Genomic DNA, 41,816 nt, shown 5'->3' on the forward strand with positions numbered 1-41,816 from the left:
TGTTCCCAGGTGAAGAAAAAGACATGGTACGTTCAATGTTGTCAGAATCACTACGTGCCGTAATCTCGCAAACTTTACTTAAAAAGGTAGGCGGCGGCCGAGTAGCAGCCCATGAAATCATGATCGGTATTCCTGCAATCCGAAATCTGATCCGTGAAGATAAAATTGCGCAAATGTACTCATCAATTCAAACTGGTGCATCGCATGGCATGCAGACCATGGACCAATGTTTAGGTAATTTGGTTAACTACGGCATTATTACTAATGTTGATGCGCGAGCTAAAGCGCAAGATAAAACCCAGTTTGGTGGCTAACGGAGCTATATAAAATGTCTTTACCTTTAAATCATTTTTTGCAAGTCATGATCGACAAAAAAGGCTCTGACTTGTTTGTTTCTAGCCAACTGCCAGTCAGTGCAAAAGTAAACGGTGAATTAATACCTTTAAGCGATGAAAAACTCTCAGATGAGGATTCACTCGCTTTGGTCGAGTCAGCAATGAACGACAAACAGCGCAAAGAGTTCCATGACAGCAAAGAATGTAACTTTGCGATTGCTACTGATGAAGGTCGTTTCCGTGTTTCTGCTTTTTGGCAACGAGACAGGGCTGGAATGGTTATTCGCCGTATCGTGACACAAATTCCTGATGTGAATGAACTTGGTTTGCCATCAACGTTAACCGACGTGATTATGGCAAAACGTGGATTAGTGCTATTTGTAGGTGGTACTGGTACGGGTAAGTCAACCTCGCTTGCTGCGCTTCTAGGTTATCGTAACCGCAATCAACGTGGTCATATTCTTACTATTGAAGATCCTATCGAATTTGTGCATGAGCACCGTAAAAGCATTATCACTCAACGTGAAGTTGGTCTTGATACAGAAAGCTTTGAATCAGCGCTGAAAAGCTCGTTGCGTCAAGCACCCGATGTGATCTTAATTGGTGAGATCCGCTCACAAGAAACCATGGAATATGCACTCAGCTTTGCCGAAACTGGTCACTTATGTGTCGCAACACTGCATGCGAACAATGCCAACCAAGCCATTGACCGTATCATGCATTTGGTGCCTAAAGAAAAGCACGATAAGTTAAAGTACGACCTTGCACTAAACCTTCGCGCCATTGTTGCTCAGCAGTTGGTGCCAACTGCCGATGGGGAAGGGCGTGTCGCTGCTATCGAAATTTTGCTTAACTCACCCATGGTGGCAGAGCTTATTAAAAAAGGCGATATCGGTTCTATTAAAGAGACTATGGCTAAATCGAAAGAAATGGGCATGCAGACCTTTGACCAAGCATTATTTGAGCTTTATAAACAGCGCCGCATTAACTATGCTGATGCGCTGCACCATGCTGACTCGCCAAATGACTTACGTTTAATGATTAAGCTACAAAACAACGAACAAAAAGGGGCTGGTTTCTTACAGGGTGTGACTATTGATGGCCTTGACGAAAAAGGTAAATCTTAGTTAAAACAAAAGGGAATTACATGCCAGCACTGTCTGTGCTGGCACTCTTTAAATACGTTGAAGGCGACTACTCACCATAAAACTGCTCAAAAAAGCTTTCTAAAATAATCACAGCAGACATGTTATCAACATTACCTTTGCCAAGGTTTCGGTAGCCACCTTGTTCGAATAAACGCGCTTTTGCATCTGCGGTGGTTAGTCGTTCGTCTTGCGTTTCAACCGGTATAGCAAAGTGGTTGTGTAAGCGGTTAGCGAACTTCTTAGCTTTAAAAGTAACTTCTTGATTGGTGCCATCCATATTAAGCGGTAAACCAACCACCATTAAATCTGGTTGCCACTCGTCCACTTGTTTTTTAATTAGTTGCCAATCTGGAATACCATCTTTCGCTTTTACAGCTTGTAAGCTTGATGCTGTTCCTGTGAGTTCTTGACCAATGGCAATACCAATACTTTTGGTGCCAAAGTCAAAACCCATTACGGTGCGTTCACCGAGTGCCTTAAACGTTCGTTTTGTCATAGTCTTAAAAATTATAAATGTTAAGCATGGCCTGCTTCAGAGCTTAATTGACCGACATCAAAACCCAGCATCGAAACCGCTTTTTCCCAACGTTTTTCAACGGGTGTATTAAAGATGATCTCAGGGTCTGCTTTGATAATTAACCATGAATTCTCCAGCAGTTCTTGTTCTAACTGTCCTTGATCCCAACCAGCATAACCCAATGTGATAATAAATTGTTCTGGTGCTTCACTCGTTGTTAGGCTTGCTAACACATCCTTTGATGTGGTGATCATAATATCACTGCTGAGCTTTTGACTCGCTGCATAACCAGGCTTTGGTGAGTGCAAAACAAAACCGCGATCGGTTTTTACAGGCCCGCCAGCATATACAGCTAAGCCTGCTGCTTGCTTACTTTTATCGTTATCAATTTCGATTTTATCGAGAAGCTCGCCCACGGTGATATTGATAGGCTGGTTAATTACCAAGCCCATCGCACCATCTTGGTTGTGCTCACAAATATACGTAACAGCACGCTTAAAAAAAGGGTCTTGCATGCTTGGCATTGCGATTAAGAAATGGTTCTCTAATGACTGCATAGGTCGCCCCTTTTGTTGTTTAAATTAAGTATGGCTCAGTTTTCTTTCAATGGCATCAAATAAGTGACCAGTGATTGAAATGTCATAAGCAGCTTCAATCTCTTTTACACACGTTGGCGCAGTGACATTGATTTCAGTTAAACGATCGCCAATGATATCTAGACCAACAAAAATAAGGCCTTTTTCTTTCAGTGTAGGTGCAACAGCCTCTGCAATTTTACGGTCTGAATCACTAATTGGACGTGCTTCACCTCTACCACCTGCTGCCAAGTTACCGCGCGTTTCGCCATTTTGCGGGATACGCGCTAGGCAGTACGGCATTACTTCACCATCAACCACAAGAACGCGTTTATCGCCTTGCTTGATTTCAGGGATATAATTTTGTGCCATTGCAAAACGACTACCATGCTCGGTTAATGTTTCGCAGATCACACCAATATTGGCATCATCTTCTTTAACTCTAAAGATAGAAGCACCACCCATACCATCAAGGGGTTTTAAAATAATATCTTTATGCTCAGCTAAAAATGCACGAATGTCTGCTTGGCTACGTGTTACTAAAGTATCTGGCGTATGTTCGCTAAACCAAGCCGTGAATAGCTTTTCGTTGGCATCGCGTAAGCTTTGCGGCTTATTGATAACCAGCGTACCAGCTTGCTCAGCACGCTCTAAAATATAGGTAGCGTAGATGTACTCAGTATCAAAAGGCGGATCTTTACGCATTAAAATAACGTCTAAATCAGCTAAAGCAATGGTGGCTTTTTCTTCTAATTCATACCAGTGATTAACATCATCAAATACACGGGCTTTGGCAGCTGTTGCATAGCCTTGACCTTGACGTAGAGAAAGGTCATCCATTTCCATGTAGTAAATTTCGTAACCGCGCTTTTGTGCTTCCATCATCATTGCAAAGCCAGTGTCTTTTTTAATATTAAAGCCACTAATTGGATCAGAGATTATGCCTAGCTTAATTGCCATATTTTTGCCTTAGAATCGTATGCCATACTGTGTTTTGTTACTTTGATATATGGGTATTTTTACTGTTTTCAATTCGCTAAATCGCCAAACTGCAATTGTAATGCGCTCAATACCGTCAGAGCGGCTGTTTCTGTTCGCAGAACACGTGGCCCTAAGCGGATATCAACAAAGTCTTGCTGTTTAGCAATGTTAATTTCTTCATCGGTAAATCCACCTTCAGGACCGACTAAAAAGCGTACCCCTTCACTGGGGATTTGAATCGTTTTAATACTGTGCTCAGCACGCGGGTGCAAAGTAAGTTTAATCGCATCACTTGCTTGTTCTAGCCACTCTTTTATATCGATAGGCGGGTGTACAACAGGCACAACGTTGCGGCCAGATTGTTCAGCCGCGGCAATTGCAATTTTTTGCCATTGTTGATGTTTTTTAGCAAGGCGATCGCCACTTAGTTTTACGCCACAACGTTGACTAAAAATAGGGGTGATTTCTGTAATACCAAGTTCGACTGATTTTTGAATAGTGAAATCCATTTTATCACCACGAGAAATACCTTGGCCTAAGTGAATCTTTAAAGGCGACTCAACATCATGATCAACAAATTCCTGTGGCTCAACGACCACGTTTTTTTTGCTCACTTCTATAATTTCACTGAGGTATTCACCTCCTTCACCATTAAAAATCGAGACCTTATCACCGACTTGCATGCGCAATACGCGGCCAACATGACCTGCGGCATCATCATCTAGTGCTACTGGGGTGTTTAAAGAAATCGCTGAAGGTTGGTAAATGTGTGGAACTCGCATGACTGTCACTTATCAATAAATTTAGCAATATGGTAAGTATACAGCGGCTTAGGTGCAATTATTTATTTTCTATTTAACTCTTCAGCTAATGGTAAAAGATCTGTCGTCGTTTCAGCGATAGTTGTTTGACAGGAAAGGTGATTAATATGGGCGCTGTCGGGGCAAGGCGCAAAGCTAAAACCTTGTTCTTCTTGTTTTACTAAATAACGTATTTTATGTAGGGAATTGTATATAAATTTTTGTGCATCATCCGCTAATTGGTAATCGGTTAAATTAATTAAAACACCTTTAATGTTGTGGTGTTCATGCAGGTAGCTGGCCAGTTCAGAGACACTTATTTCATTACTGAAGTCGCAATAACAGTAATCTTTTATTAATTCATCAAACATAAGTTTGACCATGTGGCGGCTATTTGCGCCTGCCACAACAAGCGTTGAGCCTTCAACGCTCGCAAAGTAATGCTCAGTAAAGGCTCGGCTAAACTCATTGTCTATATCAACTAGTAAATAATCATTAACTTTAAAGGGCATAGAGTCTCACGGTACTAAAACTTCCGTATCAAATTGAAAACATACTAATAAGTAAATAGCCTATTGCGCCAAAAACGGCAAACTCAATACACGCAATACCAATATTATCTTGATGATCAACTTCAAGAGAAGTATCTATATTCGGTAAAGAAATATACTTAATAATGTAGCTCAAAATATAAAGTAATACCCACATAGCACCGCAATGAGATACCAAAGTGAATAAGTTTTCTACCATCTTACCACTAATAAATGATGCACTGGCAAGACCAGCATAACCGGCAAGAGCAAGGCCAATAGACTTACCGGCGTAGCGAATACCGATGGATGTATTTTCTAGATTAAAATTACTTTGTAGCGATGCACCTTGGTTAGCTTTTGCAAAACGATACTCACGGATTTTACTATCAAGGGCAAACATACCTTGCAGCACAAAAAAGCTCACTGTGGCGATCAATAAGCTGCTATAGCCTTGGGTATGGCACCAGTTATAAAGACCAAGAGCAATAATACAGTTTGCGATTAGCATGCCTGAATCGACCAAGGCGGCGCAGACATTTTGCTTTAGAATAGCGGCTTCTTCATTAAAGCGATGCAAAATCCATTTACGATGAATTAAATGGCCTATTTTTATAAAAGCAAACAACAGCACAATGAGTAAAGGTACTTTTAGCGGATTAGATTGGGCTGCACTTAAGCTAATCTCATCAAATATATAAGCGATAGTTGCTATAACGACCATGATTTCGCTGGCAAAGCTTATTCCCATGGCAAAGTTATCATGTTGCGCAAGCTCTTCTTTAAGCGCTTGTTTTGCTTTGATTTGCGTTAGAATACGTAGCAGTACTATAGTGGCGCAGATTACAGCGAAACTAATAGCAATCGCGACTAAACTAGTGTTAGATAGTGATAAATATGACATGCAGGTCCCTGCTAAATAATTCTTTGATTATCATTCTAGTACGGTTATTGGCAAGTTAAAAGAGAGTATTTAATGAGTAATTTACACGCGCTTCCAGAGTCATTTCATCAGTTAGGCCAAACCCGCTTCGCGAGCTTGTATAAGGGGCAAACTGAACAGCAGAAAATTATTAACTTGTTGTCTTTAAGCGACTTTGCGTGGAACTGTTTACAATCTCAGCCAAACTTAAAAGACTGGTTACTTGATGATAAGGAGCTTGCTAACCGCGCAGTTGAACCTCCTCTAAGTAGTACAGAAATCAATGAGCTTGACGACAATGCTGCAATGGCAAAACTGCGTTTGTATCGAGAAAAGTACTGGTTGAAAGTAGCTTTTCTTGACTTGTGCTGTGCAAACCCAATCGCTGATAGCATCGCTTATATCTCTGCGCTTGCAAATCAGCTTATCGATAGTGCCAATCAGTGGGCGTTTGCGCAGGTAGCTAAAGTTAGTGGTATGCCGCTTGATGATGACGGTAATGCAATGCAAATGTTAGTTTTAGGCATGGGTAAACTCGGTGGAGGAGAGCTTAATTACTCCTCTGACATTGATTTAATTTTTTCTTACCCTCGTGATATTCCAACACAAGGTGGGCGTCGCTCTATTGAAGCGCAGGTGTTTTATACAAAAGTGGCGCAAAAGCTGATTATGGCGCTTAATCAAACTACGGTAAATGGCCAAGTCTTTCGGGTTGATATGCGCCTGCGCCCATTTGGTGAAAGTGGGCCTTTGGTGATGAGCTTTCATGCTATTGAAGATTATTATCAAGAGCAAGGACGTGAATGGGAACGCTACGCCATGCTAAAAGGGCGATTAATCGGCACAGAAAACCGTTATTGGAATGAGTTTTATGAATTGCTACGGCCATTTGTTTATCGCCGCTATATTGATTTCTCGGTGATTGAATCGCTGCGTAAAATGAAGCAAATGATAGCTCAAGAAGTACGCCGAAAACGCCTTACAAACAATATTAAATTAGGCGCAGGGGGCATTCGAGAAGTGGAATTTGTGGTACAAGCGCTGCAAATGGTGCGAGGTGGTCGCGAAGCTAACCTGCAAACTCAGTCATTATTAGTTGCTTTAAAAGAACTGGTTAACAATCAGGTTATGTCCAACAAAGAGGCTGAATTACTTACACAAAACTATTTAGACTTACGTCAAATTGAGCAGTACTTACAGATATTTGCTGATAAGCAAACGCAAACCCTACCTGATGACGAATTAAACCAACAACGTTTATGTTATTTGCTCAATAAAGACGATTTTAATCAGTGTTTGTCTAGTATCGAGCAGATCATGTCTCAAGTCCATGGTGAATTCGAACAGGTGATTGGTTTTGAAAGTGAAACCAGCGACCCGTGTGAAAATGAGTACATCAGCGCATGGGAAATGACGGATGTTAGCCTGATGTGTGAGCCGAACCTTGATTGGCAAGCTGCATTGGAAGATTTTAAGGCGCGTTTAACTAAGGCGAAGGTTGGTAGTCGAGGTCGTGACATTTTAGATAAATTAATGCCGCTTTTACTTAAACAATTAACGATAGCAAAAGCGAGCAGTGACGCCTTTATGATGATCTGCCAAGTATTGAATAAGATCATTTCACGAACCGCTTATCTAGAGCTGTTGTATGAAAACCCTGGAGCCTTAAATCAACTGGTTGCACTATGTTGTCATAGTAAATGGATTGGCGAACATATCTCTCGTTACCCTATTTTACTTGATGAGCTGATCGATCCTCAGGTGCTTTATAAACCGACACCTTTATCTGCTTACAAAGATGAAATTAGACAATACTTCTTGCGCATTGAGCATGGTGATCTAGAGCTGCAAATGGAAGCTCTTCGTCAGTTTAAGCAAACGCATCAGCTACGCATTGCAGCGGCTGATGCAACAGGTGTACTCAGCGTGATGAAGGTAAGCGACCACCTTACAGCGCTTGCTGAGGCAATTGTAGAGCAAGCGGTCAATATTGCATGGCATGCGTGTGTTGAACGCTTTGGTCAGCCCGTTAATACGTCAGAGCAAGAAAAAGGCTTTGCGGTTATCGCCTACGGTAAAACGGGTGGCTTTGAAGTTGGCTACGATTCAGACTTAGACCTTGTGTTTGTGCATAACCACGATGGCAGCAGTTATACCGATGGTGATAAGTCGATTGATTCGCGTCAGTTTTATTTAAAACTTGCACAGCGCTTAATGCATTTATTCAATACTCGCACGGCGTCTGGTATTTTGTACGAGCTTGATACTCGTTTACGTCCTGAAGGGGCGTCAGGCTTACTGGCTATTAATTTAGAAAGTTACTACCACTATCAGCAAACTCAAGCATGGACTTGGGAACATCAAGCTCTCGTTCGCTCACGCATGATTTACGGTCAAGCATCATTAAAAGATCGTTTCGCGCGAATTCGTATAGATGTGTTATGCCAAACCCGTGATAACGAAAAACTAAAAACGGATGTTGTTGAGATGCGTGAAAAAATGCGCGCTCACCTTGCTAAGGGTAACGATGAGCTGTTTGATTTGAAGCAAGATAGGGGCGGTATTACAGATATTGAATTTATTACTCAGTATCTGGTGCTAAATAATGCTAAGCAACATCCAGAGCTAACGAGCTGGTCTGATAATGTGCGTATTCTAGCCGATGCGGCGCGTTTAGGCTGTATTAGTGAGCAAATGCAGCAAGAGTTAGTGGCTGCGTATATAGCCTATCGTTCACGTTATCATGTAATGAGTTTGAATCAGCAGGGGCGTTGTGCGCCACGTGCTGAGTTAACTCAGCATATCGACTTAGTTAGTCAGGCGTGGCTACAGGTGTTTTAGCTTTTTAAACGGCGGCAATTTTCACGTACATAAGCAGAGGGCAGCTCAGTGATCACAGCCGCTCTTTGCTTAAAACAAAAATAAGTGTAAACCTCATTTTCGAAATCATCGTTGATTGCTCGACCTACTTGATACAATGCAGAAACGAAGTTGCTATCAACTCGAAAGTGATCTTTTACTACGTAGTCTTTACTAAGATACCAATACAACACAATATCTTCATTTTTAGCATAATCAGATAATACATCTTTTAAAGTCGTGCCATTTTCAAAGCGACGAGGTTGTATATCTCCTGTCCAGTTTGGCGATGAAGGCTCAACGACTTTTTCACGCTCAAATAGTGCGACATCTAGACTAGTTTCAGGTGTCGGTAATTTAAGAACATATTTATCTCGCTCGTTATCTTTGTCATTGACCTGATTTCGAAGGGCTGAATAAAAGCGTGATAGACCTTGGGCTGCTGCATTTTGAGTATTTTTGATATCTAAAACGGGACCGCTGCCAAATAAAAAATAAATAGCAGCAGCAATCAAAATGACAGCTAATGATAAATGCTTAACCCAAAACCACATTTCTAATACTCTTGTTGTTAATTAGCTTAATAAAACCATACATACAGCAAAATGTCACTCTACTTGTAATAAGAAGGTGCATTCTTATCTGGACGAGTTTTAAAGCGGCGATGTAGCCACATGTACTGCTCAGGAGCAACGTTTATTGCTTGTTCCATACGCTGGTTAACGCGTGTTACATCAGCAAGGTTATCGCCACTAGGGAAATTTTCTAAAATAGGAAGCACTTCTAGATGATAGCATCCATTCTCATCACGACGACTTGTTAAACTTACGGTTTCGCAGTTCTTACTATTGGCAAACAGCAGTGCACCTGTAGTTGTTGCTGTATCTTTTACCGCATAAAACGGTGCAAACTCGCAACGATTACGGCCATAGTCTTGATCTGGCAGGTAGTAACAAACCTTCTTGTTTTTGAGGGCTTGCAGTAGGCCTTTGACATCTTTTTTACCGATTAGATATTCATTAGAGCGTAAGCGACCATTGGTAGTAAAATACTCCATTAGAGGATTATTATGTGGGCGATAAAAACCAATACCTTGGTGCTTTAAGCCCATTACCCGACTTGCCATTTCAAGGTGTAAAATGTGTGGAACAAGAAGTAAAACGCCTTTGCCTGATTGCTGAATTTGCTGAAAATATTCTAACCCTTTTATCGAGCCATACACTTTTTTAACTCGCCACTCGGGCCACCACCAAGCCATGCCGGTTTCCATCATCGCAATACCGGTATTTTCCATATTTTTACGAACTAGTTCGCGTTGTTCATGCTCTGGCATTTCAGGAAAGCACAAACGAATATTCACCTCAGCAATATGGCGGCGACGTTTCATAAAACGATGTACTAGGCGGCCGAGCAGTTTTCCAAGCGCTAGTTGCAATTTATGTGGCAACCAAGAGATAAGATATAAAAAGAAAATGCCAACCCAAGTTAACCAGTAGCGAGGGCCCAAAAAAGACGCTTTAAACGGTGATGAACTAACCACAAAAAAATCTCTAAAAATAAAAAAGCTAGTTTAACTGTAAGTGTTTAAAAATACAAAAAGCCAGCGCAGGCTGGCTTTGTTGGTATAAGTTTCGAAGAAATATTTAGATTTCTTTTAAACCTTGGTTAATAGCAATAAGGTCTTCACTAGTTAGTGTACCAGCAGCTTGTTTCAAGCGAAGTGTTGAAACAACATAGCGGTAACGAACATTTGCTAAGTTACTTTTTGCGTTATATAAGTTTTGCGTGCTGATCAATACGTCAACGATAGTACGTGTACCAACTTCAAAGCCTGCTTCAGTTGCTTTAAGTGCACTTTCTGCAGAAACAACAGCTTGTTGTAAGGCTTTATACGTGGCAATGTCAGACACTACTTGGTTATATGATGTAATAACCGAGCGAGTTACTGCACGTAAACTTGCTTCTAAATCTTCACTTGCGGCAACATAAAAAGCGCGAGCTTGATCTGTTGCTGCAGTTGTAGCACCACCAGAGTAAATCGGTAGGCTAAAGTTAACGCCAATTTTAGCGCTATCTTCACGAGGTTGATGTGAGTTGCTATTTAGATCGGTTAGGCTGTCACCGTAAGAAGCACTTAATGTTAGCTTCGGATAGTGACCCGCTTTTGCTAAATCAATTTGATCTTTTGCAATATCAACCGTTACTTTAGAAACTTGCAGATTTAAGTTGTTGTCTTCAGCAATTTTGATGTACTCAGACGATTGTTTATTTGGCGCAACAGTTGAAAATGTATCTGTATTCAACATGTCTAGTTTTGCGTGGTATTTACCAGTAATTTCGCGAAGTTGCTCACGCGCTGTTTCAACACTGTTCTTAGCAACAATTTCTTGTGCAACAGAGTTATCATATTGAGCTTGTGCTTCGTGTACGTCAGTGATTGCTGTTAAACCTACCGCATAACGCTCTTTAGTTTGTTGCAATTGGCGCTCGATGGCACGCTTTTCTGCTTGTACAAATTCAAGATTATCGATTGCACTTAGTACGTTGAAGTAACCCTCAGCTACACGAACGATTAGATCTTGGCGTGCAAAATCATACTGAGCGTCTGCTTGTAATGCTTGCTTATCAGCAATACCTAGCGAGTTCCAAGCGCCTAAATCAAATAGTGTTTGGTTTAGGCTAATACCACGGCTGAAAACATCAGGATCGTAATCATAACCAGCATAACCTGTAGTATCATTACCCTCATAAAGATCAGACTTGGTTGTTTCATAACCAAGGCTTAAGCCAATTTGTGGTAATAGTGCACTTAACGCGCGATCACTTTCATAAGCTTGCGCATCTGCTTGGGCTTTTGCTTTAAGTACGGTAGGATCGTTTGCTGTAGCAATCTCGTAAACTTGTAGTAAGTCTTCAGCATAACTAGCTGTTGCAGTCAGTGCGCTTGAAAACCCGATCAGCGCAGCGAGTAGAGTTTTTTTCATTGTTCGTTCAGTCCTTAGACAATTTTGTACTATCACCATGGTACTCTTTTTTAATGAATAACCAAAAAAAAATTACGTAAATCTGCATGTCCAAGTGTAACAGAATATAATTGGTCGTAATTTTTGCTTGCAGTGTAAAGGAAATAAAGGATGAAAATATCAGCAATCTCACAATTTAACCATGATGACATAGAGTTAAAGCCAATTGAGCGTGTTTATAATGGTTTCTTTAAAATTAATATCTATCGTTTTCATCATGCCTTGTTTGCGGGTGGTAAATCAGTAGAAGTTAAACGTGAAATTTTAGAGCGCGGCCATGCTGTTGCTGTACTTCCTTATGATCCTGCGACTGATCAAGTTTTATTAATTGAACAAATTAGAATCGGGGCACTCGCATCAAAGCAGTCACCTTGGTTACTTGAGTGTATTGCAGGCATGGCCGATGGCAGTACTGATTACGAAGATGTAGCGAAGCGCGAAGCTTTCGAAGAAGCGGGAATTGAGCTTGATGAGCTGGAATTTATGATGTCGTACCTTTCAAGCCCTGGTGGTACCACTGAACGTTTGTATTTATATTTAGCACGCACTGACTTAGCAGGGTATCAAGGCGGTATTTTTGGCCTTGATAATGAAGATGAAGATATCAAAACTCATGTAATGTCATATGATGAAGCTATGCTGCGCCTAGAACAGGGTGAAATAGATAATGCAGCGACAGTTATCTCATTACAGTGGTTAGCACTGAATAAGCAACGTATACTGTCTGATTGGAAAAACTCATAGGGGATTATTTTGTCGTACGTCAGTGCCCAGCAGCGTTATATTCAAAGCTTACCTAAGTACTTAACTTTGTGTGAGCATAATTACGTGCGTGCGCTGAAACTATTACCTAATGAGCGACGTGTAGGTCAGGAGCGTAAAGTGCAATTAGGGCACAGCACTTTTGCGGTTAAAGTTGACGATACAGCAAAATACACCACAGATATTTCTATCAGACAAGAAGCCGGTAATTTGCCTTCGGTTAAACCTTTGTATTTAACTGTGCGCATGTATCATGATGCGAAAGTAGCCGAAATCGTACATCATGATTTTCATCAGCGCATCAAGCCTTCTTACGCTTATCCAAACCCCAATATGCATCAAAAAGATGAAAAATATCAGCTTAACGCCTTTTTGTATGACTGGCTGGTGGCTTGTGTTGAAAACGGTCGAGCAGTTTTAAATTGGGATGTAAATAATGGCTTGGTTTAGTGACGCCTTCCATTTTGATAAAACAGCACTGAAAGTTGCCCACATCACTGATTGCCACTTATCAAAAGACATCCATGGTGAATACTTTAGCGTGAATACGGCAGCGTATTTTTCACGCTGTTTAGAAGCGATTGCTGAATTAGATGTGGATTGTGTGGTATTTGGTGGAGATTTAACACAAGATCACAGCACTGAGTCTTATCAGCTTTTTGCTAAATTAATAGCAGACTCAGCGCTGAGTTGTCCGGTGTTTTGGCTGCCGGGTAATCATGATGAACTTGCTGAATATGAAAAGCTTATAAGCCCGCAAATTTTAAACAATAAACGCATTACCTTTTTAGGTGGGCAGTTGCTGTTAGCTAACTCAAAAGGCCCGACGCCGGCCGGGTGGGTAACACACACACATTTAGATGAATTAAGCCAAGCGGTAGGGCAGGTACCTAGCGTGGTGTTTTGTCATCATAACCCGCTGCCTATTCAAGCCTATCTAGATAAACATATGCTAGAAAATGGCCCGCAATTTTTAAATACCTGCGTCAATACTGAGCAGTGTGTAGGGGTATTTCATGGTCATGTGCATCATGAGTACACGCAAAATTACCGTAACCTTGGCGTGTATGCGACACCGGCCAGCTCAATACAATTTAGCAAACACACGATGGCGTGGCAGCAAGAGGATTTGGGCCCCGCATTTCGACTCATCGATATAACAGTTGATGAGCAACAAAGCTTACAGCTAACCACGGATGTAGTATGGCTAAACGAGTAATTTATATTCATGGCTTTAATAGCTCTGAGCAATCTTACAAAGCTGTTCGTTTTGGTGAGCACATGGCGCAATTTGATGTCGATTATCAGGTGCCGCGATTAACTCATGAGCCATTACATGCAATTTTACAATTAGAACAACTGCTAAATGATGATACTGTATTACTAGGTAGTTCATTAGGTGGTTTTTATGCGACCTATTTGTCGCAACGTTATTCAATACCCGCGGTAGTCATTAACCCTGCGGTTCGCCCATTTGAGTTACTCAGTAACTATTTAGGGGAAAATTATAACCCGTATCAAGATAGTCATTATGAACTTGGTACTCGTCACATGGATGCATTGCGCAGTTTATATTTGCCGCAATTAGACACCCCTTCATTGATTTATTTGCTACAGCAAACGGGCGATGAAGTACTGCCGTTTCAGCAGGCGGTTAAATATTATTCTCAGTGTAAGCAACACGTTGAATTTGGAGGCGATCATAGTTTTATCGGCTTCGAACAAACCTTTGCAAGTATTGTAGATTTTCTTAAAATCACGTAAAACATAGCTAAGCGCATAAAAGATATAAAAACTATGAGTCAGCAAAATTATAACGCCGAAGCAATTGAAGTCTTAAACGGATTAGAGCCCGTAAAACGCCGCCCAGGTATGTATACCGACACGGTTCGACCTAATCATTTAGGTCAAGAAGTTATCGATAACAGTGTCGATGAAGCAATGGCAGGCCATGCCACTAAAATAGATGTCATCCTTCATGAAGATAACTCTCTTGAGGTTATCGATGATGGCCGTGGTATGCCGATTGATATTCACCCTGAAGAAGGTATCCCGGGTGTGGAACTTATTTTTACCAAGCTGCACGCCGGTGGTAAGTTCTCTAATAAAAACTATCAGTTCTCAGGTGGTTTACACGGGGTAGGTATTTCGGTTGTAAATGCGCTATCGACTCGTGTTGAAGTGACTGTGCGCCGTGATGCGCAGCAATTTCGTATGGCTTTTGAAAACGGTGACAAGGTTGAAGATCTAAACGTCATTGGTACTGTGGGTAAACGTAACACAGGGACAACTGTGCGTTTTTGGCCTGATGCGAGCTATTTTGACTCAGCTAACTTTTCAATTACTAAGCTTAATCACTTATTAAAAGCCAAAGCGGTATTGTGCCCAGGCTTGCGCATTAAGTTTACTAACAAGCAAACCAAAGAAAGCCAAGAGTGGTATTACGAAACAGGCTTAAAAGATTACCTAGTTGAAGCAGTCAAAGGTTTTGAAGTATTACCAAAAGAGCCGTTTATTGGTGACTTTTCAAGTTCAACCGAAGGCGCTGATTGGGCGGTTGTTTGGCTACCTGAAGGCGGTGAATCAATCGCTGAAAGTTATGTAAACTTAATTCCTACTGCACAAGGCGGTACACACGTTAATGGTTTACGCCAAGGCTTGCTTGAAGCAATGCGTGAATTTTGTGAATTTAGAAACCTATTACCACGTGGTGTAAAGCTAACACCAGATGATATTTGGGAGCGTTGTAGCTACGTATTGTCGGTTAAAATGCAAGACCCACAGTTTGCTGGCCAAACAAAAGAAAAGCTGTCTTCTCGCTCATGCGCTGCGTTTGTATCAGGTGTGGTAAAAGACTCATTTAGTTTATGGTTAAACGAGCATACAGAAACGGCAGAATTATTAGCTGAGTTATGTATCTCAAATGCGCAGCGCCGCTTACGTGCCGCTAAAAAAGTTGTGCGTAAGCGTGTTACCTCAGGCCCTGCATTACCGGGTAAATTAACGGATTGCAGTGCCCAAGATAATGACCGTACTGAACTGTTTTTAGTAGAGGGTGACTCAGCGGGAGGCTCAGCAAAACAAGCGCGCGACCGTGAATTCCAAGCAATCATGCCGCTGCGCGGTAAGATTTTAAATACCTGGGAAGTTGAATCTGGGCAGATTTTAGCATCGCAAGAGGTGCATGATATTTCTGTCGCTCTGGGTATTGACCCTGATTCAAGTGATTTATCTGGTCTGCGTTATAACAAGATTTGTATCTTGGCCGATGCTGACTCAGATGGATTACACATTGCTACCTTGCTTTGTGCGCTGTTTGTTCGTCACTTTCCATCGCTTATCAAACAAGGACATGTGTATGTAGCTATGCCGCCGCTATTTCGTATCGACATTGGTAAAGAGGTTTACTACGCCCTTGATGAAGACGAAAAGAACGGTATTTTAGCGCGCATTGAAGCTGAGAAAAAACGCGGTAAGGTTAATGTTCAACGCTTCAAAGGGTTAGGTGAAATGAACCCGTTACAATTACGCGAAACCACGATGGATCCTAATACTCGTCGTTTAGTGCAATTAACCTTAGATGAAGAAGAGCAAACCATGGAAATGATGGATATGCTTCTTGCAAAGAAACGTTCGTCAGACCGTCGTCAGTGGTTAGAAGATCACGGTAACCGCGCAGAAGTTTAGTTAAAGGTGTAGCAACCTAGTTGCTAGCAACGAATTAAAGGGCAAGAAAAAATGAAAAAACTACTGACCTCATTATTGTCGCTGAGCTTGTTATCAGCGCCTGCAATGGCAAAAGATATTCTTGATAAGTTAACAGTTGCTGATGGGTTTTCTATTAGCCTGTTTGCTGATGATGTAGAAAATGCACGTCAAATTGCGGTATCAAAAAGAGGTATTGTTTACGCAGGCTCACGTAAAGCAGGCAATGTTTATGCGTTGATTGACCATAACAGTGATGGTGTGGCTGACAGAAAAATGGTTATTGCCACAGGTCTTGAAATGCCATCAGGTTTAGCGATTAAAGATGGTGATCTATATGTGGCTGAAGTGTCACGTATCATCCGTTTTAAAGACGTTGATAAAAATTTAAAAGATCCTAAATACGACGTGGTATACGATAAGTTTCCAACTGATCGTCACCATGGCTGGAAATTTATTAGTTTTGCGCCAACTGGTGAGTTAATTGTGCCAGTGGGTGTACCATGTAACATTTGTGCTGAAGACGAAAAATATGGTCGTATTTTCTCGTTAGATGTTGACACAAAAGAAATTAAAACAATTGCCAAAGGCGTTCGTAATTCAGTTGGTTTTGATTATCACCCTACAACGAATGCATTTTGGTTTAGTGATAACGGCCGTGACATGATGGGCGATGACATGCCACCTTGTGAAATTAACCGTGTTGGTGAAGGTGAAGAGGGTGCGCATTATGGTTTCCCTTATGTTCACGCTGGGGCGATTTTAGATCCTGAGTTTGGTAAAGGTAAAAGTATTGCTGACTACAAATCGCCAGCCCTTGCACTTGGTGCTCATGTTGCTCCTTTAGGTATTCATTTTTATAATGGTAAGCAGTTTCCTGCTAAATTCAAAGAGCAGCTTTTTGTTGCTGAGCATGGTTCATGGAATCGTAGTAAAAAGTCAGGCTACAAAGTGATGCTAGCGAATGTTGAACAAGGTCGTATTACTAAGTACACCCCGTTCATCACAGGCTTTATGCAAAACGAAGAAACATTTGGTCGCCCAGTTGCATTTGCAGAGCTTGCAGATGGCAGCTTATTGATCTCAGACGACTTTGCTAATGTGATCTATCGCGTTAGTGCTAAGAAAAAATAGGTAAGCGTTAATGAGTGATACAGATACCTTGCTGATGCAAGGCATAGAACAACAAACAATGGGGCGCTTTACTGAAGACGCCTACTTAAACTACTCAATGTACGTCATTATGGACCGTGCCTTACCTCATGTAGGTGACGGTCTAAAGCCTGTACAGCGTCGTATCATCTATGCAATGAGCGAACTGGGGTTATCGGCGCAAGCAAAATATAAAAAATCAGCCCGTACCGTGGGTGATGTACTGGGTAAATATCACCCTCATGGTGATAGTGCTTGTTACGAAGCCATGGTGTTAATGGCGCAGCCGTTTTCTTATCGCTACCCGCTGGTGGACGGTCAAGGTAACTGGGGTGCTGCCGATGATCCTAAGTCATTTGCTGCAATGCGTTACACCGAAGCGCGTTTATCTAAGTTCTCAGAAGTTTTACTAAAAGAGCTGGGTCAAGGCACTGTCGATTGGACCGCAAACTTTGACGGCACACTTGATGAGCCAATGGTGTTACCTGCGCGTTTACCGCACATCTTACTCAATGGTGTAACCGGTATTGCTGTAGGTATGGCAACCGATATTCCACCACACAATGTGCGTGAAGTTGCCAGTGCCTGTTGTTTATTACTTGATAAGCCAAAAACTGAAATCGAAGAGTTGCTTGAGTTAGTGCATGCGCCTGACTACCCAACAGAAGCTGAGATCATCACACCGAAAGACGATATTCGTAAGATTTATCAAACTGGACGTGGTTCTATCAAGATGCGTGCAATTTACACTGAAGAGCAAGGTGACATCGTGATCACCGCGCTGCCTCATCAGTGTTCAGGTGCAAAAGTACTTGAGCAAATTGCAGCGCAGATGAATGCTAAAAAGTTGCCGATGGTTGCTGATTTACGTGACGAATCTGATCACGAAAACCCAACCCGCATCGTGATTGTACCGCGTTCAAACCGCATCAAGGCTGAGCCATTAATGGCGCACCTATTTGCAACCACAGATTTAGAAAAGAACTACCGCGTAAACTTAAACATGCTTGGTCTTGATGGTCGTCCGCAAGTGAAAGATTTACGTAGTATCTTAACTGAGTGGTTAACGTTCCGCCGTGAAACGGTTCGCCGTCGCTTACAGCACCGTTTAGATAAGGTATTAGCACGCTTACATATTTTAGAAGGTTTATTAACGGCCTTTTTAAACATTGATGAAGTTATCGAAATTATCCGTACTGAAGATAAACCAAAGCCTGTTTTAATGGAGCGTTTTGGTTTAACAGATATTCAAGCGGAAGCGATTTTAGAGTTAAAACTACGTCATTTAGCAAAACTTGAAGAGTTCAAGATTAAAGGTGAGCAAGATGAGCTTGCCCTTGAGCGTGACAAGTTAGAGCAAACGCTTGGTTCAGAGCGTCGTATGTCGACGTTGATGAAAAAAGAAATCCAAGAAGCGGCTGAAATGTATGGTGATGATCGTCGCTCACCAGTTGTTGAACGTTTAGAAGCAAAAGCACTAAGCGAAAAAGACCTTATCCCTTCAGAATCAGTGACTGTTGTGTTATCTGAAAAAGGCTGGGCACGTGTTGGTAAAGGCCATGATTTAGATGTTGAAGGGCTGAGTTATAAGTCAGGCGACAGCTATAAAGCCTCAGCGCGAGGTAAGAGTAACCAGCCTGCAGTGTTCTTAGACTCAAGTGGTCGTGCTTTTGCTACTGATGCACATAGTTTACCTTCAGCTCGAAGCCAAGGCGAACCAATGACAGGGCGCTTTAACTTAAGCTCTGGCGCCAACTTTGAGCATGTGGTGATGGCAGAAGACAACCAAGTGTTGTTAATGGCTTCAGATGCAGGCTATGGCTTTATAAGTGACTTTAAAGATCTGGTGAGTAAGAACAAAAACGGTAAAGCGCTGGTCAGTGTTCCTAAAGGCGGTGAATTACTCGCGCCAATTAGAGTAACTGACGTAGCAACAGATTACTGTATGGCAATTTCTAACGAAGGCCGCATGTTGTTATTCCCACTGCGCGATTTACCTAAGCTTAGTAAAGGTAAAGGAAATAAGATTATTTCTATCCCAAGTGCGAAAGTGCAAGCCCGTGAAGAGTTTGTAAAAGTGCTGGCTGTGGTGCCTGCGGGCAGTAGCGTAACCCTGCATGCAGGTAAACGAAAACTGACACTCAAACCGGCTGATCTTGAGCACTACCATGGTGAACGTGGTAGACGAGGTAATAAGTTACCACGTGGTCTGCAGCGTGTTGATGAAGCTGTAGTCGAAGTGACTCAAACTGATGACAGTGATGAGTCGCCAAGTGAAGTAACTGAGTAAACCAGAGGCCTGCAATTGCAGGCCTTTTTATTGTTAAAACGTTATGAAATTTTAAGCGTACACATGTGCGCTTAAAGCTATGGAAATGCTATTTTTCACGTTATAATGCGCGCTGATTAATACGAGGAGAATTCGTTTGTTAGCTATTTTTCGCATAATTTTCATGGCGTTATTTATTGTTTTAAGCTGTGTTTTTGGGCTGCTTTTATGCATTGTGAAGCCGTTTCATACAAATAACGTGCATATTATTGCGGGTTGGTTTTGCAAGGTAGCTAAAATTTTAGGTGTCAAACTAGAGCTTAAATATCACGAGACTCCAAAAAATATTGGTCCTGCTGTCTATGTAGCAAATCATCAAAATAACTATGACCTATTCACTTTACCTGCCATGGTGCCAGAGAACTGCGTAAGCCTTGGTAAAAAAAGCCTCAAATGGATCCCGTTTTTTGGTCAGCTATATTGGTTATCGGGCAATATCTTAATTGACCGTGCTAACCGCTCAAAAGCGGCGGGCACAATTTCTAAATCAGCTGAGAAAATAAAACAAAAAGGCTTGTCGGTGTGGATGTTTCCTGAGGGCACGCGAAGCTATGGTCGCGGTTTATTACCTTTTAAAACAGGGGCATTTCACACAGCAATGAGTGCTGATGTGCCGGTTGTGCCAGTTTGTATGAGTACAACGCACAAAACTATTAAGCTAAATCGCTGGGATAATGGTACAATTTACCTCGAAATGTTAGCGCCGATTTATCTTGATAAAGACGTATCTGCTCGTGACCATGCTTCACATGTTCATCAGATTATGGCCGCTAAAATAACTGAATTAGATGCTCAAGTGAGAAACAAATAATGGAAAATTGGCGCGAAATTACTGAAGACATCGTTACTTCATTGCTTGAAGATGGCTCAGATCCTGAAGTACTTTATGAAGTGGAACACCACTTTGTTAGCGAAAATTTTGAAAAATTAGAGCAAGCAGCTTTAGCCGCTTTTAAACTAGGTTACGATGTTGAAGAACCAGCTGAACTTGAGCTAGAAGACGGCGAGAAAGTATGGAGCTTTGACGTGGTTGTTGAGTGTGAACTTGATGTAGAAGCCATTATGGAAGACGTAGACAAGTTAGAAGCGCTTGCTCAGCAAACAGACGTTGAATACGACGGCTGGGGCACTTACTTTCAGGAGTAAGATTTAGAGCTGTCAGCTATCTGCCGTCAGCTCTTAGACTGAACTACCACAATCTAGCGAGTTGCTTGACTCGTTAGTTTACCCTTCTGACTAATACCTATTTCGTATTCGTTATTCAATCTATAGACATTTGCAATCAATTAGCGATAATAAAAAACTCGATGTTTATATGCGCTAAGCTTACCTATGCTTATTACTTTACCCATTGCCGAACTTGTTCCAGGGATGTTTGTTGACAGTGTCAGTAAGCAACAAGAGCATGTAAATAGTATTAAGATCAAAACACGTGGTTTAGTGCGTGATAAAACAATTATTCAGCGCCTGATCTCTGAGGGGGTTGAAGAGCTACTCATCGACTTTACACAAAGCGATGTTGCACTCCCTAAAAAATACCAACCAAAGCCTGAACCGGCTAAACCGAAGGTTGAACAAAAACCTGCTGCTAATGAAGAGCCGCAAGGGATCACGGTTCAACAAGAGTTTCTAAAAGCTAGTGTTCACTATGAGCAGCATAGTCGTAAGCTACAAAGTTTATATTCCGATATTACAGCTGGACTAAAAATGAATATGGCAGTGCTTGACGACATTGCTGTTGATATAGTCGGCTCCGTTTTTCGAAATCACAATGCATTAACTATTTTAACTCGTCTCAAAGATAAACATATTTATAACTGGCGTCACATGATCAACACTGCGATTTTGGTGAGTGTGTTTGCTAAGTATTTAGGCTATAAAGAAAAGACGATCAAAGAACTGGCGATGGGAGCTTTGCTGCATGATATTGGCCAAGCTAAAATGCCGCAAGGTGTTTTATCTAAGCCAAGCGCATTGAATGATAACGAAATGCAAGTCGTTAAAAAACATGTGGCGCAGAGTTTAGGTTTAGTGAAAGGCGAGAAGGGCATTACTCCACTAATGCTTGATATGATAGTAAATCATCATGAACGTTTAGATGGTACAGGTTATCCACGCGGTATTACCGCTGAAAAGCTTAGCCGCCCTGCAAGAATGATGGCAATTGCTGATGTTTATGATGCTATGACGGCAGATAGGCCTCATCAAATGGGAGAAGAACCTATTTCGGCTTTGCGTTATTTACTTGCGAACAAACAAATGTTTGATTCTGAATTAGTGCAGCGCTTTATTAAATGTCTAGGTGTACACCCTGTCGGTACTATTGTTAAGTTAAATAATGATCGTTTAGCGTTAGTAATGGAAGGGAATCACGAGAATCCAATCAAACCAAAAGTGAAAGTATTTTATAATGCTAAACATAAGCACCACGTGACGGCGAAAGATGTCGATTTGAACGTGGAAAAAGAACTAAAAATTATTGCCAGTATTAAACCCTTAGATTATCAGCTTAATTTGGCTCGTTTGTTAAAAGAGCATCTGCTTGTTTAGACTTAACACAGCGTTTTTTGGCGCTGCGTTTAGCTGAAATGAATGCCCCACTAAAACAACTTATCATTAAAACTAACCACAATAGCGTCCCTTTTTCGACATGTAAGGCTACGCAACACAATAAAAGAGACAAAACTGAGCTAAACATAGCGCCTAACCAATAGTGATTGACTGGGTTGTCGCAATCACCTGCTTTAGTACATGCACAATAATTTGCTTTACAAAAATAATGAACGCTCACACCGCATAACATTAGTGCCACAATAATAAAGGCGATTTCCATACTCAAACTCAACTGAGAAACTTTTATTTTTAGTCTAAAGCTACAAATGCGATAAGTCAATGCAAATGATAATTAATATCGTTTGTTTGGTTTGTAATCAGAGATCTGATGAGTTTTAATAGGTTGTTATCTTGTTGTTAAAATGCGGGTTTTTTACCTATTTCTAACGAAAAATTACAGTTTTTTGATCTTAATTAAGGTAATGTTCGAAAGTTTATAATCATTAGAATAAAACATCTAACGCCAACATACAGTGCTAATCTTTTATGCTTAACTAATAGGTTGCCCTCATTGTTGGATTAGTTTTCGCACAAGTTTGCAAGAGGACACAGATTTATGAAGTTCACGAAAACACTAATTGCAGCATCACTTGCTGTTGTTTCTGCTGACAGCTTTGCTGCAGCTTTCCAATTAGCAGAGCAAAACGTTTCAGGTTTAGGCCGTGCATACGCTGGTGAAGCAGCCGTTGCTGACGATGCCTCAGTTGTTGCTCGTAACCCTGCACTTATGTCTTTATTTAAAGACAAGCAAATCTCAGTGGCAGGTATTGCTGTAATTCCAGATGTTAGCTTAGAAGGTGAAAGTGCTGCATACGGCTTAGATGAAAGCTCTATCGATGACGATAGCATCGCGCCATCAGCATTTATTCCTGCTGGTTACTTCACTATGCCATTAAACGACAAAGTATCTTTAGGCTTTGGTGCTTTTTCAAACTTTGGTCTTTCAACTGAATTTAAAGACGATTACGCAGCAGGCTCTATCGCAGGCGAAACTGAAATCGTGACTGTTAACATGAATGCAAGTGCTTCATACAAAATCAACGAACAGTTCAGCCTAGGCCTTGGTTTAAACTATGTTTATGCTGATGCGAAAGTGGTGCGTAATGCAGGTGCAAACCCATTAGGTTTACCAGCGAGCACGCAAATCGCTCACCTTGAAGGTGACGACTACGGCTTTGGTTGGAACATTGGTGCTATGTATCAGTTAGACGAAAACAACCGTTTTGGTTTTAACTACCGTAGTGAAACTGATATTGATTTTGAAGGTGAGTACTCAAACCAACTACCAGCTGCTGTTGGCGGTTTAGCGGGTACTAAAGTTCCGGGTGAGTTAAAATTAACCTTACCAGCCATTGCTGAGTTCTCTGGTTCACACCAAATCGATAAGAAGCTTGGCGTGCACTACAGCATTTTATGGACTGGCTGGGATAGCTTCCAAAAATTAGAAGCTTATACGCCTAGTCAAGAAGCACCTGTATTCTCTAAAGAAGAGAACTTCTCTGATTCAATGCGTTACTCTATCGGTACTGACTACCAGTACAGCGACGCTCTTTTACTTCGTGCAGGTATTGCATACGATGAGTCGCCAGCAGACCAATCTCACCTTTCAATCTCTATCCCTGATACAGATCGTTTCTGGTTCTCATTTGGTGGTAACTACGCATTCAGCGAAAACTCAAATATTGACCTAGGTGTAAGTATTCTTCGTGGTAAAACACAAAACTTCTCTGAAAAAGACAGCCTAGCTGCATCAGTTGGCCAAGATGTTTCATGGGACTATGAATCAAAAGGTCACGCAGTTCTAGTAGGTGCTCAGTACAACTACAAATTTTAATTGTAACGCGACGTAAAGTCGCTGCTACAGAGCATTAAAAAGCCGCGCTATAACATTGTTATAGCGCGGCTTTTTTGTAAGCGCGAATAAATCGCGCTTGATATATGCTGTTATAGACTTTCGATTTTCGCTTTTTGCGCTAATAGTTTGTCTTTCGCATCGGTAAACTCAGCCAGCTTAGCATGCTCTTTAGCAAGTACAGCCTCTGGCGCATTATTTACGAACTTCTCGTTAGCTAACTTGTTTTGAACCTGTGCTAAGCCTTTTTCTGCTTTTTCAAGCTGCTTCGCAATACGAGCTAATTCAGCTTCAACATCGATTAGGCCAGCCATTGGGATCATGATCTCAAGGTTACCAACATACGATGTTGCACACGCTGGTGCATCGTCTTTGTTATCAAGAAGCGTGAACTCTTCAAGCTTAGCAAGCGACGCTAAGAATGCTTCGTTATCCGTTAAGCGGCGCTTGTCTTCGTCAGACGCATTCGCAAGCAATACCGATAATGGTTTGCTTGGGCTGATATCCATTTCACCACGGATGTTACGAATAGCAAGAATGAATTGTTTAACCCACTCAAGGTCGTCCATCGCTTGGCTATCAACATTTGCTTCATTATATACAGGGAACCCTTGAACCATGATGCTAGTGCCCGCAGTTTCGATACCTGCAAGTGGTGCAACACGTTGCCAAATCGTTTCTGTGATGTATGGCATTAACGGGTGCATTAAGCGAAGTAGGCTTTCTAATACCGTGATTAGGGTATGACGAGTACCACGTTGTTGTGCTTCGTTACCTTTAAACAGTACAGGTTTAGTCAGTTCTAGGTACCAGTCACAGAATTGGTTCCAAGTGAACTCATAAATGGTGTTTGCTGCTAGGTCAAAACGATAGTTTTCTAGATGCTCAGTATAGGTTTTAACCGTTGCTTCAAATTGACCTAAAATCCAACGATCAGCAAGTGAGTACTGTTTCTCAGCATCTGTAGCGAAACCACAGTCTTGCTCTTCAGTGTTCATTAATACGTAACGGCTCGCGTTCCATAGCTTGTTACAGAAGTTACGGTAACCTTCAAGGCGGTTCATATCCCAGTTGATGTCACGGCCCGTTGAAGCCATTGCCGCAAGGGTAAAACGCAGTGCGTCTGTACCGTGTGCTTCGATACCGTTTTCGAATGTTTTACGAGTGTTTTTCTCAATCTTCTTCGCTAGTTGTGGCTGCATCATGTTACCAGTGCGCTTTTCAACTAGGCTTTCAAGGTCGATACCGTCAATCATGTCGATAGGATCAAGTACGTTACCTTTCGACTTAGACATCTTATCGCCGTTTTCATCACGGATAAGGCCAGTTACGTAAACGGTTTTAAAGGGTACTTGTGGCTTGCCGTCTTCATCTTTGATAAAGTGCATGGTCATCATGATCATACGCGCAACCCAGAAGAAAATAATATCGAAACCTGTTACCAATACGTCAGACGGGTGGAACGTTTTTAAATCATCAGTGTTTGCAGGCCAGCCTTGCGTTGAGAAAGTCCAAAGCGCAGATGAGAACCAGGTATCTAAAACGTCTTCGTCTTGCTTAAGTGCAACATCATCAGCAAGGTTGTTGTCGCGGCGTACTTCAGCTTCGTCACGACCAACGTATACGTTGCCTTCGTTGTCGTACCAAGCAGGGATGCGGTGACCCCACCAAAGCTGACGTGAAATACACCAATCTTGTACGTCGTTCATCCACGAGAAGTACATGTTCTCGTATTGTTGAGGTACGAACTTAATATCGCCATTTTTAACTGCTTCTTTTGCAGGCTCTGCTAGAGGTGCTACGCGCACGTACCACTGATCAGTAAGAAGAGGCTCAATCACTACGCCAGAACGGTCACCGTAAGGTACAGTTAAGCTGTGATCTTCGATTTTTTCTAATAGACCAAGTTCTTCAAATTCGCTCACAATCGCTTTACGTGCATCAAAGCGGTCAAGGCCATGTAGGCGCTCAGGAATTGGCGCATCTAATTCAAGCTCTTTACCGTCGAATGTGTAGCTTTCGCCTTCGCTTAATACCGCTGCATCTTTATTGAAGATGTTGATCATTGGTAGTTGGTGACGTTTACCTACTTCGTTATCGTTAAAGTCGTGGGCAGGCGTGATTTTCACACAACCTGTGCCTTTTTCCATGTCTGCATGTTCATCGGCAACAATTGGAATACGGCGGTTTACGATAGGCAGTAAAATGTCTTTACCGATCAGATCTTGATAGCGCTCATCATCAGGGTTAACAGCAACACCTGTATCACCTAGCATTGTTTCAGGACGTGTTGTCGCAACAATGATGTAGTCTTTACCATCTTTGGTTTTTACGCCATCAGCAAGAGGGTAACGTAGGTTCCACATATGACCTTGTTTGTCTTTGTTTTCAACTTCAAGATCAGAAATCGCCGTGTGTAGTTTAGGATCCCAGTTAACTAGGCGCTTACCACGGTAGATTAAATCTTCTTTGTGAAGACGTACGAATACTTCTTTTACCGCTTCAGAAAGGCCCTCGTCCATAGTGAAACGCTCACGGTCCCAATCTACAGAGGCGCCTAAACGACGTAATTGTTTAGTGATCGTGCCGCCAGAGTGGTTTTTCCATTCCCAGATTTTATCGATGAATGCTTCACGGCCTAGGTCGTGACGAGTTTTACCTTCTTCAGCAGCAAGCTTACGCTCAACAAGCATTTGTGTTGCGATACCCGCGTGGTCAGTACCTACTTGCCATAATGTGTTGTTGCCTTGCATACGCTTTAAACGCGTTAGCGTATCCATGATGGTATCTTGGAACGCGTGGCCCATGTGTAAGCTACCCGTGACGTTTGGTGGCGGGATCATAATTGAGTATGCGTCACCTTGGCCAGACGGTTTAAAGTAGCCATTTTCTTCCCAGCCTTGGTATAAAGACTGTTCAATATCTTGCGGATTATAGGTTTTATCCATTACACAGAACCTTAAATAAATGCTTAAATGTCAATTTCTTGCGTTGCAATATGGGCGCCCAGTTGGCGAAGCTTTTTAAACCGCTCACGGGCGGCTTGCTTAGCATTTGGCTCAACGGGTACGAAATCATAAACCTGCTGAAAACGGCGAATAAAATCCGGTAGGTGTTCAGCTAGGTTGATTAATATTTTTCTGTTGCCGACAGGTGGAGTCATACCAATTTCAACCGGAGCGCCACCTTTAGGGCCTTCACCTTGTAAGTTGTGTGGTACAAAACTATCTGGTTCAAATGACCAAATGATGTCGTCGATTGTGTGGGCCGTGTCGGTGTTATCAGCGTAAATAAATACGCGATGACCTAGACGATACTGATCCGCAGCAATTTTAGCTGCCAGATCGAAAACAGCGCCAGCCGTTTGGTGGGCACTATCATCTTGTTTTAGAACGTAAAATTGTGCGTTCATATTCATAGTGACTTTCGTCCCCACAGATACACAGATCAAAGCAGGGATTTTGACATAGAACGCGAATTGCTTCAATTAATAAGGCGCCATTTGGCGCCTTATTTAGGGTTAGTTTTAAGCTTGCGGTAAGGCTTAATCGTGACTTGCTTCGCTCACGCCTGCGCGGTTTAGCAAATACTGAGTCAACATAGGCACCGGACGACCGGTTGCGCCTTTGTTTTTACCGCCGCTGCGCCATGCTGTACCTGCGATATCTAAATGCGCCCAGTTATATTTTTTGGTGAATTTAGATAAGAAGCATGCCGCTGTAATCGTACCTGCTGCACGACCACCTAAGTTGGTGAAATCAGCGAATGGGCTTTCAAGTTGCTCTTGATAGTCATCCCATAAAGGTAACTGCCATGCACGGTCGCCACTTTGCTCAGATGCTTTTAGTAGGTCATGGGCCAGTGGGTTGTGGTTTGATAGTAAACCTGTGGCATGCGAACCCAGCGCGATAATACACGCACCTGTTAGTGTTGCTACATCAACAACGGTATCTGGTTCAAAGCGCTCAACATAGGTTAGTGCATCACACAGTACTAAACGGCCTTCAGCATCGGTGTTTAACACTTCAACTGTTTGCCCCGACATAGTGGTTAAGATATCACCTGGGCGATAAGCGTTTGAGCCAGGCATGTTTTCACAACCCGCTAAAACACCGACAACGTTAATTGGTAATTGCATTTGCACTAAAGCGCGCATAGTACCAATAACACCCGCTGCACCACCCATGTCGTATTTCATTTCATCCATGGCTTCGCCTGGCTTGATTGAAATACCGCCAGAGTCGAAAGTTAAGCCTTTACCGACTAACACGATTGGCGCTTGGTCTTTGTCGCCACCTTGATAGTTGATCACTGACATAACCGATTCATTAGCACTACCACGGCCAACCGCTAGGTATGAATTCATGCCCAGCTCTGCCATTTTTTGTTCGCCAATAATATCAACAGTCACATTATCGAAGTTATCAGCGATTTCTTGCGCTTGCTCACCTAAATACGCAGGATTACAGATATTTGGCGGCATATTGGCAACGTCTTTACATAACTTGCTACCTGCAGCAATGGCTAAGCCATGCTCAATTGCACTTTCGCCAATGGTTAACTCACGACGCGTTGGTACGTTGAAAACAATTTTACGTAAAGGACGACGAGGGTCACTTTTTTTGCTCTTCAGTTGATTGAAGGTGTATAAGCAGTCCTGAGTTGTTTCAACTGCTTGGCGTACTTTCCAATAAGTGTCACGACTCTTAACATGTTGCTCAGTTAAAAAGCATACCGCTTCCATTGAACCTGTTTCGTTAAGTGTGTTTATCGTTTTTGAGATAATTTGTTTGTATTGTTTGTCATCAAGCTCGCGCTCTTTGCCGCAACCTACCAATAATACTCGTTCGCTTAGTACATTAGGTACATGATGTAATAGTAATACTTGGCCAGGCTTACCTTCAAGATCGCCGCGGCGCAATAAGTTTGAGATATAACCGTCACTGATTTTATCTAATTGTTCACCAATGGGGGATAAACGACGTGGCTCATAAACGCCTACTACAATACATGCGCTACGTTGCTTTTCTGGACTACCACTTTTTACGCTAAATTCCATTGTTGCTCCTGATATTGAGTCGTATAACCTTAATTTATAAGGGTAAGAATTTCTTTTTCGAGTCTTTTCTTACATTTTTTAGTTTAGTAGCACTAATCTTAGTACATAAACCATGACTCTATTTATGTGTTTTTGAACTTTATCTTAATGTGAATATCAATATCACATAATAGATGTCATCTGTACCATTAATGCAAGATTATATGCGCTTGCTAGGTATGATATTTGACACTGATGACATATAATAAAGTGAGTAAAATAACTAGTTTACTCAAAAATCCTTACTATTCCAGTGAAACTCGATGTTTAACAGGGGCGAGCATTGCTAATTTTTCGTTATTTGACCACTGAAGTCTTCAAGTCGCAGGTCGCCGTATTTTTAACTTTGATGACTATTTTTGTGTCTCAAAAGTTTGTTGTTATTTTAGGAGACGCCTCTGAAGGGGGTCTTCCAGCTAAACTTGTGCTTTCGATGATTGCGCTAAAACTTCCTCAACTTGCTTCACTTATCCTGCCTTTGAGTATCTTCTTGGGTATTATTTTGGCGTACAGTCGCATTTATGCTGACAGCGAAATGACAGTTTTCAGAGCCTGCGGTGTCAGTGAGTGGTACGTAGTTCGGGTAACGCTTATCTCAAGTACTGCCATGGCTATTTTAGCTGGTGCCCTAACTCTTTATGTCGCACCATGGGCCAGTGAGCAAGAATATCAATTAAAAGAACAAGCAAAAGCCGATGCAGGCTTATCGGCATTACGTGCTGGGCGTTTCCAGCAAACAGGTAACGAAAAAGCGGTCGTTTTTATTCACAACATTGAAAACAGTGGTAAAGAGCTACACAAGGTATTTGTTGCGCAGTTACCTGATCGTGAAAAAGGTGACTTAGCCCGTTTAGTGTATGCAGAGCGTGGTGTGGTGATTGAACAAGATAACGGTGAACAGCAACTTGTTCTTAATGATGGTAAGCGCTACGAAACAGACGGCGAGTCTGCTGCTTTGAACTTAACTGAGTTCGATGGTTACAGTGTGCAAATTCAAGATCAAGAAATAGAGCACCAGCGCCGTAAGTTAGAAGCAATTCCAACCCTTGATTTATTGAAAATGAAAACCTCTGAAGCTATTGCACAGTGGCAGTGGCGTTTAGCTATACCACTTTCAATTCCATTATTAACTTTACTCGCGGTGCCTCTGAGTGTGGTGAATCCGCGCCAAGGGAAATTCGCTAAATTAGTGCCCGCAATTAGCTTGTATTTAGGGTATTTCATTTTGTTGAATGCCGCTAAGTTTGCTGTTGAAGATGGAAAAATACCGCCTTCAATTGGCTTATGGTGGATCCATTTATCAGCCTTGTTTATTGGTGGTTTCTTGATTATTAAAGGTCGTCCGCTCGGCGCATGGTTAAAGGCAGTTGTGACTAAGCGGGAGTTAAGCGCATGATGAAAACACTCGACTGGTATTTAGGTCGCAGCATAATTCAAACAACCGGTTTTGCGTTAATGGTGCTGGTAGGTATCAGTACCCTCATTAAGTTTATTGAGCAGTTAAAATCAGTTGGCCGTGGTAGCTACGATATTGCAACAGCGTTGATTTACACCCTGTATAGCATGCCAGGTGACTTAGTTATCTTCTTCCCAATGGCTGCATTGATTGGTGGCTTAACAGGTCTAGGCGCATTGGCATCAAATAGTGAGTTGGTTGTTATGCAAGCGGCGGGTATGTCACGTTTGCAAATTATTGTATCAGTCATGAAAACCGCGATGTTTATGGCTATTTGTATGATGGCGCTAGGTGAATGGGGCGCCCCAGAAGCACAGCTCAAAGCAAAAGAAATACGTAACCAAGCGATTTATGGTGGTGATGTATTTAATGCTAAGCAAGGTGTGTGGGCGAAAGATGGTAGTAACTTTATTAATATTGAAGATGTCGATCAGCAAGGTACTTTACGTGGCGTGCATATGTATCACTTTGATAAATCGTTGCAACTTACGCAAATTACCAAGGCAGAAGAAGCATTAAATCGTAAAGATGGCTGGTTACTTCGTGATGTAAATAAAGTCATGATCACGCCAGAGCAGATCACGACTGAGCAATACAAAGAAGAGTTCTACGACTCGCAGCTGACTGCTGAAAAATTAGGCGTTGTATCAGTTAAGCCCGAATCGTTGTCGTTTACTGGGCTTTGGTCTTATTTAGGTTATTTACAGCAAAATGAACAAGATACTAGCACCTATGAGTTGGCGCTATGGCGCAAAATCATGCAGCCAGTATCTATCGCCGTTATGTTGTTAGTTGCTCTGTCGTTTATATTCGGACCACTTCGCACAGTAACCATGGGCGCACGTATCATCATGGGTGTCATAACTGGTATTACTTTCCACTTAACCAATGAGATATTTGGTCCTGTGGTAATGGTTTACCAAATACCTGCAGTGGTTGGTGCTGTGTTACCAAGTCTGTTGTTTATTGGGTTTGCAACATACCTGTTGAATAAACGGGTGTAAAATTCGTTTTAAATCATAAAAAAGCGTGGTTTGAACCACGCTTTTTTTATGCTTGATTTGCCTTTAATCAAGTGAGCGATAAATACGTTTGTTTTCTTCTTTAGTTAAAGTGATCACTTCAGTTTTTGCAATGTAATCTTGCAATGCGCGTTTATTTTTAAAATCGATCAACACCACTAAATTACCTAAACCTAATAGTGCAGTAATGGCTCTAAGTGCACCTTGATGCCAGCTAATTAAATGGCCATCGAGGGTTTGCACCTTCAAACGCCACGCGCGCATACCAATTGTTTGGCCGCTTTTAGCCCAAAAGTAACTAAAGAAACTGATACTCACTATTACTAATAATGCGCTACGGATACCGTATAGTAAGGGTGAATTTTGAATGAAAGCAGAGACATCTTCGGCGTCACCAATGCTAAGTAACTCTAAAGAAATAAGCCCTTGAATAGCTAATAAATAGAGTACTGTTGTCAGCATCGCAAAGGCAATGATAACCAAGGTATCGTAAATTAAAGAGGCAAAGCGGCGCCAGAAACCGGCACGTGGAAACTCAGCTGACATAAACAATCTCATCCAATTAAATTGCGCAGTAGTTTAGCAAAGTCCTTCGCAAACAAGAAATACTTAACGGCTGTTTAGTATGCTGGGAACTGAACTGGCTTTGCTAACCTTAATTACATAATCAAAATGAGTATGCAAACATCACTATTTATTAAAGCAAAACCCACCATACCTTTAATCATCCAAGCTTTAAAAATTTCAATACCTATAAAACTAGTAGGGTAGTGGGCACTGACAAACTCTGAAGTTAACAACTTGTTTAATTATTGCGCGGTTGATCAGTGACGCCGCACAAAACGCTTGCTGCCTTACCCATTCTTTGTATAATGCTTGGCATAGAGACAAAAGCAGTAAAAAAAGCTTTCGCTCTAAAGTGGTTTTTCTTTATCTTCTCGTGTTTAGAAGGTTAAAGAAAAATGAAGCCAGTATGATGGAATTGGTAGACATGACGGATTCAAAATCCGTTGCCTTCGGGCGTGGCGGTTCAAGTCCGCCTACTGGTACCACTTTTTAACCCGTTGATTTTCAACGGGTTTTTCTTTTCTGCAATATAGTTTTTCTTAGTCACATCCATTTTTTTATAAAATTAACCCAAACTGTGACGATTTTTTGCCACAGTTTTGTTTCTGCTTTTTACTTGTCACAATGGTCATTAGTTGTTTTTGTCACAGCTCACTTCTATTAGCTTGGATTCTTGTAAGCTGGATTTTGGTCCATCAATATTTTTCGCTTGCTCAGCAAGGTACTCTTGCGAAGGGTGAGCATAACGTTGCACCATTTCTAAAGTTTTCCAGCCACCCAGTTCTTTTAAGGCCAACAGGTCTGTACCAGCCTCAATATGCCTAGTTGCCCAGTTGTGTCTTAAGTCATGAAACCTTAAACCATCCAATTGTGCCTGTTTGGTAATGCGTTTCCACAGTGCATCTTTAATATCTTTAACAGGGTTATTGTTAGTATTTACAAATACATAAGTAGAGCTTCTCTGCTCTTTTAGCTGTGAAAGCATCGTTATTGCTTTGTGAGATAATGGTACTATGACGTGATCTTTCGATTTGTGATCTTTCGCATCAATATAGATACACTGTTTGCAGAAGTCGATTTGTGACCATCGTAGTGAAAAAATATTGCTTCGCCTCATTCCTGTGAGTAAAGCGAAAATGAGGACACTTCTTAGGTAGTAGGGCGCGCATTCTAAGAGCTTTATAACATCAGCGTTATCTAGTTTAAAAAAAGCACGTCTAGGCTCTTTCTGTATCTTAATTACGGGTACTCTATCTATCCAGCCAAGCTCTTGGTGACAGAAGTTTAAAAACGCCTTAAGCTCTGCCAAGTATCTGTTGCGAGTAGCAATTGATATTTCTTGCTTTTTTGCAATAGTCGAGAGCACTAAGTGAGTGTCTATTTTCTGGACATTAGGATCTGCTAATTTGACCTTCCACCATTCTAGTTTTGATGCTTTTTCTTTAACTGTGCGATTTGATTGTCTCGATTCAAGATAAATCTCAACAGCTTCAGAAAAGCAGTGTGCTTCAGGCGTCGGATCAGTGATTTGCCTCCAAAGTTCTTGCTTTAAGCATGCTTCAAAGGCTTCTGCCTTAGCTTTTGATGTTTGTCTGGTGCTTTTGTTTATACGCTTGCGCTTATCTCCATAGCTTAGCTCAAACTTTGTGTACCAATACTTACTCTCTTTTTTCTTATAGATCATAGGTTATGCTCCAGTGAATACCTATGCTATTAACTTAATGATAAAAAGAGGAAAATACAGAAGGGTTTATTATTTATGTTCGACTATTTACAGCTTGAAGTTCTGTTACAGTAACACCGATATGACAATAGCGCTTAACACTTTCTGTTGATGTCCAACCTCCAGCCTTCGCGATGGTCTCTAAAGTTGCCCCATTTCGTCTTAGATCGGTCGCAAAGTAGTGTCTCACATGATGAGGAACAAAACTGTCAGGTAAATTAGCTGCTTTAATTGCAGCTCGCCAGCGAAGATAATTGAGCCTCGGCAATTTGCCTTTTTTATCTGCAAACAGCTTGCTGGACGAAATGCTATTTTCTTTTCGATATTTAAGAAGGGATGTAATACATTGAATAGCCTCATCACTGAGAGGGACTTCCACCATCACTCTTGCTTTATTTTTTAGGGCAGGTAGGTGCATGATTTTTTTGTTTAAGTCGAATTGTGAGACATCAGCTTCCAGCAGTGAGGTGTATCTTATCCCCATATGCCATAACAGCATTAGAAACATTTTTTCTTGCATTGTTTTAGCGTAGTGATTTACGAATCTTTGCCAGGTGGAATATGGTAAATCAATAAACTCTCGCTCCCCTGATTTAAAAGATGGGATTGTTGGTTGGTGTGATATCCACTTTAATTCATACGCAATTTTACTGGCAGCTCTTAATTCGACACCGTATTGATGTTTCGTACTATCAGACCATTCATTTTCATGCATTTCCTGTATAACCATATTCACGAAGCTTACATCAAAATATTCTAGTGGTAAGTCACCAGCAATGTAGTGCCAAACCCCAAGCTTTTTGATTTTTGCGTCAGCTGTACTTGCCGTGGAAGAAGATGTTTGAGTGTGTGCTTGTGCTAACGCGTTTCCTAAATAACGCCCCTTTGTTTCTTTTAGCGGTTTTGGACTTTTTAAAGAGGCTTCATGTATTTTCTGATTTGCTTTTTCCTTGGCTTCTTCTAAGCATTCTGTTTCAAGGCTTAATCTCGTACCTTCAGAGTCAAAAATGGAAGCTATAGCTTTGTGTTCATCACTCTTATTTCTAAAAGAAAGATAATATTTATTGCCTCTTTTTTTTACCCCTAGCTTATATAATTCGACATAATCAGGAATTGAACCTTTTGGTAAACCTGATTTTAAATCTTTCAGGTACTTTTGAGTAAGCTTGCCTTTTTCTTGTGTATTCAACATAGAAAATTCATCAATCCGCTCTTTGGCTTTTAGCACATAATAGAGCCTTTGCGATTCAGCCTCTTTGGCTATTGCAGCCTGAGCAATTGCTATTTCTGAAGAGTCGAAATTTGATAAATGGCTTTTTTCTTGATCGACAGCTGTGTGTTTAAGTTTTGTTGTAGTATCTTGGAGAGTCGATGGATTCTCTGTGGGTACGGGTGTTGTACTTTGAGATACTTCAGCAAAGTTCTCTGTAGAAACGGGTGTTGTACTTTGAGATACTTCAACAGCTACCCCTGTAGATACGGGCGTCGTACTTTGAGATACTTCAGCAACTTTCTCTGTGGGTACGGACTTAGCACTTTCAGGTACTTCAGTAACTTTCTGCTTTGATGAGGTGGATTCTCTTTGATCCTGCTGTTTTTTCTGAGATAAAGCCTCTCGCATTCGCTTGTTGTACTCTTCCGCTTCTTCTGGCAAAAACCACCAAGTGTCTTCATCTTCATCGTAATCACCTTGCAGTTCACCTTTTTTGGCTAACTTTATTATTCTTTCTTTAGGAAACCCTAGCCTTGTCTCAAGCTCGTCAGTTGTTAGCCACCTTGTTGATGCATATGCACAAGCACAGTTAACCAATGGCGCATTTGTATGCGCCATTGAATTAACATTACTTGAGTGTGAAGTATGCATCTTTAACCTACTAAAAATTAACGTAAGTCAATTTTGCCAGATAAAGAAAAAAAATGGTTTTTTAAGATTTTTGAAAATGGGGTAAAAAAAATTATTTATAAATTTGACAGGTACAGTCTTATGAAAAAGCCAGCATAGCTGGCTTTAGGTTATAACGAGTCAAAAAACGCGTTAACTGATTTATCAAACAAGTGATAAAAATATAAAAATTGTCCAGTGTGTTGAATATGTGATTGCACATCTCGCTTGAACTGTTTCAATAAGTAGAAATTACAACTGAAAAACACGTTCGTAGCTGGGCGCATCTCTTCAGGCAACGCTTGCATAAAAGAATCGCTAACGACTATAAACTCTTGCTGAGCTACATAATTTCTTACGTAATATATGTAGCCATCATTTTGTTCATATAAAGCAATATATTCTTCATCATTAGCAACTGCAGGTCGCTTCTGAAATAGTTCCACAACGTTTGAGTTAGTCATATTCATCTCCAAAAAGTTTGTCTTCGAAAATAAATACGAGCTACTTATGCAAAATTTGCATGGTCTGCCGCTTCTTATTTGTAATTAAAATTACATGGAGTGAATATGATGGAAAATGACAAATTTAATGCTGCTGTAGCGGCCGATTTTTTAGAGAAAGTTAGTCAGTGCCTTTATCAAGAGTATGACGCTATTTATGATTTAAACTTTACAGAAGATAATTTTGATGTAGAGAAACTGTTATTTCACTGCTTTTCTAGTAGCTACAAAATTAGTTTTAGCTATGAACAGTTATCTCTTCTTAGGTCACTATTATTACTACTTTGCAGCAACACTCACTTATTAATGAGTAATGAGGCTGGTGATACTGAAGACTTTGTTGATGAACGTCAGTTAGAATTTGAATTCGATAACTCGCATTAATTCGCTTGCAGTGAACATGTTTATCTTTAAGTACATATAGGAGATAAACATGAGCCAAACAAAACTTCAAATTGTCAGAAAGTACACAAGAGAATCTAAGTCACCTTTTCAAGACGCATCGACGAGCCTATGGCTTGCAAATGTCACTAACGAAGACAGGCTTGAGTTAGACTTTTCACAATACATATACGTTCATCGTGATGATGTTGGAAAAGTCGTCGGAGTCAGTGTTAGTAAGTCAATTGCTCGAGAGCACAGTCTTGAAAGTCAGTATCTTGAAGGGAGCGGTATGTATCGCATACTTATCTTGTACATTGACCAAATCAAAGATTTCTGCGAGCTCTGGGCTGATGAATTTGAACAGTTCTTTCTACTGCCGCCTGATTTGTTTTTCGAATTAGCGCAGTGGCATTGGAACACAATCATTGAAAATGATGGTTAATTGAAGCGACTCGAAAGAGTCGCTTTTTCTTGAACATATTACTACCAGATAGCGTCATGCCCTTACTTGCACTGATACTATTCGTTGGCATTCGCTTTTTTATTATCTAGATATACCCAAATAGCGCCGCCAATCATCATTGATAGGGGGACCAGAAAAGTTAAGTATTCAATCTGAAAGTTCATAGCACTTCTCCAATTCAATGTGAGGAAAAAATATAGCTCGTTACCTTTGCTAGTAATTTACTATAACACATCGCAAACTGGGCATGATTTCACTATACGCCATTGAGCAATATGAATATCATTTCTACTATTCATGACATGCTTTCTCATGTAAAAAATAGCGGCGCTAGTAAGATAGTAAACCAAAATTCACTTTACTAAACTGGTAATAAACGCACTTATTTTGCTTGTTTATTTCCTACTTAATAGTGCGAGACATACTGAAATAAGCAGGACGCTCAATCATCACTTAGCAAATGTCGTTACCACCGCACCCTGGCGGAGGACCTAGATTTGGCTTCTTTAGGAAGTCAGCTCGCATATATAAGCGGTTTGCGATAAGAGTTAACTATAGGGAGAGTTAGCTGTGTGAGTTGCACGAATGCGTTGCAACAAACTCAGATGAATGGCAGAGCAATAAAACAGGGAAGCAGGCACAATGTGCCTGCTTTTCTCTTTAGATTTCTCATCGACCAAACATATGTATTTGCACAGTACATAAAACAGGAGAAACTGTGTGAAGACATTACGCTTAAAGTTCGTTCTAGATTTAGTTCGAGTTATCGTGAATGTAATTTATATATTTGTGGTTATTGCAGTTGGATTTTGGGTCGTGGACTATTTTTCCATCTACAAAGCTGCATCAAGTTACTTATTCTCGGGTATCGATGGATATGCACGACTTATTATCGCATTCATATTTGCAGAAATCTTAGGCTATATAGAATCGAGCTTAAGAGATAAATACCTGTAATACTCAGCGCCCAATGGGCGCTTTTTAATGAATTTTGTACGGGTTATTGACGCTATGGCTAACTTATTTTTGTCGGATAGACGGCACTTGTTACCAAGTGCCGCCCTCCTAAGAACCGTACGTGCAACTTTCACCGCATACGGCTCAAGCCTCCACTAAGGCAACATAATGTCACCCAGCAATGTCACAAACTTGCTACGACAGGTTGGATCCAAGTATTTCGTCCGTAATTATTGGTCTTCCTATTCCCCAGGTAATCCCGATATTTAGGATCGTACGGGGTTGACGCACTTCGGATCTTAACGTGTCTTTTGATTGGCGTTTTGTTAATTTGAGCAAGAATGAGAACTCGTATTTCATTGTTTATCATTTGATAACCATGAAATAGCCATTGACCATTTAAACCTTGAAAGTATTTACGGCCAACCCACATTCTGCTTCTACGGGTATGACGCCGCCGCGCCCACCGCCATAACGCCCAGAAGATCTGATGACCTACATAGGTAAAGGTTCGCTTTGCCACACAATGGCGATAATAATTCGCCCAACCGTGCAACTTTGGATTCATTAGTTTAATGAGATCTGTCGTTGATACAGTTGCGTGTGCTCTGATAAGTTCACGCATGTTACTTAAGAATGACAGCACGTTGCTCTTGCTTGGTTTAATAAGCAGTTTTCCTTTGTACTTTCGAAGGTTAAACCCTAAAAAGTCAAAGCCGTCATCAATATGGGTAACATGTGTTTTCTCCTCAGATAGAGTTAACCCTCTTTCCTGTAGAAACTTAACTAGTCGCGGTTTAACCTCATTAACGAGCACCTCTTTCGATGAGCCTGTAATAATGAAATCGTCCGCATAGCCAATAAAGTTTATCCTTGAGCCTGTTTGACGCGCGATTGACTTAACCTGCTTTTCCAAGCCCGCTAACGTCAGTAACATCAATGTTGGCGAGATTATTCCACCTTGAGGTGTTCCTTCATCTGTTCTGTAGAATAATCCTTTGTCGATAAACCCGCACCCTAGCCACTGTTTCAACATTCGTGTATCCATTGGAATGTTATCTATCAGCCATTGGTGGCCAATTTTATCGAAACATGCCTTGATGTCACCTTCGAGTACCCACTGCGCTGAGCTTGGTTTACACAAACACTTAAAGCATTGTGCAATGGCATCAGCCGTGCTGCGATTCGGTCGAAACCCGTAGCTATTTGGGTCGGCAATGGTTTCAGATATTGGTTCCAAGGCTAGAAGATGTAACGCTTGTTGCGCACGGTCTATCATGCACGGAATGCCTAATGGTCTGAATTTGCCGTTTTTCTTAGGGATATAGATGCGTCTGAGCGGTTTGGCTTTATAGCCTTTTCTGCTCAGTTGGTTAACTGCCGCAAGCTTTTGTGCATCAGAGTTCCAAATGACGCCATCAACACCGGCTGTTCGTTTACCTTTGTTTTGTGATACTCGTCTGACAGCAAGTAACTTTGCTGACTTCGAGTGAGTCAGTATCCATTGCAGCGCTTTCGCTTTGCCTTGTTTACCTTCTCGAATTGCCTTTGCAATGCGCATTTGAAGCTTTAACACATGTTGCTCAATAGCCGTCCAATTGATGGATTGCCATTCGCTTTTGTCTGAAGAGGCACTAACTTCAAGCGAAGTCATCATTTGCGTTTCCTCATGAATAAAGTTCTTCAAATCATCTTGCAACGGGAGACCAGTTGGAAGTGGGCTCACTTTCGTGCCAGAAACAATTCTGTATCTACATCATTACAATGCAGCATTGGCTTTTTCCAACCTCCTTTACCTGCACAACTATCGGCAATCTTCACAGATAGCTTTCCCATAGGGAGAAATACAGGCTTACCTTGTTCCGTATGTCGCGCAATATCAGGTTAGATGCCCACTATAGTGCGGAGAGCATGTCGATCACGAAAGAGCACTGTCCAATCTCTTTCCTACTCCCATTGCCGTTTGGCCACAGCGTATAAAACCACTTCCGCTGCTTCTCGTATAACGCACCTTACATGGATTCACATACGTTCATCATACTGATTCCCTAGCACTTACCCAATTGTGGTTATCAGGAAGAAACGCCTCTCACGATTTGTTTCCCGCCAAATTGGCTTTGTTACATTGTTTGGCTCGCTGCTTTATTCAGAACCATAGGGTCATCTGGTGATACAGATGGTTCACTCTTATCGCGGTGAACAGCGCTTCATACGACTTCAAGTCGCACGGACAAAAATGAGTTAGAGCTGAAGGACGGCTCTGTGCCAAAAGCAGCCCTTGAGTGACTTAGTGATAAAGGCTGCAATGATACGATTGCTGACATTTCACTATTTCTTTTTATGCCTTCTCATTGCCATTAATAGACTGTCATTTAGCTATCGCAACAACTTTGACCTTCTTGAATTGGCGGGCATTTCACTGTTCCATAAGAGCAATATACGCAACAATCGCCTTTCAAAGGCTTTAGGAGAACTTTGCAAGATTCACATTCATAATACCACTGGCAAGCGTTGGTTGGCATTTCTTCAGTTTTACTGAAGCCACACTCAGGGCAAGTAATGGTAGAATTTAACTCTATACTTTGCATGTTTGCTCCTTCAAAGGTTTAACAATGTCTAATACGGACATTACAATCATCAAACAAATACCTACATAAAACAAATAAGTGCTCCATTCGTATTGCCATAGTGGATAGAGGGTTAACAAAACCGCTATAGGGCCAATAACCCCAAGAATACCTCTCGCATGATTTTGGTTTTTATACCAGTTATACAAATTTACCAACAATGCCAGAGTTGCAAATATAGGTAACAAGGTATTTACAGCAATTCCCTCAAAGTGAGAGAGAAAGCCTAATCCTAATGCTGATGCTAACGAGCCGAGTGCGGGGAAGCACCCCGTACAACTAAGAGCCGCAAGCCAAACACCACCTGAGCTAACTTTATCTAAAATCTTATTAATCATTTTTAACGTCTAACATTATTTGAATGATTTGAGTATGAACTCCGTAGGTAGGTACGGAGTCAATACTATTTTAGCGAATCGATTATTGGGCAGTGGGATTGATCGTTATTGTTGCGGCATGAATTAGTCATTTCTTTTATGACGACTTCTAAGCGTTGAAGGTCAGCTATCTTATTTTGAATTACGTTCAATTTCAGCAAGCCTAGGGATTCTACTTTGGCACAATCGCCATCCATTGACATCAATGAAGCCACTTCTTTTAGAGTAAAGCCAAGTGCTTTGGCCTTACAGATGAATTGTAATTGTTTGGTGATTGAGTCGTCATAGACACGATAACCATTTTGAGGTTTTTGAGGCTGTTTTATCAAGCCTTCCCGCTCATAAAACCGTATAGTTTCTACGCCTATATCAAGTTCTTTAGCCAACTTGCCTATTGTTTTCATCGTCCAACCATAAAATCAACTTTAATCATGACATTAGTATATCAATACGAAGTAAAATTGCTCGAACTACAATGACTGGTTTTCGCTAAAAGCTGCCCTTAGAGCATTTACGTTAACTCGTTTTGGGGCGTGCGACGTGAAGTCGTATGAAGCGCTGTTCACCGCTTAATGAGTGAACCATCTGTATCACCAGATGATCCTAGGAGCCTGAATAAAGTAGCGGCTCTGACAATGTAACGAAGGTTGGTAT

At 41.3% G+C, this 41,816-nt stretch carries 39 protein-coding genes and 1 tRNA gene (1 of these 40 only partly in view); 19 read left to right on the plus strand and 21 right to left on the minus strand.

Annotation, left to right across the window (positions count from 1 at the left end; all coding sequences use genetic code 11):
- On the plus strand, positions 1–314 hold the end of the coding sequence (locus L1272_RS08925) for a type IV pilus twitching motility protein PilT (RefSeq protein WP_054552664.1). 727 nt of this gene lie to the left of the window's left edge; only the last 314 of its 1,041 coding nucleotides appear in the window; the start codon falls outside the window, past its left edge; the stop codon is at positions 312–314.
- Between the two features lie 14 nt (positions 315–328).
- Complete coding sequence (locus tag L1272_RS08930; protein ID WP_054552663.1) at positions 329–1,462, plus strand: PilT/PilU family type 4a pilus ATPase; 1,134 nt, start codon at positions 329–331, stop codon at positions 1,460–1,462.
- Between the two features lie 67 nt (positions 1,463–1,529).
- Here L1272_RS08930 and ruvX read toward each other — a convergent pair whose 3' ends face one another.
- From ruvX to L1272_RS08960, 6 genes are all read right to left on the minus strand, one after another.
- Complete coding sequence (gene ruvX, locus L1272_RS08935) at positions 1,530–1,979, minus strand: Holliday junction resolvase RuvX (RefSeq protein ID WP_054552662.1); 450 nt, start codon at positions 1,977–1,979, stop codon at positions 1,530–1,532.
- A gap of 20 nt (positions 1,980–1,999) precedes the next feature.
- Positions 2,000–2,557 carry a YqgE/AlgH family protein gene (locus L1272_RS08940; protein WP_054552661.1) on the minus strand — a complete coding sequence of 186 codons (558 nt, stop codon included), beginning with the start codon at positions 2,555–2,557 and terminating at the stop codon, positions 2,000–2,002.
- A 24-nt stretch (positions 2,558–2,581) separates the two neighbouring features.
- The gene (gene gshB, locus L1272_RS08945; protein WP_054552660.1) at positions 2,582–3,535 is read right to left on the minus strand and encodes a glutathione synthase; all 954 of its coding nucleotides are present in this window, start codon (positions 3,533–3,535) and stop codon (positions 2,582–2,584) included.
- Between the two features lie 68 nt (positions 3,536–3,603).
- Positions 3,604–4,338 (minus strand): 16S rRNA (uracil(1498)-N(3))-methyltransferase, encoded by a 735-nt coding sequence (rsmE, locus tag L1272_RS08950; RefSeq protein WP_235373227.1) that lies wholly within the window; start codon positions 4,336–4,338, stop codon positions 3,604–3,606.
- Between the two features lie 62 nt (positions 4,339–4,400).
- On the minus strand, positions 4,401–4,868 hold the full coding sequence (locus tag L1272_RS08955) for a hypothetical protein (RefSeq protein WP_054552658.1): 468 nt from the start codon (positions 4,866–4,868) through the stop codon (positions 4,401–4,403).
- Positions 4,869–4,896: 28 nt separating this feature from the next.
- Positions 4,897–5,790 (minus strand): DUF350 domain-containing protein, encoded by an 894-nt coding sequence (locus L1272_RS08960; protein WP_235373228.1) that lies wholly within the window; start codon positions 5,788–5,790, stop codon positions 4,897–4,899.
- A gap of 72 nt (positions 5,791–5,862) precedes the next feature.
- Here L1272_RS08960 and glnE point away from each other — a divergent pair, with 72 nt between their 5' ends.
- The gene (gene glnE / locus L1272_RS08965) at positions 5,863–8,649 is read left to right on the plus strand and encodes a bifunctional [glutamate--ammonia ligase]-adenylyl-L-tyrosine phosphorylase/[glutamate--ammonia-ligase] adenylyltransferase (RefSeq protein WP_235373229.1); all 2,787 of its coding nucleotides are present in this window, start codon (positions 5,863–5,865) and stop codon (positions 8,647–8,649) included.
- Here glnE and L1272_RS08970 read toward each other — a convergent pair.
- From L1272_RS08970 to tolC, 3 genes are all read right to left on the minus strand, one after another.
- A complete protein-coding gene (locus L1272_RS08970) occupies positions 8,646–9,221 on the minus strand; it encodes a TcpQ domain-containing protein (protein ID WP_054552655.1) in 576 nt (191 codons plus the stop codon). The genes glnE and L1272_RS08970 overlap by 4 nt on opposite strands.
- A gap of 59 nt (positions 9,222–9,280) precedes the next feature.
- Complete coding sequence (lpxL, locus tag L1272_RS08975) at positions 9,281–10,207, minus strand: LpxL/LpxP family Kdo(2)-lipid IV(A) lauroyl/palmitoleoyl acyltransferase (protein ID WP_054552654.1); 927 nt, start codon at positions 10,205–10,207, stop codon at positions 9,281–9,283.
- A 103-nt stretch (positions 10,208–10,310) separates the two neighbouring features.
- The gene (gene tolC, locus L1272_RS08980; RefSeq protein ID WP_054552653.1) at positions 10,311–11,651 is read right to left on the minus strand and encodes an outer membrane channel protein TolC; all 1,341 of its coding nucleotides are present in this window, start codon (positions 11,649–11,651) and stop codon (positions 10,311–10,313) included.
- A gap of 150 nt (positions 11,652–11,801) precedes the next feature.
- Here tolC and L1272_RS08985 point away from each other — a divergent pair, with 150 nt between their 5' ends.
- From L1272_RS08985 to L1272_RS09030, 10 genes are all read left to right on the plus strand, one after another.
- A complete protein-coding gene (locus L1272_RS08985; RefSeq protein ID WP_235373230.1) occupies positions 11,802–12,434 on the plus strand; it encodes an NUDIX domain-containing protein in 633 nt (210 codons plus the stop codon).
- Between the two features lie 9 nt (positions 12,435–12,443).
- Complete coding sequence (locus L1272_RS08990; protein ID WP_235373231.1) at positions 12,444–12,902, plus strand: DUF1249 domain-containing protein; 459 nt, start codon at positions 12,444–12,446, stop codon at positions 12,900–12,902.
- The gene (locus L1272_RS08995) at positions 12,889–13,671 is read left to right on the plus strand and encodes a metallophosphoesterase (protein ID WP_235373232.1); all 783 of its coding nucleotides are present in this window, start codon (positions 12,889–12,891) and stop codon (positions 13,669–13,671) included. Before L1272_RS08990 ends, L1272_RS08995 begins: the two co-directional genes overlap by 14 nt.
- Positions 13,656–14,216, plus strand: coding sequence for a YqiA/YcfP family alpha/beta fold hydrolase (locus L1272_RS09000; protein WP_235373233.1), 561 nt, complete (start codon positions 13,656–13,658; stop codon positions 14,214–14,216). Before L1272_RS08995 ends, L1272_RS09000 begins: the two co-directional genes overlap by 16 nt.
- Before the next feature lie 33 nt (positions 14,217–14,249).
- On the plus strand, positions 14,250–16,139 hold the full coding sequence (parE, locus tag L1272_RS09005) for a DNA topoisomerase IV subunit B (RefSeq protein ID WP_054552648.1): 1,890 nt from the start codon (positions 14,250–14,252) through the stop codon (positions 16,137–16,139).
- Positions 16,140–16,190: 51 nt separating this feature from the next.
- Positions 16,191–17,291: a PQQ-dependent sugar dehydrogenase gene (locus L1272_RS09010; protein WP_138616282.1), complete on the plus strand. Its 1,101-nt coding sequence runs from the start codon at positions 16,191–16,193 to the stop codon at positions 17,289–17,291.
- Positions 17,292–17,301: 10 nt separating this feature from the next.
- Complete coding sequence (gene parC / locus L1272_RS09015; protein WP_054552646.1) at positions 17,302–19,599, plus strand: DNA topoisomerase IV subunit A; 2,298 nt, start codon at positions 17,302–17,304, stop codon at positions 19,597–19,599.
- Between the two features lie 163 nt (positions 19,600–19,762).
- Positions 19,763–20,449, plus strand: a complete 687-nt coding sequence (locus L1272_RS09020) for a 1-acylglycerol-3-phosphate O-acyltransferase (RefSeq protein ID WP_082389235.1) — start codon at positions 19,763–19,765, stop codon at positions 20,447–20,449.
- On the plus strand, positions 20,449–20,784 hold the full coding sequence (gene rraB, locus L1272_RS09025) for a ribonuclease E inhibitor RraB (RefSeq protein WP_054552644.1): 336 nt from the start codon (positions 20,449–20,451) through the stop codon (positions 20,782–20,784). Before L1272_RS09020 ends, rraB begins: the two co-directional genes overlap by 1 nt.
- A gap of 186 nt (positions 20,785–20,970) precedes the next feature.
- Positions 20,971–22,188, plus strand: a complete 1,218-nt coding sequence (locus L1272_RS09030; RefSeq protein WP_138598897.1) for an HD-GYP domain-containing protein — start codon at positions 20,971–20,973, stop codon at positions 22,186–22,188.
- Here L1272_RS09030 and L1272_RS09035 read toward each other — a convergent pair.
- A complete protein-coding gene (locus tag L1272_RS09035; RefSeq protein WP_054552642.1) occupies positions 22,148–22,471 on the minus strand; it encodes a hypothetical protein in 324 nt (107 codons plus the stop codon). The genes L1272_RS09030 and L1272_RS09035 overlap by 41 nt on opposite strands.
- Before the next feature lie 336 nt (positions 22,472–22,807).
- On the opposite strand from L1272_RS09035, the gene L1272_RS09040 reads away from it, so the two are divergent.
- Positions 22,808–24,085 (plus strand): outer membrane protein transport protein, encoded by a 1,278-nt coding sequence (locus L1272_RS09040; RefSeq protein ID WP_054552641.1) that lies wholly within the window; start codon positions 22,808–22,810, stop codon positions 24,083–24,085.
- A 110-nt stretch (positions 24,086–24,195) separates the two neighbouring features.
- On the opposite strand, the gene L1272_RS09045 is transcribed toward L1272_RS09040, so the two are convergent.
- From L1272_RS09045 to pepA, 3 genes are all read right to left on the minus strand, one after another.
- The gene (locus L1272_RS09045; protein ID WP_138616286.1) at positions 24,196–27,051 is read right to left on the minus strand and encodes a valine--tRNA ligase; all 2,856 of its coding nucleotides are present in this window, start codon (positions 27,049–27,051) and stop codon (positions 24,196–24,198) included.
- Between the two features lie 23 nt (positions 27,052–27,074).
- Positions 27,075–27,521 carry a DNA polymerase III subunit chi gene (locus tag L1272_RS09050; protein WP_054562716.1) on the minus strand — a complete coding sequence of 149 codons (447 nt, stop codon included), beginning with the start codon at positions 27,519–27,521 and terminating at the stop codon, positions 27,075–27,077.
- 126 nt (positions 27,522–27,647) lie between these two features.
- Positions 27,648–29,162, minus strand: a complete 1,515-nt coding sequence (pepA, locus tag L1272_RS09055) for a leucyl aminopeptidase (RefSeq protein ID WP_194441901.1) — start codon at positions 29,160–29,162, stop codon at positions 27,648–27,650.
- 322 nt (positions 29,163–29,484) lie between these two features.
- Between pepA and lptF the strand changes: the two genes are divergently transcribed.
- Positions 29,485–30,597, plus strand: a complete 1,113-nt coding sequence (lptF, locus tag L1272_RS09060) for an LPS export ABC transporter permease LptF (protein WP_054552637.1) — start codon at positions 29,485–29,487, stop codon at positions 30,595–30,597.
- The gene (gene lptG, locus L1272_RS09065) at positions 30,594–31,661 is read left to right on the plus strand and encodes an LPS export ABC transporter permease LptG (RefSeq protein ID WP_054552636.1); all 1,068 of its coding nucleotides are present in this window, start codon (positions 30,594–30,596) and stop codon (positions 31,659–31,661) included. Before lptF ends, lptG begins: the two co-directional genes overlap by 4 nt.
- 63 nt (positions 31,662–31,724) lie before the next feature.
- Here lptG and L1272_RS09070 read toward each other — a convergent pair whose 3' ends face one another.
- The gene (locus tag L1272_RS09070; protein WP_235373234.1) at positions 31,725–32,225 is read right to left on the minus strand and encodes an RDD family protein; all 501 of its coding nucleotides are present in this window, start codon (positions 32,223–32,225) and stop codon (positions 31,725–31,727) included.
- Between the two features lie 421 nt (positions 32,226–32,646).
- Between L1272_RS09070 and L1272_RS09075 the strand changes: the two genes are divergently transcribed.
- Positions 32,647–32,731, plus strand: a tRNA-Leu gene (locus L1272_RS09075).
- Positions 32,732–32,877: 146 nt separating this feature from the next.
- Here the strand turns inward: L1272_RS09075 and L1272_RS09080 are convergent.
- From L1272_RS09080 to L1272_RS09090, 3 genes are all read right to left on the minus strand, one after another.
- Positions 32,878–33,930 carry a tyrosine-type recombinase/integrase gene (locus L1272_RS09080; protein WP_235373235.1) on the minus strand — a complete coding sequence of 351 codons (1,053 nt, stop codon included), beginning with the start codon at positions 33,928–33,930 and terminating at the stop codon, positions 32,878–32,880.
- Between the two features lie 73 nt (positions 33,931–34,003).
- Complete coding sequence (locus L1272_RS09085; RefSeq protein WP_235373236.1) at positions 34,004–35,833, minus strand: tyrosine-type recombinase/integrase; 1,830 nt, start codon at positions 35,831–35,833, stop codon at positions 34,004–34,006.
- Positions 35,834–35,982: 149 nt separating this feature from the next.
- Positions 35,983–36,315 carry a hypothetical protein gene (locus L1272_RS09090; RefSeq protein ID WP_138598903.1) on the minus strand — a complete coding sequence of 111 codons (333 nt, stop codon included), beginning with the start codon at positions 36,313–36,315 and terminating at the stop codon, positions 35,983–35,985.
- 105 nt (positions 36,316–36,420) lie between these two features.
- On the opposite strand from L1272_RS09090, the gene L1272_RS09095 reads away from it, so the two are divergent.
- Both L1272_RS09095 and L1272_RS09100 read left to right on the plus strand, forming a co-directional pair.
- A complete protein-coding gene (locus L1272_RS09095; RefSeq protein WP_235373237.1) occupies positions 36,421–36,738 on the plus strand; it encodes a hypothetical protein in 318 nt (105 codons plus the stop codon).
- A gap of 49 nt (positions 36,739–36,787) precedes the next feature.
- On the plus strand, positions 36,788–37,180 hold the full coding sequence (locus L1272_RS09100; protein WP_235373238.1) for a hypothetical protein: 393 nt from the start codon (positions 36,788–36,790) through the stop codon (positions 37,178–37,180).
- Positions 37,181–38,342: 1,162 nt separating this feature from the next.
- On the opposite strand, the gene ltrA is transcribed toward L1272_RS09100, so the two are convergent.
- From ltrA to L1272_RS09120, 4 genes are all read right to left on the minus strand, one after another.
- Positions 38,343–39,815, minus strand: a complete 1,473-nt coding sequence (ltrA, locus tag L1272_RS09105) for a group II intron reverse transcriptase/maturase (protein WP_138558128.1) — start codon at positions 39,813–39,815, stop codon at positions 38,343–38,345.
- Positions 39,816–40,530: 715 nt separating this feature from the next.
- Positions 40,531–40,746 (minus strand): GDCCVxC domain-containing (seleno)protein, encoded by a 216-nt coding sequence (locus L1272_RS09110; protein ID WP_076916053.1) that lies wholly within the window; start codon positions 40,744–40,746, stop codon positions 40,531–40,533.
- Positions 40,734–41,123, minus strand: coding sequence for an organomercurial transporter MerC (gene merC / locus L1272_RS09115; RefSeq protein ID WP_024601094.1), 390 nt, complete (start codon positions 41,121–41,123; stop codon positions 40,734–40,736). Before merC ends, L1272_RS09110 begins: the two co-directional genes overlap by 13 nt.
- A gap of 65 nt (positions 41,124–41,188) precedes the next feature.
- Positions 41,189–41,566: a MerR family transcriptional regulator gene (locus L1272_RS09120; RefSeq protein WP_010557530.1), complete on the minus strand. Its 378-nt coding sequence runs from the start codon at positions 41,564–41,566 to the stop codon at positions 41,189–41,191.
- Positions 41,567–41,816: the final 250 nt, after the last annotated feature.

Origin of the sequence: Pseudoalteromonas sp. PAST1, from assembly GCF_021532515.1 — a bacterium.
GTDB lineage: Bacteria > Pseudomonadota > Gammaproteobacteria > Enterobacterales > Alteromonadaceae > Pseudoalteromonas > Pseudoalteromonas simplex.

Bases quoted from the DNA above. Each gene is read 5' to 3' on its own strand.
- L1272_RS08930 (WP_054552663.1), top strand. From the start codon at position 329: ATGTCTTTACCTTTAAATCATTTTTTGCAAGTCATGATCGACAAAAAA.
- ruvX (WP_054552662.1), bottom strand. From the start codon at position 1,979: ATGACAAAACGAACGTTTAAGGCACTCGGTGAACGCACCGTAATGGGT.
- L1272_RS08940 (WP_054552661.1), bottom strand. From the start codon at position 2,557: ATGCAGTCATTAGAGAACCATTTCTTAATCGCAATGCCAAGCATGCAA.
- gshB (WP_054552660.1), bottom strand. From the start codon at position 3,535: ATGGCAATTAAGCTAGGCATAATCTCTGATCCAATTAGTGGCTTTAAT.
- rsmE (WP_235373227.1), bottom strand. From the start codon at position 4,338: ATGCGAGTTCCACACATTTACCAACCTTCAGCGATTTCTTTAAACACC.
- L1272_RS08955 (WP_054552658.1), bottom strand. From the start codon at position 4,868: ATGCCCTTTAAAGTTAATGATTATTTACTAGTTGATATAGACAATGAG.
- L1272_RS08960 (WP_235373228.1), bottom strand. From the start codon at position 5,790: ATGTCATATTTATCACTATCTAACACTAGTTTAGTCGCGATTGCTATT.
- glnE (WP_235373229.1), top strand. From the start codon at position 5,863: ATGAGTAATTTACACGCGCTTCCAGAGTCATTTCATCAGTTAGGCCAA.
- L1272_RS08970 (WP_054552655.1), bottom strand. From the start codon at position 9,221: ATGTGGTTTTGGGTTAAGCATTTATCATTAGCTGTCATTTTGATTGCT.
- tolC (WP_054552653.1), bottom strand. From the start codon at position 11,651: ATGAAAAAAACTCTACTCGCTGCGCTGATCGGGTTTTCAAGCGCACTG.
- L1272_RS08985 (WP_235373230.1), top strand. From the start codon at position 11,802: ATGAAAATATCAGCAATCTCACAATTTAACCATGATGACATAGAGTTA.
- L1272_RS08995 (WP_235373232.1), top strand. From the start codon at position 12,889: ATGGCTTGGTTTAGTGACGCCTTCCATTTTGATAAAACAGCACTGAAA.
- L1272_RS09000 (WP_235373233.1), top strand. From the start codon at position 13,656: ATGGCTAAACGAGTAATTTATATTCATGGCTTTAATAGCTCTGAGCAA.
- parE (WP_054552648.1), top strand. From the start codon at position 14,250: ATGAGTCAGCAAAATTATAACGCCGAAGCAATTGAAGTCTTAAACGGA.
- L1272_RS09010 (WP_138616282.1), top strand. From the start codon at position 16,191: ATGAAAAAACTACTGACCTCATTATTGTCGCTGAGCTTGTTATCAGCG.
- parC (WP_054552646.1), top strand. From the start codon at position 17,302: ATGAGTGATACAGATACCTTGCTGATGCAAGGCATAGAACAACAAACA.
- L1272_RS09020 (WP_082389235.1), top strand. From the start codon at position 19,763: ATGGCGTTATTTATTGTTTTAAGCTGTGTTTTTGGGCTGCTTTTATGC.
- rraB (WP_054552644.1), top strand. From the start codon at position 20,449: ATGGAAAATTGGCGCGAAATTACTGAAGACATCGTTACTTCATTGCTT.
- L1272_RS09030 (WP_138598897.1), top strand. From the start codon at position 20,971: ATGCTTATTACTTTACCCATTGCCGAACTTGTTCCAGGGATGTTTGTT.
- L1272_RS09035 (WP_054552642.1), bottom strand. From the start codon at position 22,471: ATGGAAATCGCCTTTATTATTGTGGCACTAATGTTATGCGGTGTGAGC.
- L1272_RS09040 (WP_054552641.1), top strand. From the start codon at position 22,808: ATGAAGTTCACGAAAACACTAATTGCAGCATCACTTGCTGTTGTTTCT.
- L1272_RS09045 (WP_138616286.1), bottom strand. From the start codon at position 27,051: ATGGATAAAACCTATAATCCGCAAGATATTGAACAGTCTTTATACCAA.
- L1272_RS09050 (WP_054562716.1), bottom strand. From the start codon at position 27,521: ATGAATATGAACGCACAATTTTACGTTCTAAAACAAGATGATAGTGCC.
- pepA (WP_194441901.1), bottom strand. From the start codon at position 29,162: ATGGAATTTAGCGTAAAAAGTGGTAGTCCAGAAAAGCAACGTAGCGCA.
- lptG (WP_054552636.1), top strand. From the start codon at position 30,594: ATGATGAAAACACTCGACTGGTATTTAGGTCGCAGCATAATTCAAACA.
- L1272_RS09070 (WP_235373234.1), bottom strand. From the start codon at position 32,225: ATGTCAGCTGAGTTTCCACGTGCCGGTTTCTGGCGCCGCTTTGCCTCT.
- L1272_RS09080 (WP_235373235.1), bottom strand. From the start codon at position 33,930: ATGATCTATAAGAAAAAAGAGAGTAAGTATTGGTACACAAAGTTTGAG.
- L1272_RS09085 (WP_235373236.1), bottom strand. From the start codon at position 35,833: ATGCATACTTCACACTCAAGTAATGTTAATTCAATGGCGCATACAAAT.
- L1272_RS09090 (WP_138598903.1), bottom strand. From the start codon at position 36,315: ATGACTAACTCAAACGTTGTGGAACTATTTCAGAAGCGACCTGCAGTT.
- L1272_RS09095 (WP_235373237.1), top strand. From the start codon at position 36,421: ATGATGGAAAATGACAAATTTAATGCTGCTGTAGCGGCCGATTTTTTA.
- L1272_RS09100 (WP_235373238.1), top strand. From the start codon at position 36,788: ATGAGCCAAACAAAACTTCAAATTGTCAGAAAGTACACAAGAGAATCT.
- ltrA (WP_138558128.1), bottom strand. From the start codon at position 39,815: ATGATGACTTCGCTTGAAGTTAGTGCCTCTTCAGACAAAAGCGAATGG.
- L1272_RS09110 (WP_076916053.1), bottom strand. From the start codon at position 40,746: ATGCAAAGTATAGAGTTAAATTCTACCATTACTTGCCCTGAGTGTGGC.
- merC (WP_024601094.1), bottom strand. From the start codon at position 41,123: ATGATTAATAAGATTTTAGATAAAGTTAGCTCAGGTGGTGTTTGGCTT.
- L1272_RS09120 (WP_010557530.1), bottom strand. From the start codon at position 41,566: ATGAAAACAATAGGCAAGTTGGCTAAAGAACTTGATATAGGCGTAGAA.